Below are 57,423 nucleotides of genomic sequence, written 5' to 3' on the forward strand. Positions count from 1 at the left end.
GGCCCGGGCGTGGCCCCGGGACCTGCGCAGTGCCTCGACCCCGGCGATCGCCAGCAGGCCGCCGACCACCACGGTCGGGAGCATGTACTCGAGCTCACGCGAGCCGTGCACGGTGCCGAACACGGCGCAGACCACGACGACCACGATCAGCGCCGCCCCGCCGAGCAGCTCCTTCAGGGCCGGGCGGCGGCTGAGCGCCAGCCAGGCGACGGTGACCAGCATCGCGCTGTAGACGAAGGCCTCGCGGAACGGGCTGCCGTTGGGCGCCGCACCGCCGTGCCAGAGGATCAGGGTGGGCTGGAAGATCATGCTGGCCCAGGTGACGACGAGCAGCGCCGTCCAGGCGATCCGCTCGCGCACCGGCACCCGGCGCATGAACGGGAAGGTGAGGCAGAGCAGCAGGGCGAGCATGCCGACCGCGGTGTCCGGCCCGGCGAACTGGTAGCGGACCGCCGGCAGCAGCCAGGCCACCTGGTCGACGAAGCTCGGCAGCCGGATCGGCGCGGGCGGCATCGGGGACGCCAGCTTGCTGGACTCGTAGGAGACCAGCAGCACGGGCGCCACCAGCGCCACGCCGATCGCGATCGCCGCCGCCGCGCGCAGCAGCCCGAGCACCTTGGTCCGCAGGCCCGCGTCCCACAGGAGCACGCGGACCAGTGCGATCAGCCCGGCGGCGAGCGTCGCCATGGCGGCCGTGTAGAAGTTGCCGAACCAGCCCACCGCCACCAGCAGGGGGGCGAGAACCCAGTGGCGCCCCCGCAGCGCCCAGTCCACCGCGATGCCGATCAGCGGCACCGAGACCAGGCCCCAGGACCACATCGGATCCGGCGAGCCCTCGTTCACCGCCCAGGCGCACAGCCCGAAGCCCACGGCGAGCAGCGCCCGCAGCCACGCCGAACCTGGTCGAACCCGGCCCAGCCAGTGCGTCATCAGCCCGGTGCCCAGGCCGATGCTCAGCAGCGTGGTCAGGAAGACCGGCATGTTCACCGCGTCGCGCGGGAACAGCGGGGTCAGCCAGGAGAAGGGGTTGGCCAGGTAGGTGAAGAAGTCGCCGAGGTAGGGGACACCGAAGGCGCTGCTCCAGTTGTAGAGGAGATCGCCGCCGCCCTTGCCGTGCAGGAGGTCCCAGAAATGTGCGTAGAACGGGACGAACTGGTTGCCGAGGTCGTTGATGGCCCGGCCGCGGGCGCCGAAGGGGTAGGTGCCGCGCACGGCCATGGCGACGCAGTACGCGCCCATCGCCAGCACGGCCGCGAACAGTCCGGCCCGCAGCTCCTGCCGGGGGCGGAGAGCCCGCGGCGCCACGGGGGCGCCGCCGGTGGACACGTCGCGCTGCGCCCGCTGATCGACGGACGGGCCGGTGGTATGCACCGTTCTTTCCAACTCCCTACCTGTGCAGCCCGGACCTGAGGCCCTCGGTCGGCCGCGTCAGCTCGAACGACTCGTGGTCGACGTCTCTTGCGTGTCGGTGTCGCCGACGACCTGCCACGCGCCCAGGGCCGCGGTGGCCGCGGCCGTGGCGGCCCGCGAGACGGCCAGCCGGCCGTCGGGGCCGAGCGTGAGGGCGACGGGTCGGCCCGAGGCGTCCTCGATCAGGCTAGGCGAGTGGACATGGAACGGCCCGCCGTGGCTCCAGGCGCTCGGCGCGCCCGTCGAGCTCGCGGCGGCCACCTGGCCCGAGTCGTCGCGCGCGGCCAGGACCAGGCCCGGCGCGGCCGCCCCGGTCCGGGTCAGGGCCGCGATCCGGCCGTAACCGCCGACGCCGTCCGGGGTGTCGGTCACCGTCCACTTGCTCTGGCCGGGCTTCTGGTCGGCGATCAGCACCCGGGCGCTCACCGGCTCGCGGTAGACCAGGCGGATGGTGCCGTCGGCGAGGGTCAGCGCGGTGAGCGCGTCGCAGGAGCCGGGCAGGCCGGTCGGCGCGCCCGGCCGAAGCGGGCCGCCGGGGGACTGCGTCGACCACTGGACCACGGACTTCGGCGCCGCGGCGAAGACATGCAGGTTGCCGTCCGGCGAAGTGGTCAGGCCCAATCCGTCGAGCACGCCGACGTAGCCCTTGTCGGCGAGCCCGTCGGGCGCAGGAGCGGAGACCCAGTCGGTCCAGGCGCCACCGGCCGGCCGGCGCCGCACGCTCACCGAGCCGGTCCAGTCGCGGACCACCAGGTTCAGCGCCCCGGAGGAGTCGAGCACGACGGCGGGAAAGCCCATCTCCAGCGACTTCTCCGGGTCGTTCCACGGGGTACCGAGGCTCTGCCACGGCCCGAAGCCCGGCGTGCCGCCCCGCGTGGCGTTCTGCTGGACGCAGGTCACCACCTCGCGGCGCTGCCGCTGCAGGCCGGTGTCGAAGCTGGTCCGCACGCCGAACAGGGCGATCGATCCGTCCTGCTGCCGTACGGCGGACAGCTGCCCGGCGAGGCCCACTCCGTCCGTCGGGCCGACGGCGACGGGCCCGATCCAGGCGTTGTGGCCGGCGGTGCGCTCCACCCACTGGACGGCCTTGCCGCTCAGTACGGCGAAGGCGGCAAGCCGCCCGTCGGGGAGTCGCGCCGACCAGTCGGTGGCGCCGGGGGCGGTGGTGCGCGTGCTGCGCGACCAGCTGTTGTGCGCCCCTGCCGAGCCGACCTTCAGGTCGCCGCAGCCGGCCGGGTCGCCGCAGTCGCGGTTGTCGCTCCAGCCGTAGACGTCGAGGGCGGCCTGCTTGCCGCGCAGCACCGCGGGGCCGAGGTTGACCGGCAGGTTAGCGGTGACGTAGCCGCGGAACGACTCGACGCTGCAGGCGCGCGGACGCTGCGCCGAGGCCCAGTAGTCCTGCAGGGCCTGGTGGGCGAAGTAGGCCGAGTAGGTGTGGTCCTGGTGGTCCAGGTAGAGCGGCACCCGCAGATCCGGCACCGGCGGCTTGGCGCCGCCGCCGAAGTTCTTGGGCGGGGTGGGGATGTGGATCGGGTTCGGATCCAGGGTGCGCACCACGGTCGGGTTCCAGCGCCGGTAGACCGCGACGATGGAGTCGATCACGTTCTGGCGGCTGTAGGTGTACTCCGACTGGACCGGCCCCTCCGCGGGAACCAGCGTGGGCAGCGCCTGCCCGGCGCCCAGCCACAGCCCGCGCAGGCTGGTGGCGTTGGCCATGGCCACCGAGCGGCTCTCGCGCAGCTCCATCCAGACCAGCTGGACGTGCGGGTAGTCGCGCAGGGTGTTGATCTCGACCTCGAAGCCGGGTATCAGCTCGGTGGCCTCGATGTCCCAGGGAGCGTCCCAGCGGCCGGTCACCATCTGCGAGTGGGCCGCGCGCAGGCCGTTCATCCGGGCGCGGACGAAGCCGGGCCGGTTGGACCGGTACTTCCCGCCCTTGTGCATCCGGGTGTGGTAGATGTTCAGGCCGTCCGACTCGCCGCCGGTCAGGCACAGCGTGACCGAGTTCGCCCCGCCCGCCGCCGCTGCCCTGAGCGAGAGCGACAGGTCGGGATTGTGGAAGTAGAGCCCGTCGTCGGCGTGCGCGATGACGTGGACGTAGGAGGCGCCGGTGGTCACCGCACCGATCGGGGTGGGCGAGGTCGTGCCCCCGTCCCCCTGGCTGTCCGGCCCGGCCGCCCCGGGGAGGAGTTCCCACAGGCCGGCTCCCGCGAGTACCGTGACGGCCGCACCACCACCGAGCTGAAGTGCGCGGCGACGGGTCAGGGGATCCGCCGGGCGGAACTTCGTCATGGGTGGGGGCCTTCGTCACTCAGCACGTACGAACTCGTTCGTGGCGGGTTTGTCTCTCGTTGCACGATAAGACAGTCGTGCAAGAACGCACGGTAAGAGCGCGTTCCCACGTCCCTTGCCCTGCGTTCATCAAGAGGACGCCGGGAAGGGTTGGTTCGGTTCCGACCGATCCCCGCCGGCCGGTCAGACCGGCTCGCGGGTCGCCGACCCGGCCGGGGTTCCGCCGCCCAGGGTCGCGGACGAGGCGGGCGCCCAGTCGGTGAACGGCGCGCCGGGCGCGGGCGAGGTCTGGCGGGCGAGGTGGAGCCCGCCGTCGCTGTGCAGCGCGACGGCCACGGCCCGGCCCTTCGCGTCCACGGCCAGGCCGGGCACGTGCACCACGAAGGCCTCGTCCGACTGCCAGGCGGCCGGCAGAGCGGCTGCCCCGGAGGTCGCGGCGGCGACCCCGCCGTCGTCGTTCCGGGTGACCAACGCCACACCGGCCGGGGCGCCGGCCAGGCCGGTCTGCCGACCCACGACCAGGCCGTAGCCACCGGCGTTCGGCAGCTTGTCGGACACCCGCCAGGCGGTGCCCTTCGGCGGCAGCTCGGCGACGATGATCCGGGTCGTCGAGGGCTCGCGGTACAGCAGCCGGATCGTGCCGTCGGCCAGCACCTGCCCGTTGACCGGCCCGGAGGAGAGCGGCAGCCCCACGACGGCGACCGGACGCGGGACGGCACCCGGCGTGGGGGAGACCCAGTGGGCCAGTGTCCTGGTGCTCGGCGCGAAGACGTGCACCGAGCCGTCCGGGGTGGCCACGGCGGCCAGTCCGTCCTGGATGCCGATCTGGCCGAAGCTCGGGATGTTGGCGGACAGGTTGGCCCAGGGCTGCCAGGTCGCGTCGCTGTCGCGCGTGCGCACGCTGACCCCGCCGGAGAAGTTCCGGACGAAGACGTGCAGGTTGCCCGCGCTGTCCACGGTGACGGCCGGGAAACCCATCTCCATGGCCTGGACCGGGTCGGCGTCCGGGCAGCCCAGGATCTCCCAGTTCCCGAAGACGAGCGGCTTGCCCGGCGCGCTGGTCTGCACCGCGCTGACCACCTGGCGGGTGGACCGGTGCGGGTCCGGGTCGAGCACCATGCGGACGGTGAACAGCGCGAGCCTGCCGTCGGGCATCAGCACCGCGGATATCTGGCCGGAGAACCCGGAGCCGCCGACGCGCATCGGTCCGTCCCAGCCGTCCTCCCCGGCCTTGCGCTGCACCCACTGCACGGCCGTGCCGCTCAGCAGTGCGAACGCGGCCAGCCTGCCGTCGCCCAGCCGGGCGACCCAGTCGGGGGCGCCGGGCGCGACGTAACGGGTGCTGCGTGCCCAGCGCTGGGTGACGTCCCAGGGGCTCAGCTTGCGGTCCGCACAGCCGGCCGGGTCGGTGCAGGAGCCGGCCGGCACGCCCATGCCGGCGTAGATCTGCAGCGCCTCGCGCTTCGGGTCGAGGACGGCGGGACCGAGATTCCACGGCAGGAACTCGTTGACGTAGCCGCGGTAGGTCTCGACGAGGCAGACCCGGGTCTGCTGGTCCTCGGCCCAGTACTCGTCGAGCGCCTGCTGGGCGAAGAGAGCCGAGTAGATGTGGTCCGCGTGGTCGGTGTAGACCGGCAGTTGCAGCTGGGGCACCGGCGGCTGCTTGCCGTTGCCGAAGTTCGGCGGCTGGCTGAACCGGTGGATCGGGTTGGCGTCCAGGGTCCGCACCACCGACGGGCGGTAGAGGCGGAAGACCGCCTTGAGCGAGTCGACGACCTGCTGGCGGGTGTACTGGTAGGAACCCGGGACCGGGCTCTCCTGCGGCTGGATGGTCTCCAGGGTCTGCGTGGCACCGAGGTACAGCCCGCGCAGGCTGTCCGGTACGGGATTGCCGATCGTGCGGTTCTCGCGCAGCTGAAGCCAGTACAGCTTGACGTTGGGCGCGGCCTCCAGGGTGTTGACCTCCACCTGGCGGCCGGCCACCAGCTCACCGGCGTCGATCGCCCACGGGCTCCGCAGGTCGCCGGTGGCTATGAAGGCCATCGCCCGCCGCAGCGCGTTCATCCGGGCGCGGGCATAGGCCGGCCGGTTGCGCGGGCCGGGCGCGTGCGGCTGGTTCCTGCCGTGGAGCTCGTTGCCCTCCAGGCCGTTGTAGCCGTCCGACTCGCCCCCGGTCAGGCAGACCACCACGCACGAGTGACCCGACTTCATGGCGAGCGCCAGCTCGGGGTCGTGGAAGTAGAGGCTGTCGTCGGCGTGCGCGATCACGTGCACGAAGGCGGTACCCGTGCTCTGCCCTATCGGCGAGACAACACTCGGAGGCGTCGCTCCCGCGTGCGCGGACGACGCGGAGACTCCCTGGAACAGCTCGCGTGCGGAGATGCCCACCACCGTCGCCGCCGCGGCACCACCGCCCAACCACAGGGCGCGACGCCTCGTCAGTCCCCCCGCCAGACGGCTGGTGATGCCTTCTGCCATGTGAGACGTGTCTCCTTCGAGCTGTGCCGGAGTTGTCAATCAGCCAATGCAGCACCGAACCCTAGCCCACCTGGAGATGTGGGCGAGGTGAGGCCCGGAGCGCTCGCTCTTACGTGTGACTGGACGCGGCAGGCCGCTACACTGTTCCATTCCGAAGGTCACGAATGGGTCCCGAGAGCAGGAAGCTGAATTGCGGAGCATCAAGGCGGCGAGCCTTTCGGCGGTCCTGTCGATGGCGGCCTACTGCGCCGGTCTGGCGATGTACGGAACGTATCCCTTCGGTGACCACTCGCGGGCCATGAACGACCTGCGCAACCAATACGTGCCTTTCCACGTGGGTTTGTGGGACCTGCTCCACGGCGCCGGACACAACAGCCTGTTCTTCAACTGGAACAGTTCTTACGGCGTCGGCTTTCTCGGTGAGTACTTCACTTACCTGGCCAACCCCTTCTCACTGCTGGTGGCCCTCTTCCCGCGACAGCAGGCCGATTTCCCCGTCTTCCTCGTCTCCTTGCTGAGCATGGGCCTGGCCGCCGCGATGATGACCGTCTTCCTGGGCCGCCTCGCGCCGGGTTCCGGCTGGCTGCGTGCCCTGCTCTCGGTCGGCTACGCGCTCTGCGGCTGGTCGGTCATCGACGGCTCGATCGTGCCGATGTGGATGTTCGGCCTGGCCGCGCTGCCGATGCTGTGCATCGCCGCCGACTGGTGCCTGCAGGGCCGCCGCTGGGTGCTGGGCGCCCTCGTGGTCGGCCTGTGCTGGTACGCCAACTTCTACTCGGCCGCGATGGCCACCCTCGGCGCCGCTCTGGTGCTGATCCTGCGTCTGGTCGTCGCCACGGACCTGGATCTGCGCGGCCGGCTGATGGTGCTGTGGCGGGCCGCCTCCATGATGGGTGTCGGCCTGCTCCTGGCCGCGCCCGCCATCCTGGTCTCCGGTCTCGCGTCGAAGGACGCGCAGCCCTCGGAGAGCTACGTCATATCCGTCGCCGTGGGGCCGCTGAACTACCTGGCCAAGTTCCTGCCGGGCGTCAACCCGGTGGTCAACGGGCCGAACGTCTTCGTCGGCGTGCTGGCGCTGCTGCTGGTCCTGGTCCTGCCCTTCCAGCGCAGGGTGCCGGTCCGGGCGCGCGTCGCCTGGCTCGTGCTGATCGTGCTGACCGCGCTCTCCTTCACGATCCACGCCACCGCACTGATCTGGCAGGGCTTCGCGATCCCGCACGGTGTGCCGTGGCGGGAGACCTTCGTGCTCAGCGGCTTCATGGTGATGGCGGCCTGGCTGGCCCTGGCCAACCGCCCGGACCGCCGCGCCCTGCTCGGGGGCGGTGGCCTGCTGGCGCTGCTCGCGCTGGTCACCGTCGGCACCCGCACGGCGAACTGGCTCAGCTGGACCCTGCTCGGCGTCGGTGGCGTACTCGCGCTCGGCGCGCTGGCGCTGCTCGGCCGGGAGGGCCTCGCGCCCGCCCGCCGCCGGCTCGTCTGCGGCCTGATGACCGTGGGCGTCTTCGCCGGCGCCACGCTGGGCATCTACAACGTGACGAACCTCCAGGACGGCCGCCCCGCCTACACCGGTCCGCGGACGACGATGAACAGCGTCACCGCCTCGGGCTACGACGCGATCAAGGCCGCGGACTCCTGGCCGACGCAGCGCTTCGACGTCGGCTCCGAGGTGTTCGTGACCGACAACGACCCGATCCTGATGGACGCCGAGGGCGGCTCGTTCTACAGCAGCTACATCCCGGCCGTCACCGCCACCGCGCTGCAGAAGCTGGGCCTGCCCTGGGCGATGGCCGGGCGGCACATCAGCCCGCCCACGGACCCGGTCGCCGAGGCGCTGCTGGCCGTCGGCCGGACGCTGACCCCGACGGGCGCCGGGACCGGCCGGGTCACGGCCAAGCCGGCCGCGGTCGCGCCGGTGCCGCTGGTCACGGTCCACAGCGGCGACGGCACCGACACCCACGGCGCGCCGGCCGGCACCGTCTGGGCGAACCAGCAGGCCCTGCTCGGGGCGGACGTCTACCAGGTGCCGACACTGCGTCAGACGAACTCCGGCGGCAGCGCCCTGGAGAGCGCACTGGGCGGCGTCGGCGGCAGCCAGGCCTGGCCGGTGCAGGCGCGGGCCACGAGCTCCTTCGGCTTCGAGTGCCGGGCCGGCAGCGCCGCGTTCCTCTACGCCCCCTACTTCAACGGCACGGTGACCTCGTTCGGGAAGGCCCGGAGTCTGACCGGTGCCTACCCCGTGGTCAGTTCGGGTGTCCGCTTCCTGGGCGACATGCCCGCCAACGGCCGGGGCACGGTCGAGGTCACCACGCCCCGGGCGGGGCAGCAGATCCCCCAGTACGCGGTGGGCTGCCTCGACCTGCCCGCGCTGAAGGCGGCGACCGCAGCCTCCGCGCAGACCGCGCCGACCACGCTGACGGCGCAGGGCGGGCACCTGGAGGCGTCCTTCCCGGCCGGCACCACGGGCACCGCGGTCGTCGCCACCACCGACGTCAAGGGCTGGTCCTGCGCGGTGAACGGCGGCGCGGCCAGGACGCCCTCGTCCTTCGGGGGGATGCTGGCCGTGCCCCTCGCCTCCTCGTCGAACGGCGGCGCCGAGCACCTCTCGTGCGACTACACCCCGCCCGGCCTCAACCCCGGTCTGGCCGGCACGGGCGCGGGCGCGCTGGCCCTGGCCGCGGTCCTGGCGGTGGCCTGGTGGCGTCGCCGCACGCCCGCCGACGCCTGACGCGGGCCGTCAGCAGGCCGGTCGGCAGCCTCGTCCATACTGCGGACAATGCGTGTCAATGCCTGGACGGCGGAGTAGGGTCCACAGCATGTCTCGCACTCTCCGCCTCGCAGTGATCCCTGGTGACGGTATCGGCCAGGAGGTCGTGGCCGAAGGGCTGAAGGTCCTCGCCTCGGCTCTCCCCGCCGACGTGAAGGTGGAGACCGCCGAGTACGACCTCGGCGCCCGCCGCTACCACGCCACCGGCGAGACCCTGCCGGACAGCGTGCTGGAGGAGCTCAAGGGCGCCGACGCGATCCTGCTGGGCGCCATCGGCGACCCGTCCGTGCCCTCCGGGGTGCTGGAGCGCGGGCTGCTGCTGAAGCTGCGCTTCGCGTTCGACCACCACGTGAACCTGCGCCCCGGAAAGCTCTTCCCGGGTGTCGCCTCGCCGCTGGCCGGCGACCCCGACATCGACTTCGTCGTGGTCCGCGAGGGCACCGAGGGCCCCTACGTCGGCAACGGCGGCTCGCTGCGCACCGGCACCGACCAGGAGATCGCCACCGAGGTCAGCCTGAACACGGCGTTCGGCATCGAGCGCGTCGTGCGCGACGCCTTCGCCCGCGCCCAGGCGCGTCCGCGCAAGAAGCTGACCCTGGTCCACAAGAACAACGTGCTGGTCCACGCCGGCCACCTGTGGAAGCGGATCTTCGACGCGGTCGCCGCCGAGTACCCCGAGGTCACCACCGACTACCTGCACGTCGACGCGGCGACGATCTTCTTCGTCACCCAGCCCGAGCGCTTCGACGTGATCGTCACCGACAACCTCTTCGGCGACATCCTCACCGACCTCGCCGCGGCCGTCACCGGCGGCATCGGCCTGGCCGCCTCGGGCAACATCAACCCCTCCGGCGCCTTCCCGTCCATGTTCGAGCCGGTCCACGGCTCGGCCCCGGACATCGCCGGCCAGGGCAAGGCCGACCCGACCGCGACGATCCTGTCGGTCGCCATGCTGCTGACCCACCTCGGCTACGACGCCGAGGCGGCGAAGATCGAGACCGCCGTCGCCGCCGACCTGGCCGAGCGCGCCGCGCTCACCGCTCCGCGCACCACCTCCCAGATCGGCGACGCGCTCGCCGCCCGAGTAGCCGGCTGACCCGCCGGCTCCCTCCGCACGCTTCACGCAGCACCGGGCCGGCGACGGCCCGGTGTTTCGGCGTTTTCGCTCCTCACCACCGGCCCTGGCTGTCGCTTACGACCCGATCAGTGCGACTATCGACCCTGGGAACCGATCCCCGGTCGAGTACCCCGCCTTAGACGACACGGTGAAGGACAAACGTCGATGACCTCCCTCTCTATCGAGCTCAAGCCCTCGGCTCACCCGCTGACCGCCGCCGAGCGGGAGGCCCGGCTGGCCTCTCCCGGCTTCGGTCGCTTCTTCACCGACAACATGGTGACCATCCGCTGGACCGAGGGCCGCGGCTGGCACGACGCGCAGCTGGTGCCGTACGGCCCGCTGGAGATCGACCCGGCCAACATGACGCTCCACTACGGTCAGTCGATCTTCGAGGGCCTCAAGGCCTACCGCACCGCCGACGGCCGGATCCAGACCTTCCGCCCCGAGGCCAACGCCCAGCGCTTCCAGAAGTCCGCCGCGCGCCTGGCCATGCCGGAGCTGCCGCAGGAGCTGTTCGTCGCCGCCGTCGAGGCCCTGGTCACCCAGGACCAGGCGTGGGTGCCGGACCAGGAGGAGGCCAGCCTCTACCTGCGTCCGTTCATGTTCGCCACCGAGGTGGGTCTCGGCGTGCGCCCGGCCAACGAGTACCTCTTCATGCTGATCGCCTCCCCGGCCGGCGCCTACTTCTCCGGCGGCGTGAAGCCGGTCTCGGTGTGGATCTCCGAGGAGTACGTCCGCGCGGCGCCCGGCGGCACCGGCGCGGCCAAGTGCGCCGGCAACTACGCCGCCTCGCTGGTCGCCCAGGCCCAGGCGGCCGGTCACGGCTGCGACCAGGTCGTCTGGCTGGACGCCGTGGAGCGCCGCTGGATCGAGGAGATGGGCGGCATGAACCTCTACTTCGTCTTCGGCGAGGGCGAGAACGCCCGCATCGTCACCCCGGAGCTCTCCGGCTCGCTGCTGCCCGGCATCACCCGCGACTCGCTGCTCTCCATCGCCGCCGACCTCGGCTACGCCACCGAGGAGCGCAAGATCTCCACCGACGAGTGGCGCGACGGCAACGCCGCCGGCACCCTCACCGAGGTCTTCGCCTGCGGCACCGCCGCCGTGATCACCCCGGTCGGCTCGGTCAAGTCCGCCCGCGGCGACTGGCAGGTCGGCGACGGCAAGCCCGGCGCGGTCACCATGAGGCTCCGCGAGACCCTGCTGGCCCTGCAGACCGGCAAGCGCGAGGACACCCACGGCTGGATGCACCCGATCGTCTGAGCCGGTGGCATTTCATAGGACGGTCGCGTATCTCGCATCGCAAGATGCGCGGCCGTCCCGTGGGCCGGTGTGCGAGACTGCCAAGGTGCCCAAGCTCGCACTGATTATCAGCTGCAGCGCGCAGGTCTGAGTTCCTTGCTTCGAAGTGTTCAGCAGGAACCGGCCAGCGTGCAGACCTCTCGCATCCGCGGGGGGTCTTTTTCGTTGAACGAGCAGCCACCGACAGGAGATCCCCGGCCATGAGTTCCCTCTCCGACGAATTCCACGTCTTCGACACCACGCTGCGCGACGGCGCGCAGCGTGAGGGCATCAACCTCACCGTCGCGGACAAGCTCGCCATCGCCCGCTACCTGGACGAGTTCGGCGTGGGCTTCATCGAGGGCGGCTGGCCGGGCGCCAACCCGCGTGACACCGAGTTCTTCGCCCGCGCGGCGAACGAGCTGAAGCTGGAGAACGCCCAGCTCGTCGCGTTCGGCGCGACCCGGCGGGCCGGTGGCACGGCCGAGGACGACGCGCAGTTGCAGGCGCTGGTCGCCTCCGGTGCGCCGGTGGTGACGCTGGTGGCCAAGTCCCACGACCGCCACGTCGAGCTGGCGCTGCGCACCACGCTGGAGGAGAACCTCGCGATGGTCCGCGACAGCGTCGCGTACCTGCGGGCGCGGGGCAAGCGGGTGTTCATCGACTGCGAGCACTTCTTCGACGGCTACAAGGCCAACCGCGCCTACGCGCTCTCCGTCGTCCGCGCCGCGCACGAGGCCGGCGCCGACGTGGTGGTGCTCTGCGACACCAACGGCGGCATGCTGCCCGGCGGCGTCCGCGAGATCGTCGCCGAGGTCCTGGCCGAGACCGGCGCGCGGCTCGGCATCCACGCCCAGGACGACACCGGCTGCGCGGTCGCCAACACCCTGGCCGCGGTGGACGCGGGCGCGACGCACGTCCAGTGCACCGCCAACGGCTACGGCGAGCGGGTCGGCAACGCGAACCTCTTCCCGGTCGTGGGCGCGCTGGAGCTCAAGCACGACCGGCGGGTGGTACCGGAGGGCCGCCTGGCCGAAATGACCCGGATCTCGCACGCGATCGCCGAGGTCGTCAACCTCACCCCCTCGACGCACCAGCCGTACGTCGGAGTCTCCGCGTTCGCACACAAGGCCGGGCTGCACGCCTCGGCCATCAAGGTGGACCCGGACCTGTACCAGCACACCGATCCGGCCCTGGTCGGCAACACCATGCGGATGCTGGTCTCCGACATGGCCGGCCGCGCCTCGGTGGAGCTGAAGGGCAAGGAGCTCGGCTACGACCTCTCCGCGGACCGCGAGCTCGCGGGGCGCGTCGTGGACCGGGTCAAGGAGAAGGAGCTCGCGGGCTACACCTTCGAGGCGGCCGACGCCTCGTTCGAGCTGCTGCTCCGGGCGGAGGTGCGCGGCGCGCAGGAGCGGTTCTTCACGCTGGAGTCCTGGCGCGCGATCGCCGAGCAGCGGGCCGACGGCACGACGGCCAACGAGGCCACGGTGAAGCTCTGGGCCAAGGGTGAGCGCATCGTCGCCACCGGCGAGGGCAACGGCCCCGTCGACGCCCTGGACGCCGCTCTGCGGGCCGCCGTGGGCCGCTTCTACCCGCAGCTGGCCAAGCTGGAACTGACGGACTACAAGGTCCGCATCCTGGAGGGCCAGCACGGCACGGGCTCCCAGACCCGCGTCCTGATCGAGACCACGGACGGCGTGACCTCCTGGTCGACCGTCGGCGTGGCGGAGAACGTCGTCGGCGCCTCCTGGCAGGCCCTGGACGACGCCTACACCTACGGCCTCATCCGGGCGGGCCTCACCCCCTGAGCACGCCCCCTTCGGGCACGGCCGCCGAACAGACCGTTGCCGCACGGCTCTACGGAGGCCCCGACCTGGTCCCGGGGGCACGTCGTGCAGCGGCAGCCGCTCGAACGGCGCGAGCGACTTGACCTCGCGCGTGGTGGCGCCGTGCCGGGAGGCCGCCGGCGGAGGCGATGTCCGGGTAGAGCTCCTCGCGTGGTGGTGTCACCGCCGGGGAACGCCGAAGGGCGCGGGGAGAGTTCCCCGCGCCCTTTCGGTGGACGTGCCGGTCAGCGCAGGCGGGCCAGCAGCGCGTGCTCGACCAGCGTGATCAGCGCGGACTTGGCGCTGTCGCGACGGCGGGCGTCGGTGGTGATGATCGGGGTCTCGTGGCTCAGCTGGAGAGCCTCGCGGACCTCGTCCGGGGTGTGCGTCTGGCTGCCGTCGAAGGCGTTGATCGCGACGATGAACGGCAGGCCGCTGTTCTCGAAGTAGTCGATCGCCGGGAAGCAGTCGGCCAGGCGGCGGGTGTCGACGAGCACGACGGCGCCGATGGCGCCGCGGACCAGGTCGTCCCACATGAACCAGAAGCGGTCCTGGCCCGGGGTGCCGAACAGGTAGAGGATCAGGTCCTCGTCCAGGGTGATGCGGCCGAAGTCCATGGCGACCGTGGTGGTCGTCTTGCCGCTGACGTGGCTGAGGTCGTCGATCCCGGCCGAGGCCGAGGTCATCACGGCCTCGGTCCGCAGCGGGTTGATCTCGGAGACCGCGCCGACGAGGGTCGTCTTGCCCACGCCGAAGCCGCCCGCCACCACGATCTTCGCGGAGGTCGTGCTGCGGCCCCCGGTCGCGGCCGGGGCAGTCGGCCTAGAGCTTGCGAAGTCCACTGAGCACCCTTTCGAGCAGTGTCACATCAGGCGTTCCGCCGGATTCGCCCCCGGCGGCGGGCTGGTGGATCGCGACCAGGCCGGATTCGGCGAGGTCCGCGACGAGGATGCGGGCCACACCCAGCGGCATGTTCAGCAGCGCCGAGATCTCGGCGACCGACTTGATGTCCATGCAGAGGGTGCAGATCCGCTGGTGCTCGGGGAGCAGGGAACCGATCCGCTCCGGAGCGGCGGTCGTCGAGACGAGCGCCTCGATGGCCAGCTGGTAGCGCGGACGCGTCCGGCCGCCGGTCATCGCGTAGGGGCGGATGAGCGGCTCGTCGTCGTGGTGGTCCGGCTCCGGCGCCTGGGGGCGGCCCCCGAGAGGGGCGGACTGGGGCTGCCACTCCTGTGGCTGCTGGTCCTGCCAGTAACCGGACTGCCCGGCGTGGGGCGCCTGGTCGTAACCGGGGTACCCAGAGGCCGGGGCGTAGCCGCCGGCGAGACCGCCGAACGCGTCATGGCCTGTTCCCGGATAGGCAGCGCCGTACTGGCCGTTCTGGTCCTCGGGCGGTGTCACGGTTCCTCCTCACGAACGATCTGGATTTGGACGCGGCTCGCGTGGCGTCAGGTGGTGACGCCGGTTCAGTGCAGCAGGCTGCCCTGGAGTTCGGCGCGCAGGGCCGGGGTGAGGACGGTTCCGGCGCGGTCGACCAGCAGGGCCATCTCGTAACCGACGAGGCCGATGTCGCTGTCCGGGGAGGCCAGCACGGCCAGGGCCGAGCCGTCGGAGACCGCCATGAGGAAGAGGAAGCCGCGCTCCATCTCCACCACGGTCTGCGCGACCTTGCCGCCCTCGAAGATCCGGGACGCGCCCTGGGTCAGCGAGGTGAGGCCGGAGGCGACGGCGGCGAGCTGGTCGGCCCGGTCGCGGGGGAAGCCCTCGGACATGGCGAGCAGCAGACCGTCGGCCGACACGACCACGGTGTGCGAGACCCCGGGGGTGTTGTCGACGAAGTTGGTGATCAACCAGTTGAGGTTCTGGGCCGCCTGGCTCATCTGACTCATCTTGGATCAACGCTCCTGGGGGTTGGTGCCGTACGGGCCAGAGCCCTGGTGGGGGGTGTCGCCCGCGTTGTGACCTTGCTGGATGCCGCGACGCAGGTTGGTGAGCCTGCCCCGGACCTCCTCGGGGGAACGGGAAAGCGGGGGCTGCGACGCGGGCAGATCGGGGGTACCTGTGCCGTTCGGGTCCGCGATCTGCCCGGGGAGCAGGTTCTGCTTGGGCACGCGGCGCGGCAGACCGGAGGTGGTGGTGCCACTGCTCACGACGTCCCGCGGCCCGGAGCTGGTCGGGCCGGCCGCCGGCAGTGCCGCCGCGGGGCGGCCCTGGGCGGGCGGCATGACCGGCATGGCGCTGGTGGTCTGGCCGCTCTCCTTGGCACCGGTGAACCAGTTGGGACGCTCGCCGGTCTCCCGGCCACCGATCGCGCCGCCACCGAGGGCCGCGCCGGGCCGCCGGGTGGGCAGACCGCTCGCGCCGCCGGCCGGCGGCTGGCTCTGCGTGGGGGCAGGGCCGGGCTCGTAGGCGGGTGCGCCGGTGCCGTAGTGCTGCATGCCGGGCGTGGCGCCGGGGGTCAGGTAGGTGTCCTCGGCGAAGTCCGTGCCGTAGCTCTGGTGTTCCGTCACTCCGGTCTCGAAGTGCTGGGCGGTGTAGCGCCCGGCTTCGTAACCGGCGTCCGGGGCCGGGTAGGACGACGCGGGCTGGTGGCCGCGAGCGTGGCTACCGTCCAGGTTCTGCGGGTGGCCCGACGCGGTCTCCGCGCCGAACCCCTGGGCGTAACCGGAACCGTACTGTGCGGAGTAGTCGCCGCGGGTGTCCGTCTCGAACTCCGGGCCGTACCCGGCGTCGAAGCCGCCCGCGTACTGCCCGGCGTCGGGGTACTCCTGTGTGCCGTACTCGGAGCCGTAGCCGTACTCGGCGGCGGGCGCCTGCGCGGGCTCGCCGTAGCCGGCGGGGGAGTCGGCGGGCTCGATCGCCACCTGCTGGCGGCGCTGGCCCAGGCGCAGCGAGCGCTGCACGGAGTCGAGCGCGCCGGCCTGCTCACCGGGCTCCAGGGCCCGCTCGTAGCGGCTGTCGTCGAAGCCGAGCTCGCTCGCGGTGCGCATGCCCGGCATGCCCGCGCCCTGCGCGGCGTCCGGGTAGATCCGGGAGACGGTGAACTGCTCCTCGGGCTCGACGGCACCGGCCGCCAGGGTCAGCCGCTCGGGCAGCATGACCAGCGAGGTGGTGCCGGCGGACTCGCCGGAGGGACGCAGCTGGACGCGGATGCCGTGCCGCTCGGACAGGCGGCCGACCACGAAGAGGCCCATCTGACGCGAGACGGAGGCGTCCACGGTCGGCGGGTCGGCCAGCTTCGCGTTGATCTCGGCGAAGTCCTCGGAGGTGAGGCCGATGCCCTTGTCGTGGATCTCGACCAGCACGCGCTGGTCGGGCAGGCGGGTCGCGGTGACGCGCACCTTGGTCTGCGGGCTGGAGAAGGTGGTGGCGTTCTCCAGCAGCTCGGCGAGCAGGTGCACGAGGTCGGTGACGGCGGGACCGATGACGTCGGTCTCGGGTATGCCGGCCAGCTCGATGCGCTCGTACTGCTCCACCTCGGAGGCGGCCGCGCGCAGCACGTCCACCAGCGGGATCGGCTCACCCCAGTTGCGGCCCGGGTCCTCGCCGGCGAGGACGAGGAGGTTCTCGCCGTTGCGGCGCATACGGGTGGCCAGGTGGTCCAGCTTGAAGAGGTTCTCCAGCTGGTCCGGGTCGGCCTCGTTGTTCTCCAGGTCCGTGATCAGCGACAGCTGCCGCTCGATCAGGCCGTGCGAACGACGGGAGAGGTTGGTGAAGATCGCGTTGACGTTGCCACGGAGCAGGGCCTGCTCGGAGGCGAGTCGGATGGCCTCGCGGTGGACCTCGTCGAAGGCGCGGGCGACCTCGGCGATCTCGTCCTTGCCGGACACCTGGATCGGCTCGACCGTCAGGTCGACCTTGCCGGGGTCGGTCTTGGAGAGCTGGCGCACCAGGTCGGGCAGGCGCTGCTGGGCGACCTGCTGGGCGCCGTCCCGCAGGCGGCGCATGCTGCGGATCATCGAGCGGGCGACCAGGGCGGTCATCACGCTGGCCAGTAGCACCGCGACGAGCACGATGGCGCCGTTCATGATGGCGTCGTTGCGCGCCTGGGAGGCCTGCGAGGACGCCTGGGTGACCGCGTCGGCGACGAGCTTGGTCTCGACCGTGTGCAGCGCGTCGAAGACGGCCTTGGTCTCGGCGCCCCACAGCTGCGCGGTGACGCCTGCCGCCCGCGCGTGCGCCGGGTCCGGCGCCGAGTACATGATGCCGACCATGTCCTGGATGCCCAGGGCCTTCTTGGCGGTGCCACCGTTGGACTGCGCGGCCGCGGCCTGCTGCTGCCCCACGCTCTCCAGGGCCGTCTGCACGTTCTGCAGGCCCTGGTTGAGCGCGGCCACGAAGGTCGGGTCGGCCGCGTTGGCGAACTCGTTCTGGGCGATGCCCTCGAGGTAGTAGTAGCTGAAGGCACGGACCTGCTGGCCGCCGTAGGCCGCGGTCAGCTTCGCGCTGGTGCCGGCCGTGTACTTCTCCAGCAGCATGTGCAGCACGATGGCGCGCTCGATGGACATCGCGTCCTTGGCCAGCGTGATCGCGTAGATCGCGCGGCCGTCGGAGTTGATGCTGCTGCCGTTGCCGAAGACGAGTTCGTTGTCGAGACCCTGGAGCGCGGAGAAGAGGGAGGAGTAGGCCTCCTCGGTCGTGGTTCCCGGCTTGCTGTAGTCCGCCTTGCGCAGGGTGTCGATGTTCTTGAGCTGCTGCTCGGCCGCGGCGATGCGGTCGCGCACATGGCCGACGTTCGGCGCGTCGGCTGCCAGCGAGTCGAACTGCGCGATGGCCGCGGTGGTGTTGTCCCGCAGCGTCTGCACCTGCGGGTCGACCTTGCCCGCGGCCGATCCGGGCGTCATGAGGTAGGGGATCGACCCGTCACGTTCCTGGTCGATGGCCTGGGTGACCTCGGTGGCCGCCTCGACCAGCTTGGCGACCTTCTGCGCGTCCTGGGCCTGCTGCCAGGCGGTGTAGGAGCTCTGCACCCGTAGCCCGGCGAAGGCGAGCGCTGCCAGGACCGGGACCAGGAGGATCGCGATCAGCTTGAAGGGCAGGCGGCGGTTGCTCAGGGAGAGCCGACCCGCAGGCCGGACCTGGGGCGCGCTTCCGGCGCCTGGAGCTGCCTCGTTGTGGCTCACTCGACTCAACCTCTCGGCCGGGGCGGCCTTGTCGTGCATCCGGGGGTCATCCGGCGGTGGCTGGCATTTCAGCACGGGCGAATGGCCTTGGCCAAACACCCTCCGGTTCACAGGGATCCTGGTGTAAATGGGACATAAACACCCACGGACGGCGAATGCCAGCGCCCCGCTATGCGGAGCGTGCGCATTCGCCTACCGATGGTGAGAGCTGGGTGGGAAATGCGTGTCGAACCGTTATAGAAAGTTCGGCGCGCGTTCTCAGCGGAGACGGGCCAGCAGCGCGTGCTCGACGAGCGTGATGAGCGTCGACTTGGCGCTGTCCCGCCGCCGGGCGTCGGTGGCGATGATGGGGGTGTCCGGGCCCAACTGCAGGGCCTCGCGCACCTCTTCGGGGCTGTGCGTGACGAAGCCGTCGAAGTTGTTGAGGGCCACGACGAACGGCAGGCCGCTGTTCTCGAAGTAGTCGATCGCCGGGAAGCAGTCGGCCAGGCGGCGGGTGTCGACCAGGACGACGGCGCCGATGGCGCCGCGGACCAGGTCGTCCCACATGAACCAGAAGCGGTCCTGGCCCGGGGTGCCGAACAGGTAGAGGATCAGGTCCGCATCGAGGGTGATGCGGCCGAAGTCCATGGCGACCGTGGTCGTGGTCTTGCCGCCGACGTGGGTCAGGTCGTCGATCCCGGCCGAGGCCGAGGTCATCACGGCCTCGGTCCGCAGCGGGTTGATCTCGGACACGGCACCGACGAGGGTGGTCTTGCCCACGCCGAAGCCACCCGCCACCACGATCTTCGCGGAGGTGGTGGCCCTGGTGGCGGTGGCCGGACTAGAGCTTGCGAAGTCCACTGAGCACCCTTTCGAGCAGCGTGACATCGGGCGCGCCACCGTTGTCGGAGGCGGCCGCAGGCTGGTGGATGGCGACCAGGCCGGCCTCGGCCAGGTCGGCGACGAGGATGCGGGCGACACCCAGGGGCATGGGGACCAGGGCGGAGACCTCCGCCACCGACTTCACCTCGCGGCACAGGTCGACGATCCGCGCGTGCTCCGGCAGCAGCGTCCCCGAGCGGTAGGCCTGGGGCGTGCTGGTCACCAGCGCCTCGAGGGCGAGCTGGTAGCGCGGACGGGTACGGCCGCCGGTCATCGCGTAGGGACGTACAAGCGGCTGCCGAGCGCCGCTCTGGCCTCCGTGCGGTGAAGTCATTCAGTCCTCCTAGTGCTGCAGCGGCCGTCGTGCCTTTCCGCGGCGAGGGTGGGTGGTGCCTGTCGATCCGGGTTGGGCGTGGTGCTGGTTGCGGTGCTGCTGCTAGCGGGGCTCGGTCGGTGCTGTTCCACCGTGTCCGGACGAATGCCCTGGCACGAGTGGCACCGGAGTGTACGGGGCCCTCGGCCCGCGAGTCCCGGCGGCGCCGGGATTCACGGACCGAGGTGGCCTATCTCTCACCTGGCTCCGGTCCTCGCCGGACCGGAGCCGATGGTGCCTCAGTGGAGCAGGCTGCCCTGGAGTTCGGCGCGCAGGGCCGGGGTGAGGACGGTTCCGGCGCGGTCGACCAGCAGCGCCATCTCGTAGCCGACCAGGCCGATGTCGCTGTCCGGGGAGGAGAGGACCGCCAGGGACGAACCGTCCGAGACCGCCATGAGGAAGAGGAAGCCGCGCTCCATCTCCACCACGGTCTGCGAGACCTTGCCGCCCTCGAAGATCCGGGCCGCACCCTGGGTCAGCGAGGTGAGGCCGGAGGCGACGGCGGCGAGCTGGTCGGCCCGGTCGCGGGGGAAGCCCTCGGACATGGCGAGCAGCAGACCGTCGGCCGACACGACCACGGTGTGCGACACCCCGGGGGTATTGTCGACGAAGTTGGTGATCAACCAGTTGAGGTTCTGGGCCGCTGGGCTCATCTGACTCATCTTGGCTCAACGCTCCTGGGGGTTGCTGCCGTACGGGCCGTTGCCCTGACCGGGACCGGCCGTGCCCTGTGCGCGGCCCTGCTGGATACCGCGACGCAGGTTGGTGAGACGTCCGCGGACCTCGTCGGGAGACCGGGAGACCTGCGGACCGGGAAGGGCCTGCGACTCCGCCGTGCCCGGGACCAGGTTGGCCTTGGGCACCCGACGCGGCAGACCGGAGGGCATCACGCCACCGGCGCTGGGCTCGCGCACCTGCTCGGCGCGGCGCCACGTCTCGTCGTTGGCCGAGCTGCGCCACGGCGCCTGCTCGGGAGCCATCCCGGAGACCCCGGTCGCACCGGCCGGAGCCTGGGGCTGGGCCGGACGGCCGCCGCCGAACTGGTCGGTGGCGAACTGGCCGGTGTTCTGGCCGGTGGGCTGGCCCGTCTGGAACTGGCTCGTGTCGAACTGGCCGGTGGCCGACGGGCCGCCGAACTGCGCGGTGCCGGAGGCCTGCTGGGCGCCGCCCTGGTTCTCGGACACCTGGACGCCGCGCATGCGCTCGGCGCGACCGGCGCGGAACCAGGTGGTCTCCATCTGCTCGAAGATCGGCGACGGAGCGGCGGACTCGTTCGCCGGCGGCAGGGCCCGGGTGAGCGGGTCGTTGCCGTAGTCCGGCTGCGGCGCGGGCTGCGGCTGCAGCGGGACCGGCGCCGGCGGCACCGGACGGGCTGGCGGCTCCTCGTCGAAGCGCGGCCGCGCGAACTGCGCGGTGCTCTCCGCTATCGAGGTGGGCTGGCCCATCGGCGAGGGCTGGCTCATGGGCTGCGGAGCAGGACGACCACCGGCCGGGGAGCCGTGCTGCGGCTGCTCGGCGTACGGGGACGGCTCGTGGCCGTAGCCGGCGTCACCGCGACCGCCGAACTGCTGCGGGGCGGGCTGCTGCTGCGGCGCCGGGGCGCCGCGCTGCGGCAGCGGCTGGCCGAAGCCGGCGTCCTGGACGGACTGGCCGGGCTGGCCACCCTGGCCGAGGTTCGGCAGCGGGATGCCGCGGCCGTCGGTGCGGCTGGAGTCGTAGCCGCCGGGCTGACCGGGCTGGCCGAAGCCCTGCTGGGGCTGCGGCTGGGCCTGGGGCGCCGGGGCGCCGCGCTGCGGCAACGGCTGGCCGTATCCGCCGTCCTGACCCGAGGGACCCGCCTGGCCGGGCAGACCCGCACCCGGGCCGGTCGGCAGGCCGCGGCCGTCGGTCGGCTGGCCACCGCGCTGCGGCAGACCGCCCTGCGGCGCGGGAGCCGGGCCGCCCTGGGGCAGGCCCAGGTGCGGCTGACCCTGCTGCGGCAGGGAGGGACGGCCGCCACGGCCGTCCGAGCCGCCCTGCGGGCCGGAGGCCAGCGGGGTGCGCTGCGGCGCGGCGGGAGCGGCCGGGCGCTGCGGGGCCGCCGGGGCGGCCTTGGCACCGGCGCCACCGGGACCGCCGGCGCGACGCTCGGCGACGTTGGTGACGTCCACCGGCAGCATGACCAGCGCGGTGGTGCCGCCCGAGTCGCTCGGGCGCAGCTGGATCCGGATGCCGTGACGCAGCGAGAGTCGACCGACCACGAAGAGGCCCATGCGGCGGGAGACGGAGACGTCCACCACCGGCGGGTTCGCCAGGCGCTCGTTGATCTCGGCCAGGTCGTCGGGGGAGAGACCGATACCGGTGTCGTGGATCTCGATCAGCACGCGGCCGTCGGGCAGCGCGTGACCGGTGACCTTGACCCGGGTCTGCGGGCTGGAGAACGAGGTGGCGTTCTCGAGCAGCTCGGCGAGCAGGTGCACGAGGTCGTTGACGACGCGGCCGGCGACCTCGGCCGACGGCACCGAGGCCAGCTCGATGCGCTCGTACTGCTCCACCTCGGAGGCGGCGGCACGGAGCACGTCGACCAGCGGGACCGGACGGGTCCAGCGGCGGCCCGGGTCCTCACCCGCGAGGACGAGGAGGTTCTCACCGTTACGGCGCATACGCGTCGCGAGGTGGTCGAGCTTGAACAGCTGGGCCAGCTGGTCCGGGTCGGCCTCGCGCGACTCCAGCTCCGAGATCATCGCCAGCTGGCGCTGGATCAGACCCTGCGAGCGGCGCGAGAGGTTGGTGAACATCGCGTTGATGTTGCCTCGGAGCAGGGCCTGCTCGGCGGCGAGTCGGACGGCCTGGCTGTGGACCTTGTCGAAGGCTCGGGCCACGTGCCCGATCTCGTCCGTGGTGTCGATACCGATCGGCTGGATCGTGACGTCGACGTCCTGCGGGTCGGACTCGGACAGCTTGCGGACCATCTCCGGCAGCGAGTGCTCGGCGACGTCCTCGGCGGTCTGCTGCAGCTTGGCCAGCGTGCGCACCATCGAGCGGGCCACCAGGGCGGCGCCGAGGATGGCGACGAGGAGAACCGCGGCGATCAGACCGGCGTTGGCGTACGCGTCGGTCTGCGCCTGCGAGCGCAGGTCGGACGAGGTGGTGTTGAGCTCCTGGACCAGGAAGGACTCGTCCTGGCTCATCTGCAGCATCTGCGTGCCGGAACGGGCGTACCAGTTCTGCGCGTCCAGCTGCTCCGTCACGCCGGCGAAGCCGTTCTTGGCGTTCAGCACCAGGCCGGCCCAGCGGTTGGACTCGGCGATGTTGGTGTTGTTCTGCCAGGAGTTGATCAGGTCGCCGGCCTGGGTCGTGCCGTACAGGGACTGGAACTCGAGCGTCGCGGTCTTGGCGTCCGTGAAGGCGGCCAGGGCGTACTGCTTGTCGCTCTGCGAGAGGTTCGGCTGCGGTCCGTTGGTGGCGTTCTCCGGGGTGTAGGCGAGAGCGCCGAGGAGCACGGAACGGACGATGGCCATGTCCTCGTGCCACTGCGTGAACGCCTGGAGCGAACGGGTCGCCTGGACCAGCTGCAGGTTCGAGGAGGCGAGGGCGAGGTCCTGGGTGACCTGCGTCAGCGGCGTGATCAGGCTGTCGAACTGGGCGACCGTCTTCTGCAGGTCGCCACCGCCGGACGTCCACTGGAACGCGCCCTGCTCGATGTTGCTGAGCTGGCCCAGCTTGGCCTGGACCGAGACGATGTCGACACCGTTGCCGGGCAGCTGCGACTTGTCGAGCGAGTCGATCAGGTTGCTCAGACGCTGGTTGCGCTTCTGGGTCTGCAGCATGTCGTAGATGACGGTGCTGTTGCTCTTCGGCGCCACGCCCTGGACACCGCTCGCCACCGCCATGTCGTCACGCTCGGTCTCGAGCGCGGTGGCGAGCATGGTGGCGGCCTGGGCGACCTCACCGAGCTTGGCGACGTTGTCGAGCTGCTGCTGCGTCTGGAGCGAGCCCTGGATACGCAGGCCACCGAGGACGATGGCCGCGATCACGGGGAGGATCAGAAGCGCGGTCAGCCTGGTCCGGATGCGCCAGTTGCCGAGCGAGAAACGCCGCGTCCGCCCGGACTTCGCCGGGCTGAGCGGGCCTGTTCGGCCCGCACCGGAGGGACCGCGCTTCTTGTCGGCCTTGGCGTTCTTGTCGCCCTTGCCGGGCGCGCCGCCCGGACCGGCCTCGGGGCCGGGGCGGTTAGACGTGGGCCCGGGGCGGGGGCCCTCGGCGGCGTGGGGGGCATTCGGCGACGGCTGCTGGTTGCCAGCTGCTCCGCGGTCCGCCGGGTTGCCCGCGCCGCCACCCCTCTTGATACGTCCCTGCACTAGCGTCGCAACCTCTGGACCAGGCGTCCCCCGCTGCGCACAGCGGCGGAACGGTGTCGAGTTTCTCGGAGGGCGTGGACCCCGGTCGGGTCCGAGTCGCGCCCTGTGCCGCCGTGTCGCGCCCCGGTGCCGAGCTGTTGCTGGGGGAGGGACGGGCTCCGGCGGTCCGTGGCATTCCAGCACAGGCCCCGATCTCCAACAAGGGGCGACGCTGGGTAGCGGGAGCGGTGACGACTGGTGAGGTTGATGTGACGGAGCGTGTGAAATGAGGCCGGGGAAACCGTACGTTTCGGACATGCGTGCGCTCGAATCGGGGGCTGCAGGGTGACGCCCCGTCATGATTTTGTCCGATATGGGCTTTATGCGGCACTTATGGAAGAGGCCTCAATGTCGTAACTGTCGGGTCGGAAGTGCTTGAAAGTGACCAAGCTCACAGGTTATGAGGTGGTGCCGAATGGTCCACCTGTGGAATGAGATCCTGGATGCGGGCACAGCAAGCGCCCCCTCCCGATCGAGACCAAGGTGAGTCCCCGGTGACCTTCAAGACGACCATGAGCTTCCGTCCCACGGCCAACCCGCGCCGGACCAAGCTCGACGCGCTGCCGGCCGACGGCGGCCCCGCGCTGCGCCCCTCCGCCGAGCAGCCGACGGAGCTCCCGCAGCAGACGGCCAACCCGCGCCGCACCAACCTGATGGTCGCCCCCGAGGCCGTCCTCGCGGACTGAGCAGTCTCGCGGACCGAGCAGTACTGAGGGGCCCCGCCATGGCGGGGCCCTTTCCGTTGCCCGGACTAATGTGGATCGCGTTCCACCCGTTCTGCTCCGAGGAGACGTTCGCACCGTGCGCATCGCCAGGTACACCCACGAGGGAGAGGTCACCTTCGGCGCCGTCGACGCCGAGGCCGAGACCGTCGCCGCGCTCGCCGGCCACCCGTTCGGCGAGCTCCAGCCCACCGGCGTGGTGCTGCCGCTGTCCCAGGTGCGGCTGCTGTCGCCGATGCTGCCCAGCAAGATCGTGGCTGTGGGCCGCAACTACGCCGCCCACGCCGCCGAGCTGGGCAACGAGGTGCCCGAGGCGCCGCTCACCTTCTTCAAGCCCTCCACCTCGGTGATCGGCCCCACCGAGAACATCGCCTACCCGCCGTTCTCCTCCGACGTGCAGTTCGAGGCCGAGCTGGCCGTCGTCATCGGCCGGATGTGCCGAGAGGTGCCGCACGCCCGGGTGAACGACGTGATCCTCGGCTACACCTGCGCCAACGACGTCACCGCGCGCGACGTCCAGCAGCGCGAGGGCCAGTGGGCCCGCGCCAAGGGCTTCGACACCGCCTGTCCGCTGGGCCCGTGGATCGAGACCGAGCTCGACCCGGCCGACCTCGCGATCACCTGCACGGTCAACGGCGAGCTGCGCCAAGCCGGCCGCACCTCGCAGATGGTCCGCTCGATCGCCGACCTGATCGTCCACATCTCCGACGCGATGACGCTGCTCCCCGGCGACGTCATCCTCACCGGCACCCCGGCCGGGGTCGGCCCGCTGGCCGTCGGCGACGAGGTCGCGGTCACCGTCGAGGGCGTCGGCACGCTGAGCAACCGCGTGGTCAAGCGTGGCTGAGGTCGGTGTCCTCTGGGACATCGACGACACCCTCTTCGACTACTCGGGTGCCGAACGCGCGGGCATCCTGGCGCACCTCACGAATCTGGGCCTGCTGGGGGAGTTCGCCTCCCCCGAGCAGGCGCACGCGCTGTGGAGCGCCGACGTCGAGGCCGTCTACGAGCGGTTCCTCGCCGGCGAGCTCGGCTTCCAGGAGCAGCGCCGGGTCCGCGTCGAGGCGTTCCTCGGCCGGATCGGCCGCGCCACCCGGGACCCCGACGCGTGGTTCGCCGGTTACCTGGACGCCTTCACCCGTCATCGCCGCGTCTTCGACGACGTGATACCCGCGCTGGACGCCCTGCCGGGGTACCGGCACGGGCTGCTCTCCAACTCCTCCAGCCGGTACCAGGAGGACAAGCTGGCTGCGATCGGCCTGCGCGACCGGTTCTCCTCGCTCGTCTGCTCGGACGAGATCGGGCACGCCAAGCCCGCTGCGCAGGCCTTCTGGGCCGGCTGCGCGGCGCTCGGCCTGCCGCCCGCCCAGGTGGTCTACGTGGGCGACAAGCTGACGACCGACGCCCGGGGTGCGCTGGCGGCGGGGCTGCGGGCGGTCTGGCTGGACCGGCGCGGCCTCGGCGGAGGTGACGGCGTACACCGGATCGACACCCTCGCTGACCTGCCGGAGCTGCTGCGGGTTATCGATTTTGGAGCGTCGGCCACCGTCCTGTAGTGTTCTTCTTGTTGCGCCGCCCGGACGGAACGCGGGAGAGCCGAGAAGCTCTCACCAAGATCCTCTGGACAGTGCGATGGGGTATGGTGTAATTGGCAGCACGACTGATTCTGGTTCAGTTAGTCTAGGTTCGAGTCCTGGTACCCCAGCTCACAAATTCATATTGATCTCGCCCCCGTTGTGTAGCGGCCTAGCACGCTGCCCTCTCACGGCAGTAGCGCCGGTTCGAATCCGGTCGGGGGTACTCGGTCCGCAAGGACCAACGCCCCCGTTGTGTAGCGGCCTAGCACGCTGCCCTCTCACGGCAGTAGCGCCGGTTCGAATCCGGTCGGGGGTACTCGGTCCGCAAGGACCAACGCCCCCGTTGTGTAGCGGCCTAGCACGCTGCCCTCTCACGGCAGTAGCGCCGGTTCGAATCCGGTCGGGGGTACCGAAGGAAAAGAGCTCCGGATATGATCCGGAGCTCTTTTGCATTTCAGGGGTGGGGTTGTGCGCGGATTTCTGGCCGCAGTCGGCGGCCTGGCGGCTGTTGTGCTCTATCTGGCCTGGGGATTCAGCATTCTGCTGACCGAACGGGCGGACGCCGGGGTGGATGTCGGCGGGGCGGTGTTCCTCCTCCTGCCCGTGGTGCTCGGCCTGGTGGCCCGCCAGGTCGTCACCCACCGGCGCCGCGCCGAGCGCGAGGACCGGTTGCAGCGCCTGCACGAGGCGCGGCTCGAACTGACCCGGGTGGAGCAGCCGGGGCTGTGGGAGCTGCTCGAGCGGACCGCCCGCGCCTGCGGCGCCGAGCTGCCCGAGTCGATCGAGCTTCACGCCGGTACCGGCGCGAGCGTGCGCCAGTACGGGCCGGCCCAGCGCCCGCGCCTGATGCTGGGCGTACCCCTGCTGCTCGGCATGTCCGTCGGTGAGCTGACCGCGGTTCTCGGGCACGAGTTCGGCCATGTCCGTCGTGGCCCGCACCTGCGGCTCGCGCGTCGCGCGCACGAGCGCCTCCTGCGGCGGCGGCTGCGCCTCGCGCTGGCCCGCCGTGAGGAGTTGGCCTGCGACGCGATGGGTGCCCGGGTGGCCGGCCCGGCGGCCATGGCCTCGGCCTTGCGCGCCATCATCGCGTGGGGCTGGGCCGAGCGGCGCTATGCGGCCGACTACCTGGAGCCGGGCGTCCTGGCCGGGGTCCGGCCCCGGCAGCTCTACCGCGGTCTGGCCGCGCTGTTCGCGGACCCCTCCCGCGCCGTCGAGCGTGAGGCGCATCTGCGCGCCGTCCTGGCGGAGCAGGAGGATCCCCGGCTCACCCATCCAGGCCTCCGGCGTCGCCTGGACGCGCTGGCGCGCCGCTCGGGAGCGCCGTCCGTCGCGGCCGACGACCGGCCCGCGCTCGAACTCCTCCGCGACGCGGACGAGGTACTGGATCGCGCGGCCGAACTCCTGCTGGGGCGCGACATCGTGAAGGCCCGTCCGCTGGACTGGGCGGAGTACTTCCACACGGCCGGACGGACCGCCAACATCCGTGTGGCGCTGCCGGTCTCGGTCCGGGCCGGGGGCGCGGGCGACCTGGCGCGGGTCATCGGGCTCTGGGAGGAAGGTGGCCTGCCCGACCTCGCGGTCCAGTCGGTCGCTCTGGACGCGCTCGCCGCCGCCGGGCACGTCCGGTGGATCGCCGACTGGGCGGCGCCGTTGCGCGCGGTCCGCGCGGACGGGAGCCCGCTGCCGGAGGGCGGCGCGGCCGCGTTGGTCGCCCTGGTCGGGGAGCTGCGGGTGGCGGTCAACCACGTCCCGGTTTTCGGGTAGTATCTTCCTCCGGCGGTCCGCGGACCGTCACTGGGGTATGGTGTAATTGGCAGCACGAGTGATTCTGGTTCATTTAGTCTAGGTTCGAGTCCTGGTACCCCAGCTTTTGAACAGCCCAGCTTTGAAGAGGCCCTCATCGAGGGCCTTTTTTGTGCCCTGGGAACGAACGACCGAGGGGCGGACCGCCGTAGCGGTCCGCCCCTTCTGGTACGTGGGGGTCAGGCGCGACGCAGCGCGTCGGTGAGGCGGGCGGCCGCCTCGACGATGGCCTGGGCGTGCAGCCGGCCCGGGTGACGGGTCAGGCGCTCGATCGGGCCGGAGACGGAAACCGCCGCCACGACCCGGTTGGACGGCCCGCGCACGGGCGCCGAGACGGAGGCCACGCCGGGCTCGCGCTCGCCGATGGACTGCGCCCAGCCGCGGCGTCGCACGCCGGAGAGCGCGGTCGCGGTGAAGCGCGCACCCTGGAGACCACGGTGCAGTCGCTCGGGCTCCTCCCAGGCGAGCAGCACCTGCGCGGCCGAACCGGCCTTCATCGGGAGCGTGGAGCCCACCGGGACGGTGTCCCGCAGGCCGGAGAGCCGCTCGGCGGCGGCCACACAGATACGGAGATCGCCCTGCCGCCGGTACAGCTGCGCGCTCTCGCCCGTCACGTCGCGCAGGTGGGTGAGCACCGGGCCGGCCGTGGCCAGCAGCCGGTCCTCGCCCGCCGCGGCGGCGAGCTCGGAGAGGCGGGGCCCCAGGATGAAGCGGCCCTGCATGTCACGGGTGACCAGGCGGTGGTGCTCCAAGGCGACCGCCAGGCGGTGCGCGGTGGGACGCGCCAAGCCGGTGGCCGAGACCAGCCCGGCCAGGGTCGCGGGGCCGGACTCCAGCGCGCTCAGCACCAGAGCAGCCTTGTCGAGAACGCCGACGCCACTAGAGTTGTCCATGCCCTGATATTGCAGTCTCGGATCGCGAGACGCAAGTTCAATCTTCTGGGAACTGCGTCACTCTGGAGGAACAGGGGCTCCCCAGGGGCATCCAGGGGGCTCCCACAGGAGCTTTCGCCAAGCAGACGCCACGTAATCGACGGCTTGACCGGCGACGTAGCCGGTCGGAGGGACAGCGATGGGACGCACACTCGCGGAGAAGGTCTGGGACGACCACGTCGTTCGGCGCGCCGAGGGCGAGCCCGACCTGCTCTTCATCGATCTTCACCTGCTGCACGAGGTCACCAGCCCGCAGGCCTTCGACGGCCTGCGCCTCGCCGGCCGCAAGGTGCGTCGCACGGACCTCACCATCGCCACCGAGGACCACAACACCCCGACTCTCGACATCGACAAGCCGATCGCGGACCCGGTGTCCAAGGTCCAGTTGGAGACGCTGCGCGCCAACTGCGCCGAGTTCGGCGTCCGCCTGCACTCGCTGGGCGACGTAGAGCAGGGTGTCGTCCACGTGGTGGGACCGCAGCTGGGACTGACCCAGCCCGGCACCACCGTGGTCTGCGGCGACTCGCACACCTCCACCCACGGCGCGTTCGGCGCGCTTGCCTTCGGCATCGGCACCAGCCAGGTCGAGCACGTGCTGGCCACGCAGACGCTGCCGATGGACCGCCCGAAGACGATGGCCATCACGGTCGAGGGCGAGCTGCCCGACGGCGTCACCGCCAAGGACCTGATCCTGGCGGTCATCGCGAAGATCGGCACCGGCGGCGGCCAGGGCTACGTCCTGGAGTACCGCGGTTCGGCGATCCGGGGCCTGTCCATGGAGGCCCGGATGACCGTCTGCAACATGTCGATCGAGGCCGGCGCCCGTGCCGGCATGATCGCCCCGGACGAGACCACCTTCGCCTACCTCCAGGGCCGCGACCACGCCCCCACGGGCGAGGACTGGGACGCCGCCGTGGCGTACTGGAAGACCCTGGCCACCGACGAGGACGCGGTCTTCGACGCCGAGGTCCTCATCGACGCGGCCTCCCTGTCGCCGTTCGTCACCTGGGGCACCAACCCGGGCCAGGGCGCGCCGCTGGGCGCGAACGTGCCGGACCCGGCGTCCTTCGAGGACCCGCAGGAGCGCATCGCCGCCGAGAACGCCCTGACGTACATGGGCCTCACGGCCGGCACCCCGCTGCGCGAGGTGAAGGTCGACGCGGTCTTCGTCGGCTCCTGCACCAACGGCCGCATCGAGGACCTGCGCGCCGCCGCCGCGATCGTCGAGGGCCGCCGGATCGCCGACGGCGTGCGGATGCTGGTCGTCCCGGGCTCCGTCCGCGTCGCCCTCCAGGCGATCGAGGAGGGCCTGGACAAGGTCTTCACCGCCGCCGGTGCCGAGTGGCGCCACGCCGGTTGCTCGATGTGTCTGGGCATGAACCCCGACCAGCTGGCCCCCGGTGAGCGCTGCGCGTCCACCTCCAACCGCAACTTCGAGGGCCGCCAGGGCAAGGGCGGGCGCACCCACCTGGTCAGCCCCCAGGTGGCCGCCGCCACCGCGGTGCTGGGCCACCTGGCCTCGCCCGCCGACCTGTCCGACGCCCAGCAGCTCGTGGAGGCCTGAGCAGCCATGGAGAAGTTCACCTCGCACACCGGCCGGGCCGTCCCGCTGCGCCGCAGCAACGTCGACACCGACCAGATCATCCCGGCGCACTGGCTCAAGAAGGTCACCCGCAACGGCTTCGAGGACGGCCTGTTCGAGGCCTGGCGCAAGGACGACGCGTTCGTCCTCAACCGCCCGGAGCGTCAGGGCGCGACGGTCCTGATCGCGGGCCCCGAGTTCGGCACCGGCTCCTCCCGCGAGCACGCGGTCTGGGCGCTGCAGAACTACGGCTTCAAGACCGTCATCTCCTCCCGCTTCGCGGACATCTTCCGCGGCAACTCCCTGAAGAACGGCCTGCTGACGGTGATCCTGCCGCAGGAGACCGTGGAGCGGCTGTGGGCGGTCGTCGAGGCCGACCCGCAGGCGGAGGTGACCGTCGACCTGGAGGCCCGCGAGGTCCGCGCGGAGGGCGTCACCGCCTCGTTCGCGCTGGACGAGAACGTCCGTTGGCGTCTGCTGAACGGTCTGGACGACATCTCCATCACCCTCCAGCAGGAGGCGGACATCGCCTCCTACGAGGCCGCGCGGCCGTCCTTCAAGCCGACCACCACGCCCGTCGGCTGATCTCTCAGCAGCGGTTTTTCGCCACATCCAGGCAGCCCCCCGGTGTCCACCGGGGGGCTGCCTGCTGTCGTCCGGGTGACTCTGTGTAAGGTCATCGGCAGGCGCAAGCAGGAGACAACTGGCCTTGAGTGGCACAATCTCCGCATGAGTCCCAGTGACCCGCCCCCGGGTGGCGACGACGCGGAGCTGATCGAGGAGGCCGCGGACGTCGAGCTGTACGGGCTGGTCGCACGACGACTCAAGGATGCACACGCCCGTGTGCGTGCTCTGGACGTGTCGGACGCGGAGAGAGCCGCGTTGACCCGTTCGTTGCTCATGGTGACGGAGGCGGCGAAACGCGATCTCCCGGAAGCCGCACGGAGGTTGGCGCGTTTCGTAGCGGACCTGGACGGCCCCCGGCCGACCGGTCGGACGACGGGCTGAAACCCGAATCCATTGCGACACAAGGGTGATGCGCCCGTTTGGTTATTGAAATGGCGTATATACATGCCTAACGTGCGAATTGCCCAGAAGAATCTTCCGGGCTTCCGTTTCCGAAGGGGAAGACGTGAACAAGGCGCAGCTTGTTGAAGCGGTAGCCGAGCAGCTTGGTGGCCGTCGCGCCGCCGCAGAGGCAGTTGATGCTGTGCTCGACACCATCGTGCGTGCCGTGACCGCGGGTGACCGCGTGTCCGTGACCGGTTTCGGCACTTTCGAGAAGGTGGACCGCGCCGCGCGGTTCGCCCGTAACCCGCAGACCGGTGACAAGGTCAAGGTCAAGAAGACCGCCGTTCCGCGGTTCCGCCCGGGTCAGGGTTTCAAGGACCTGGTCAGCGGCTCGAAGAAGCTCCCGAAGACGGGTGTCTCGGTCCGCAAGGCCCCCAAGGGCTCGCTGACCCCGGGCAAGACGGGCATGGCGGCTCCGGTCGGCTCTCCGGCGGCGAAGAAGGCCGCTGCCGCGGCCAAGAAGGTCACGGCGAAGAAGACCACGCCGACGGTCAAGAAGGCCGCCGCCAAGAAGGCCACGGCGGCTGCGGCCGCCACCACGGCCGCGAAGAAGGCCACGCCGGCGAAGAAGGCGACCACGGCGAAGACCGCGGCCGCGAAGAAGACCACGGCCGCTGCGAAGAAGACCACCGCGGCGGTCAAGGCTCCGGCGAAGAAGACGGTCACCGCCAGCACCTCCCGCCCCGCGGCGAAGAAGGCCACGACGGCGAAGAAGGCCACCCCGGCGGCCAAGAAGACCACGGCGAAGAAGGCTCCCGCCAAGAAGGCCACGGCCAAGTAAGCCACCGGCCACGTCGAGCACACCTCACCGCAGGGGCACGCGAACCCACCCGGGTCCACGTGCCCCTCGGTGCATTCGGCGGCGGAGCCGCCAGGGGCGCGAGGAACTGCGCGGGAAACCACTGATGAGCGGATGGCCCTGCTCGTTCGGCGCGCTACGTGGGTGGGTGGCTTGTCGCGCAGTTCCTCGCGCCCCTGGGTGGTGCAGCTGAGCCGTTTGCCTAGAAGGTCTGCAGTGTGATGAGCGTGATGCGGCGGTTCGCGCCGTTGCCCTCGGTCTCGATGCGGACGCGCTGGCCCGGCCGCAGGAGGCGCAAGCCGCCCGCGTCGAAGGCCGCCGCGTCGAAGGGGAGCGGGGTGCCGTCGTCCAGGAGGACCTGGCCGCTGCGGCTGTCGGGGGAGTACGTGTACGCGGTCGCCTGCATGAGGCCAAGCGTAGTCAGCGTGTGCCGGCCCGCGCCCAGGGCCAGGGCCACGCGGAGGTCCTCGCCCGTGTCGACGTCGCGGCGCACGCTCGCCACGCCGTCCAGTCCGAGCTCCACCGCGCCCGACGCGGCGTGCGCCGCACGCGACGCGCCCCCGAACAAGGGTGAGAGCGGCACGCCCCGCGCCGCCGCCAGCAGCGTCGTCCCGACGCCCTGCGTGTCCGCCAGGAACGCCCGCGGATGCGCGCTCGCCGCGCCCAGCACGCGGGCCAGTTCCGCCGGCCGCAGCGCCGGCAGGTCCGCGGACATCGCCGCCACCGCCCCCGCGCCCAGCGCCTCCCGCGCGTACCGCGCGCCGTGGGCGAGCGCCGCGTTCAGGCCCGCGCCGGGGGAGTCGGGTACGACCACGGCCCCGGCCAGGGCCAACTGCGCGCCCGCCTGCTCGTCGTCGCAGACGGCCACCACCCGGGCCACCGCCGGGCACGCCCACGCCGCCGCGACGGTGTCGAGCGCGAAGGCGAGGGCCAGTCGCGGCCGGAGCGCCCCGACCACCGGCGCGAGGCGCGACTTGCCCTCGGCGGGTGGCTTCAGCGGGATCACCACGGTGGTGCCCGCGGTCGTCTTCGGGGTCGTCATCGGCGCCCATTGTGCCCGGAACAGGCACCCGGACGGGCTCTACCGGCGGGGGCGCCTCGACAGTCCGACGAGGCAGGGGCGACACTTGTGCGGTTGAACGTTAAGAATCACCGTCGGCCCCACGCGGGACGGCGCGCGAAGGAGGAGTGCTCGTGCCCGGCTCCAGCACCAGGGCGGCGCGCCGCAGATACGGCTTCTGGTACCGCTTGGCCGCGGTGATCGCGAAGCCGCCGCTGTTCGCGATGACCAAGCGGGACTGGCGCGGTTACGAGAACATTCCTGTCGAGGGCGGATTCCTGACCGCGATCAACCACAACTCGTATTTGGATCCGCTCGTCTACGGGCACTATCAGTACGACTCCGGTCGCCCTGCGCGATTTCTGGCGAAGGCCGGCGTCTTCAAGCTGCCGGGGGTCAAGCAGATTCTGCACGGCGCAAAGATGATCCCGGTGTACCGCGGTTCCACCGACGCGACGCAGGCTTTCCGCGCCGCGATCGACGCCGTCGACTCCGGTGAATGCGTCGCGTTCTACATCGAGGGAACGCTCACGCGCGACCCGGACCTGTGGCCGATGACCGGCAAGACCGGTGCGGCGCGCGTCGCGCTGACGACCGGAGCTCCCGTCATCCCGGTGGCCCAGTGGGGCGCGCACGAGATCATGCCGCGCTACGCGAAGGGCGGGAAGGGCAACCGCCGCTTCAAGCCCTTCCCCCGAAAGACCGTCATGGTCGTCGCGGGGCCGCCCGTGGACCTCGACCGCTGGCGTGGCGAGGAGATCACCGGGGCGGTCCTGCGCGAGGCGACGGACGCCATCATGAACGACATCACCGCCCTGCTGGAGCAGCTGCGCGGGGAGAAGGCCCCGTCCGAGCGCTTCGACATGGCCAAGTCGCGCGCGCCGCAGGGCCAGGCGGAGGGCTCGCAGGAGATGGGCTCGGAGGAGAACGAGAAGGAGCCCGCCGAGTGACCACCCGCTGCGCCGTCTTCGGATACGGCTCCTGGGGCACCGCCTTCGCCATGATCCTCGCCGACGCCGGCTGCGACGTGACCCTGTGGGGCCGTCGCCAGGAGCTCGTCGACGCCATCAACGGCACCCGAACCAACCCGGAGTACCACCCGGGCATCGAACTCCCGCCGAACATCACGGCCACCACCGACCCCGCCAAGGCGGCGGCGGACGCGGACTTCACCGTCCTCACCGTCCCCTCCCAGACGCTGCGTCCGCTGCTCGCCGACTGGGCGCCGCTGCTGGCTCCGGAGACGGTGCTGGTCAGCCTGATGAAGGGCGTGGAGCTCGGTACGGCCAAGCTCATGAGCCAGGTCATCCAGGAGGTCGCCGAGGTGCCCGCGGAGCGGGTCGCGGTCGTCTCCGGGCCGAACCTGGCGGGCGAGATCATGCAGCGTCAGCCTGCGGCGAGTGTCGTCGCGTGCACGGACGAGTCGGCCGCGCGGCGCCTCCAGGCGGCGTGCCTGACGGGCTACTTCCGCCCCTACACGATCACCGACGTGGTCGGCGCCGAGCTCGGTGGCGCGGTGAAGAACGTCATCGGTGTGGCGGTCGGCATCGTCGACGGCCTGGGCTTCGGCGACAACACCAAGGCCTCCCTGATCACCCGCGGCCTCGCCGAGACCACCAGGCTCGGCCTGGCGATGGGCGCCGACCCGCACACCTTCGCGGGGCTGGCGGGCATGGGCGACCTGGTCGCCACGTGCAGCTCGCCGCTGTCGCGCAACCACACCTTCGGCCTCAACCTCGGCCGCGGCATGTCCCTGGCCGAGGCGACGGCCGCGATGCGGCAGACGGCGGAGGGTGTGAAGTCCTGCGTCTCGGTGCTGGATCTGGCGCAGCGCAACGGCGTCGACATGCCGATCACCCAGACGGTCGTCGACATCGTCCACGGCGGCAAGTCCCCCCGGAAGGCGGTCAAGGAACTCATGGGCCGCAGCGCCAAGCCCGAACGGCGCTGAGCCTTCTTCAGGGCGCCGGTTGCACCATCCAGGGGCGCGAGGCTCCGCTGACTTGCGGCTCCTCCCCCAGCCTTCGGCCGGGAGGTGCCCCCTGCGTGGGCGCGACAATCCCCCAGCCTTCGGCCGGAAGGTGCCCCCTGCGTGGGCGCGACAATCCCCCAGCCTTCGGCCGGAAGGTGCCCCCTCTGACGAGCGGATGGTCCTCATCGAGCAGGGCCATCCGCGCAGGGTGGCTGCGCGCGCAGTTCCTCGCGCCCCTGCGGTAGTGCCGGGAGCGCCCCCGCTGGACAGTGCGGGTAGTGTCCTACGGGATATGAGCACTCAGCCTTCCTCCCCCAGTCCCGCCGGAGGGCGCAAGCCCCGCGTCGCGGTCGTCTTCGGCGGCCGCAGCTCCGAGCACGCCATCTCCGTCGTCACCGCCGGCAGCGTCCTGCGCGCGCTGGACCGGGACGCGTACGAGGTGCTGCCGATCGGCATCACCCATGACGGCCGGTTCGCGCTCACGACCGACGAGCCCGAGCGGATGGCCATCACCGACGGCAAGCTGCCCGACGTGGACCAGCTGGCCGAGTCCACCGAGGGCCAGGTGAACCTGCCCGCCAGCCCGGTCGCCCGCGAGGTGGTCTACGCCGAGCCCGGCGCGGTCCCGAAGGCGCTGGGCGAGGTCGACGTCGTCCTGCCGCTGCTGCACGGGCCGTGGGGCGAGGACGGCACGCTCCAGGGACTGCTGGAGCTCTCCGGCGTGCCCTACGTCGGCTCCGGCGTGCTGTCGAGCTCGGTGGGGATGGACAAGGAGTACACCAAGCGGGTGCTCCAGGCCTTCGGTCTGCCCGTCGGCCCGTACACCGTGGTGCGGCCGCGCGAGTGGGCGACCAAGACCGGTCGCGACGCCGCGATCGCCCGCATCAACGAGCTGGCCTACCCGGTCTTCGTGAAGCCCGCCCGGGCCGGTTCCTCCATCGGCATCACCAAGGTGAACGACCCGGCCGACCTGGTCCGCGCGATCGAGTTCGCCCGCGAGCACGACCCGAAGGTGATCGTCGAGGCGGGCGTGGTCGGCCGTGAACTGGAGTGCGGCGTTCTGGAGTTCGAGGACGGCCCGCGCGCCAGCCTGCCGGCCGAGGTGCTCGTCGCCGAGGGCTTCGACTTCTACGACTTCGAGGCCAAGTACATCGACTCCAGCGACGTGCAGATCCCGGCGAAGCTGAACGAGGACGAGCTCGCTCGGCTCCAGGAGCTCGCCGTGCAGGTCTTCGAGGCGCTCTCCTGCGAGGGCCTGGCCCGTGTCGACGTCTTCCTGCAGGAGAACGGCGAGTTCGTGGTCAACGAGATCAACACCATGCCGGGCTTCACCCCGATCTCGGCCTTCCCGAAGATGTGGGAGGCCAGCGGCATCGCCTACCCGCAGCTGGTCGACCACCTGCTGCAGGCGGCCCTGCGCCGGTCCACCGGCCTGCGCTGACCCCCGCGCGCGGCCGACCCTAGGCGCACGAGAACTTGCGGTCCGGGTCCAGCGGGCTCGCCTTGGCCACGGCCGGGGCGAGCTCGCTGAGCGGGGACTGCTTGCCGTAGTACGCGGCAGGCACGAAGACCTCCACGATGGCCTGCTGGTCCACCGAGGAGAAGGTGAAGCTGTTGTCGGCCTGGTTGTGGACCGAGGCCCAGCAGACGCCGCCGATCTCCGCGCCGCTCAGATTGTCGCCCTCGGGGTTGTAGTTCCTCGAGTGCGGGTCGAGCACGCTCGGCATCCCCGCGCCGCAGCGCAGCGTCACCGCCGGGTCACCCCAGGCGGCGGTGTTCGCGCTGCCGGGGGTGGTGCCGCGGCGGCCCTGGCCCATCAGCGTCTTCGGCAGCGACTTCTGCAACGCCACACACTGCTGTGCCACCGCGCCCGTGGTGGTCGGCGCGGCGACGGGCACGCGTCCGCCCCCGCCACCGCCGCAGGCGGTCAGCAGGAGGGCGGTGGCGGCGGTCAGCGCGAGCGGGGCGGCGATCCTGGTCACCCCGCGATGCTACGTGGTGCTTACAGGTGCACCACCGGGCAGGTCAGGGTGCGGGTGATCCCCTCCACCTGCTGGATCTGCGCCACGACGAGTCGGCCCAGGTCGTCGACGGTCTCCGCCTCGGCGCGGACGATGACGTCATAGGGACCGGTGACATCCTCGGCCTGGACCACTCCGGGGATCCCGGAGATGACCTCGGCCACATTGGACGCCTTGCCGACTTCTGTCTGGATGAGGATGTAGGCCTGTACCACGAGGACTCCCGGCGGCTCGGAGCGGAGATCTTGCGTGGGTGTGGTTCCCCGACGGCGACGATGGAAACGGGGGAACCGAGGGAACCGCCACGCTATCGTTCCCCGTCGCCCGCAGGGGAGCCCTTCGACGCGCCCCCAGGGCGTACGCTGCGCGCGTGAGGCGCGTAGACGCGCGCCCGCGACCGAACAGTCTCAAGGACAGTCTCAGGTACTGACCAGATCCGGAAGGAAACCCATGCAGGTCGGCGAGCTCGGTGAGTTCGGACTGATCCGGGAGCTCACGTCCCGGCTGCCGCAGACCTCGGCCGTGGAGCTCGGTCCGGGCGACGACGCGGCCGTCGTCGCCGCGCCCGACGGGCGGGTCGTGGCCACCACCGACGTGCTGCTGGAGGGCAGCCACTTCCGCCGGGACTGGTCCACCGCCTACGACGTGGGCCGCAAGGCCGCCGCACAGAACCTGGCCGACGTCGCCGCGATGGGCGCCGTCCCGACCGCGCTGCTGCTGGGCCTCGTCGTCCCGGCCCAGCTCCCGGTCACCTGGGCGCTGGAGCTCATGGACGGCCTGCGCGACGAGTGCCAGGTGGCGGGCGCGGCCGTGGTCGGCGGCGACGTCGTGCGCGGCGAGGCGATCACCGTCTCCATCACCGCACTGGGTGACCTGCAGGGCCGTCGCCCGGTCACCCGCTCGGGCGCCCGTCCGGGTGACAAGGTCGCCGTGACGGGCTGGCTGGGCTGGTCCGCGGCGGGCTTCACCGTCCTGTCGCGCGGCTTCCGCTCGCCGCGTGCCTTCGTCGAGGCGCACCGGCGCCCCGAGCCGCCGTACCACGCCGGCCCGGCGGCGTCCGTGCTCGGCGCGACGTCCATGATCGACGTCAGCGACGGCCTGGTGGCCGACCTCGGCCACGTCGCGGAGGCCAGCGGCGTGCACATCGACCTGCGGGCCGCCGACTTCGACATCCCCGCGCAGATGGCGGACATCGGCCAGGCGGTCGGTGTCGACCCGCTCCAGTGGGTGCTCTCCGGCGGCGAGGACCACGCGCTCGTCGCGACCTTCCCGGCCGACACCCACCTGCCCTCGCGCTGGCGCGTCGTCGGCGAGGTGACCCGCCCCGCGAGCCTGACCGGCACCGGACGGGTGACGGTCGACGGCGCCCCCTGGGACCGCATCGGCGGATGGGACCACTTCGGCGCGCAGGCCTGAGAGGGCGATAAGTCCCCCCGGTCGGGGCCCTTGTGCTGTGGGGCGAAGCATCCCCTTTCTGCATAGTCTTCCCTTATGCGAATCGGCGTGCTGACGAGCGGTGGCGACTGTCCCGGACTCAACGCGGTGATCCGCTCGGTGGTGCACCGGGCGGTCACCGAACACCAGGACGAGGTGCTCGGAGTCCAGGACGGCTTCCTCGGCCTCATCGAGGGCCGCACCCGGCCGCTCGGGCTGGAGGACGTCACCGGCATCCTGACCCGCGGCGGCACGATCCTCGGCAGCGCGCGGGTCGAGCGCGAACGCATGCGGGAGGCCGTCGCCAACGCCCACGCGCTGGCCGCGAGCGTCGGCATCGACGCCCTGATCGCCATCGGCGGCGAGGGCACGCTGACGGCGGCCAGGATGTTCAGCGAGGCCGGCCTGCCGGTCGTCGCGGTCCCGAAGACCATCGACAACGACATCGACGCCACGGACGTGACCTTCGGCCACGACACCGCCGTGTGGGTGGCCACCGAGGCGATCGACCGGCTGAAGACCACCGCCGAGTCCCACCAGCGGGTGATGGTCGTCGAGCTGATGGGTCGCCACACCGGCTGGATCACACTCCACGCCGGCATGGCGGGCGGCGCGCACGGCATCCTCATCCCGGAGCGCCCGTTCGACGTCGAGACGGTCTGCTGCATGGTCGAGGAGCGGTTCTCGCGCGGCAAGAAGTTCGCCATCGTCGCGGTCGCTGAGGGCGCGCAGCCGGCCCCCGGCACGATGCGCTTCGCGCACGGCGGCACGGACGCGTTCGGCCACCAGACCTTCGGCGGCATCGGCTCGCGCCTGGCGGGTGAGATCGCGCAGTGGATCAACAAGGAGTCCAAGCCGGTCATCCTCGGCCACATCCAGCGCGGCGGCACACCCACGGCCCACGACCGGGTCCTGGCGACCCGCTTCGGCTGGCACGCGGTGGAGGCGGTCCACAAGGGCGCCTACGGCCACATGACCGCTCTCCGCGGCACCGAGATCCACCTCGTCCCCATCGCGGACGCGGTCGCCCAGCTCAAGACCGTCCCCGAGGGCCGCTGGACCGAGGCCGAGGCCGTGCTCTGAGGGACGTCGCACCATCCAGGCGGCGCAGCCGCCAGGGGCGCTGGGCTCTGCGCGACAAGCCACGCCGTGCGGATGGTCCTCGATGCGCAGGGCCATCCGCGCAGGGTGGTTGCCCGCGCAGTTCCCCGCGCCCCTAGGGTGAGTGCATGGCTTCTGTCTCATCCAACGTTGCACCGCCGCGCGTGCTGACCATCGCGGGGTCCGATTCCGGCGGTGGCGCCGGGATCCAGGCCGATCTCAAGACCATGCTGGCCCTCGGCGTGCACGGCATGAGCGTCATCGCCGCCGTCACCGCGCAGAACTCCGTCGGGGTACAGGGGTACTGGGAGCTGCCCGTCGAGGCGGTCGTCGCGCAGTACCGGAGCGTCGTGGACGACATCGGCGTGCAGGCCGTGAAGACGGGCATGCTGGCCAGCGCCGAACTGGTCGAGGCCGTGGCCGGCCTCCTCGCCGAGAAGCCCGCGCCGGTCGTGGTGGACCCGGTCGGGGTCAGCAAGCACGGGGACGCGCTGCTCGCCGCGTCCGCGGTGAGCGTGCTGCGGGACCGTCTGCTGCCGCAGGCCACCGTGGCGACGCCGAACCTGCACGAGGTGGCGCAGCTCACAGGGATCGAGGTCACCCGTGAGAGCGAGCTCTCGGACGCCGCGAAGGCCGTGCAGGACCTCGGGCCGCAGTGGGCGCTGGTGAAGGGCGGGCATCTGGAGGGCGACGCGGTCGACCTGCTGCGCGGGCCCGACGGCACCGAGACGCTGTTCCGGGCCCACCGCTACGACAACCGGCACACCCACGGCACCGGCTGCACGCTGGCCAGCGCGGTCGCGTCCTACCTCGCGATCGGACTCGCCGTCCCGGACGCCGTCGCCGCCGCGAAGGAGTACATCACCGGCGCGATCCAGGGCGGCTTCGCGCTCGGCGCGGGCATCGGCCCGGTCGACCACGGCTGGCGCTTCCGGTAGCAGCGGAAGGGCAAAGCGAAGGGCCGGTCCACCCGGAGGTGGACCGGCCCTTGCGAAGCCGGAGGGGCAGCCGCCGCGTCAGCGGGAAACCTTGCCGGCCTTGATGCACGAGGTGCACACGTTGAGCCGCTTCGGCGTACGCCCGATCACAGCGCGGACCGTCTGGATGTTGGGGTTCCAACGACGACGGGTCCGGCGGTGCGAAAAGGAGATGTTGTTGCCGAAGCCCGGCCCCTTGCCGCAGACGTCGCAGTTGGCAGCCACGGGAGTCACTCCAAAGACTTCAGATGCACTAACGGTTCCAACCCCGTGGCGCGAACGCCGCGACAGCGCGGTTCGCACCGACTGTCCTTGGGGGTGTCCTGGAAGGGATTCCAGGCAACCGGAGCAGCATACATCGGCTGGCTCCGTAGAACGAAACTACCATGACCGGGCGGTTAAGCCCGCATCGCCGTCCTCCCGCCCGCGCTGACCGGGGCCCCGACCGGGCGGTAGCCTGCGGGGAACCCAGAGAGCAAGAGGAGAGACCCGGTGCCGCAGACCCTCGACGCCGCGGCCGTGCGCGACTGGTGCCGGCTCTCCCTGGCCGCCCTCGGCCAGGCGCGTGAGGAGATCGACGCGCTCAACGTCTACCCGGTTCCCGACGGGGACACCGGGACCAACCTCTACCTCACCGTCGAATCCGCCGCCGGGAAGGTCGAGGCGCTGTTCACCGACGGCGCCGGCGCCCCCACCCTGGAGGCCGCCCTGCGCGCCATGGCGCACGGCGCGCTGCTGGGCGCGCGCGGCAACTCCGGAGTGATCCTGTCCCAGCTGCTGCGCGGCGTGGCCGCCTCCGTCGGGGCGGGGCCCTGCGACGCCGACGGGCTGCGGCGCGCGCTGCGGCGGGCCGCCGACGCCGGATACGAGGCCGTGGCGGTGCCCGTCGAGGGCACCGTGCTGACCGTGGCCGCCGCGGCCGCCGACGCCGCGGCGGCGCTGCCGGGGACGGCGGGGCTGTCGGCGGTCGCCGAGGCGGCGTTCGAGGCGGCGGGCACCGCGCTCGCGCTCACCCCGCAGCAGTTGGACGTGCTCGGCCGGGCCGGCGTCGTCGACGCCGGCGGACGCGGCCTGGTGGCCGTCCTCGGCGCGCTCGCCGACGCCGTCAGCGGGCAGTCCCCGATGGGGCCGCTGGCGCTGGCCACCCCCCGCCCGGTCGTCGTCCACGCCACGCCCGCCGCGCTGCTCGACGACGACCCGACCGGACCGGCCTACGAGGTCGTCTATCTGCTCGACGCCCGCGACGAGGCCGTGCCCGGGCTGCGCGCCCGCCTCGGCGCCCTCGGTGACTCGCTCGTCGTCAGCGGCGGCGAGGGTCTGTGGAGCGTCCACGTGCACGTCGACGACCCCGGTGCCGCCGTCGAGGCCGGGATCGAGACCGGGCGACCGCACCGGATCAGGATCACCCACTTCGCCTCGGCCGCCGCCGAGCAGGCGGACGCCTCGCACGCGGTCGGGCTCAGCCCGACCCGGGCCGTCGTCAGCGTGGTCCAGGGGGAGGGCCTGGCCGGGCTCTGCCGCGAGTGCGGCGCCACCGTCCTGCCCGCCGACCCCGACCGCGCGCCCAGCAGCGCCGAGCTCGCCGCCGCGATCCGGCTCGCCCACGCCCGCGAGGTCGTGCTGCTGCTCAACGACGCCGAACTGCGCGCGGCCGCCGGGGTCGCCGCCGACCAGCTGCGCGGCGAGGGCGTCCGGGTCGCCGTCATTCCCACCCGCTCGCCCGTCCAGGGTTTGGCCGCGCTCGCCGTGCACGAGCCCGCCCGTCGCTTCGACGAGGACGTGGTCGCGATGACCACGGCCGCCGGTGCCACCCGCTACGCGGAGCTGGCCGTCGCCGAGGGGGAGTCGTGGACGATGGCCGGCGTCTGCCAGGCCGGTGACATCCTCGGCCTGATCGACGGGGACGTGGCCGTCATCGGCGACCAGAGCGAGATGGTCACCACCGCGGCGACCGTGCTCGACCGCATGCTCGCGGCCGGTGGCGAGATGGTGACACTGATCGTCGGCGAGGACGCCGGGCCGGGGCTCGCCGACGCGCTCGTCGCGCACCTGCGGCGCACCAACCCGGTCGTGGACGCGGTCGTCTACGAGGGCGGCCAGGGCGCCGCGCCGCTGGTCGTCGGCGTGGAGTGACGGGCCTTTTGCGGTGGCCTGTCCGACCGATGGTGCATCGTTGACCTTGTGTCTCCTCTCGACGACGACCTGAAGAAGCACCTCGGCGCCCCGGCCAAGCAGCTCGCCGAAGGTCTCGACCTGCACACCGTCGGGGACCTGCTGCACCACTTTCCGCGCCGCTACAACGAGCGCGGCGAACTGACCAGCCTGGATTCGCTCGAGGTCGACGAGCACGTCACGGTCGTCGCCCGGATCGAGAAGTGCACGCTGATCCCCTTCCGCGGCCGCAAGGGCGACCGGCTGGAGGTCGTGGTCACGGACGGGCGCGGCCGGCTCTCGCTGACCTTCTTCAACCAGCGCTGGCGCGAGAAGGAACTGCGGCCCGGCCGCAGCGGCCTGTTCGCGGGCAAGGTCGGCGTCTTCAACCGCACCAGGCAGCTGACCAACCCGGACTACGAGCTGTTCGGCGACGGCGACGACCCCGACGCTCCCAAGGCCGCCGACCGCTTCGCCGGGCGGCTGATCCCCGTCTACCCGGCCTCCGCCAAGGCGCCCTCCTGGCGGCTCGCGCTCGCCGTGGACACCATCCTCGACGGCATGGACTGGACGCAGGTCCCCGACCCGGTCCCCGCCTCGCTGCTCGACTCACGCGGCCTGATCCCGCTGCACCAGGCGCTGGAGCAGATCCACCGCCCGCGCAACCAGGCCGAACGTCTCGCCGCCCAGGCCCGCCTGAAGTGGGACGAGGCCTTCGTGCTCCAGGTGGCCCTGGCCCGGCGTCGCGCCGAGGACACCGCCCGCCCGGCCGTCGCCCGCAAGCCGCGCACCGGCGGTTTGCTGGACGCCTTCGACGCCAAGCTCCCCTTCACCTTGACCGAGGGTCAGCAGCGCGTCTGCGCGGAGGTCTTCGCGGACCTCGCCACCGAGCACCCGATGCACCGCCTGCTCCAGGGCGAGGTCGGCTCCGGCAAGACGCTGGTCGCCCTGCGCGCCATGCTCGCCGTCGTCGACGCGGGCGGCCAGGCGGCCATGCTGGCGCCCACGGAGGTCCTGGCCCAGCAGCACCACCGCTCGATCGTGGAGATGATGGGCGAGCTGGCCCAGGGCGGCATGCTGGGCGGCGCCGACCACGCCACCAAGGTCACCCTGCTGACCGGCTCGATGGGCGTCGCGGCCCGCAAGCGCGCCCTGCTGGACCTGATCACGGGCGAGGCGGGCCTCGTCATCGGCACCCACGCGCTGATCGAGGACAAGGTGCAGTTCCTCGACCTCGGCCTGGTCGTCGTCGACGAGCAGCACCGCTTCGGCGTCGAGCAGCGCGACGCGCTGCGCGCCAAGGCCGAACGCCCGCCGCACCTGCTGGTCATGACGGCCACCCCGATCCCGCGCACCGTCGCCATGACGGTCTTCGGCGACCTGGAGACCTCCGTCCTGGACCAGCTCCCGGCCGGCCGCTCGCCCATCTCCTCGCACGTCGTCCCCGCGCTGGAGCGCCCCAACTTCCTGGCCCGTGCCTGGGAACGGATCCGGGAGGAGGTCGGCAAGGGCCACCAGGCGTATGTCGTCACGCCCCGGATCGGCGACGAGGAGGACGAGAAGGCGCTGAAGAAGGCGGAGAAGGCCGCGGCCAAGGATGGCGACGACCGACGACCGCCACTGGCCGTCCTGGACGTCGCAGAGGAACTGCGCGGCGGCCCGCTGGCGGGCCTGCGGGTGGAGGTGCTGCACGGGCGCATGGCGCCCGACGCCAAGGACGAGGTGATGCGGGCGTACTCGGCCGGCGAGGTGGACGTGCTGGTCGCGACCACGGTCATCGAGGTCGGCGTCAACGTCCCCAACGCCACGGTCATGGTCATCATGGACGCGGACCGCTTCGGCGTCTCCCAGCTGCACCAGCTGCGCGGGCGGGTGGGCCGTGGCTCGGCGCCGGGGCTGTGCCTGCTGGTCTCGGACATGCCGGCCGCGTCCGCCGCGCGCGAGCGCCTGGACGCGGTGGCGGGCACGCTGGACGGCTTCGAGCTCTCCCGCATCGACCTGGAGCAGCGCAGGGAGGGTGACGTGCTGGGGCAGGCGCAGTCGGGGGTCAAGTCCTCGCTGCGCGTGCTGTCGGTGCTGGAGGACGAGGACGTCATCGAGGCCGCGAGGGCGGAGGCGACCGCGCTGGTCGAGTCCGACCCCGAACTGACGGAGCATCCGGCCCTGCGCAGCGCGCTGGACTCGCTCCTCGGAGCGGAGCGCGCGGAGTACCTGGAGAAGGGCTGACGGGGGCTCGATTGTCAGTGCCCCCTGCGAGAATAGAGGTGTTGCAAAGGGGCCCTGACCGGCCATTCTTCAACATTCTCAGGGGGCACTTCCATGGCGTTCCGTCACCTGAACGAGCTGCCGCTCGGTGACAAGGTCTTCCGCATCGAACTCACCAGTGAGGACGACCGCGAGGTCACCCTCACCCTCACCGGCTGGCGCGAGGGTCACGCGTCCGAGCCGATCGCCTCCGGCAAGCTCCGCTTGCCGGTGGAGGACACCGCGTCCCTGCGCATCGCGCTGAACCGCGCGCTGCGGGCCCTCGCCATCGTCGCCGACGTCTCCGAGCCGATCCCGGACCGGGACGTGCTCCGTGAGCTCTACCCGGGACACGGTGCGCCGTGGGTCCCGCAGCACGAGGAGGAGCTGGTCCGCCGGTTCCACGAGGGCGAGACCATAGCCCGCGTGGCGGCCCGCTTCGGCCGCACGCCGGACTCCGTCCGCACCAAGCTCCGCGAGTTGGGCCACGACCCCCGCCGCCCCGAGTACTGCCCGCCCGACGGCTGCCTCTCCTGGAGCCGCTACGCCAGCCCGACGCTTCTGGGATCCGTGACGACTGAGGGCTAGTCGCACCACCGGGGGCGCGGGGCTCTGCGGATATGCGGCTCCGCCGCGTGGGCGCGACAAGCCACCCGCGTGGTGCGTGCAGGGCCGTCCGCACGCCGGTGGTTCTCGCGCAGTTCCTCGCGCCCCCGGATAGTGCACTAGCGTGAAAGTGCACACCTTTCCCCACCAGCAAGGACGCAGCCCACATGACCCGCGTGATCGCCGGAGCCGCCCGGGGGCGACGCCTCGCCGTGCCGCCGGGGAACGGTACCCGTCCCACCTCGGACCGGGCGCGGGAGGCGCTCTTCTCCAGCTGGGAGTCGCTCCGCGGCTCCCTCGCCGGGGCGCGCGTGATCGACCTGTACGCGGGATCAGGTGCCGTCGGGCTGGAGGCACTCTCCCGGGGCGCCGCGCACGCGCTCCTCGTGGAGGAGGACCCGGCCGCGGTGAAGGTGATCCTCGCGAACGTCCGCACGCTCTCCCTCCCCGGCGCCGAGGTCCGTTCGGGCAAGGCCGAGCGGGTGATCGTGGGGGCGCCCCCGTCCACCCCGTACGACCTGCTGTTCCTCGATCCGCCCTACGCCGTCACCGACGGCGAACTGCGCGAGATCCTGGTCACACTCACCTCTGAGGGCTGGCTCGACGACGACGTGATCGTCACCGTGGAGCGCAGCACCAGGGGCGGCGCTTTCGCCTGGCCGGAGGGCTTCGAGGGCCTGCGCGAGCGCCGCTACGGCGAGGCGACCCTCTGGTACGGTCGCGCCGCCGACGGAGCCGGCAAGGATGCCGGCCTGTGAGCGAGGAGATGACGATGTTCCGCCGTGCCGTCTGCCCGGGGTCCTTCGACCCCATCCACAACGGCCATCTCGACATCATCGAGCGCGCCTCGCGGCTCTATGACGTGGTCCACGTCGCGGTGCTGGTCAATCCCTCCAAGAAGGGGATGTTCAGCGTCGACGAGCGGGTGTCGATGATCGAGGAGATCACCGCGGGCTACGGCAACGTCAAGGTCGAGTCCCACCAGGGCCTGTTGGTGGACTACTGCCGCGACCGCGACATCCCGGCCATCGTGAAGGGCCTGCGCGCCGTCAGCGACTTCGACTACGAGCTGCAGATGGCGCAGATGAACTACGGGCTGAGCGGCGTGGAGACCCTGTTCGTGCCGACCAACCCCACCTACAGCTTCCAGTCCTCCTCCCTGATCAAGGAGGTCGCCGTCCTCGGCGGCGATGTGTCCCACCTTGTCCCGGACTTGGTGCTTCGCAGGCTGACCGAGCGGATCGCGGAACGGCGCGCGCAGCCCACGAATCCGTAGGACTGAGTACAGTTCCTTTTCTCCAGTTCCCTCGCGGAAAGCGTGACCCGGTGGACGTGCAGCAGAAGCTCGACGAGATCACCAAGCTGGTGGAGGGTGCCCGGTCGATGCCGATGTCGGCGTCGATCGTGGTCAACAAGGCCGATCTGGTGACCCTGCTCACCGAGCTGCGTGAGGAGCTCCCGAGCGAGATCGCGCAGGCGCAGCAGACGGTGCAGTACGGCGACCAGGTCGTCGAGGACGCCCGTCGTGAGGCCGAGCGGGTGGTCGCCGCCGCGCACGACGAGCGGCAGGCGCTGATCAACGGCACCGACTACGTCACCGTGGCCCAGTCCGAGGCGGACCGGCTGCTGGCCGAGGCCCGTGCGGAGGCGGGGGAGCAGCGGCGCGAGGCGGACGACTACGTCGACAGCAAGCTGGCCAACTTCGAGGTCGTGCTGACCAAGACCCTCGGCGCGATCGGCCGTGGCCGCGCGAAGCTGCGGGTGGCCGGCGGTCCGGTCGAGGGCGAGGACGGCGAGGAGTTCACCCAGGACGCCTTCCGCTCGCCCAGCCCCGAGGTGGACGAGTACGTCGACGTGAAGCTCGCCGCCCTGGAGACCGCGCTCAGCAAGACGTTGGAGGCCGTCGGCCGCGGCCGCGACAAGCTGCTGGGCAAGGCTCCCATCGACGAGCTGGGTGCCTACCTGGCCGCCGCCGACCAGGCGCAGGGCGTCGAGCAGGGCGACTTCCGTCAGGCGGCCGTGGCCGCGGAGCTGGGCCGCCAGGGCCTGATGCCCGGTGCCGAGCAGCAGGGCGTGCACCAGCCGGAGATGCACCCGGAGATGCAGCCGCAGGTCGAGTACTGGCCGCCGCAGCAGGACCCGTACGCGCAGCAGCCGCAGCAGCCGGTCTACGACCCCTACCAGGGTGGTTACGCCGAGCCGCAGCAGCAGCCCGTCTACGACCCCTACACCGGCGGCTACGTCGAGCAGCAGCCGCAGCCGGCGTACGACGCCTACGGCCAGCCGGTGCAGCCGGTCCAGCACGCGCAGATCCCGCAGCAGCAGCACTACGCGCAGCCGCAGCCGCAGGAGGTCACCAGCTTCTTCGACACCGGCTTCATCGACATGTCGAAGCTGCGCGAGTACGGCCAGGGCCACTGATCATCCGGCCGTGAGGTCGTGATCATCCGGCCCGAAGTTGGGTCGGGGTTCCGGCGTCGGGTATTCTGACCTCTCCGGCTTGATGTGCTGGGATTTGCTGCTGCCCTCGAACAGGGCGGCGGCCGCCGAAGACCAAGAGAAGGACAGACCCCTGAACCGCCTCGACCACCGCAACCCGCTCGTGTTCGACACACACGAGCTGGGCCGTCGGCCTGGGGCGATGCGGAAGGTGTCCCGCTCGGTCCCGGCGCCCGAGAACTTCGGCAACGAAGTGATCGGCGTGCCGGTCGGCGGTCCCGTGGAGCTGGAGCTCCGACTGGAGTCGGTCATCGAGGGCGTGCTCGTGACGGGCACGGCCGAGGCCGACCTCAAGGGCGAGTGCGTGCGCTGCCTGGAGCCGATCGAGCGCGAGCTCGAAGCGGACTTCCAGGAGCTTTACTACTACCCTGAGGCGGCCGACCGCTTCAAGGGAGGGTCCGACTCCGACGAGGACGAGGACGACGAGACTTACCGTCTCGAGGGCGACCTGTTCGACCTCGAGCCGGTGCTGCGTGACGCGGTGGTGCTCGCACTGCCGCTGCAGCCGGTGTGCCAGGACGACTGCCTGGGACTGTGCCCCGAGTGCGGGGCGCGGCTCACGGACGACCCGGACCACCACCATGACGCCGTCGACCCCCGGTGGGCGGCACTGCAGGAACTCTCGGCCGCATCCAGCGCGACCGGTAGCGAAGAGGACAGCGTCACCCGGGAGGGTGCCGCCGAGAACCAGGAGAAGTAGCTGTGGCTGTTCCCAAGCGGAAGATGTCGCGCAGCAACACGCGTCACCGTCGTGCGCAGTGGAAGGCCACTGTTCCCGCGCTCGTGGCGTGCGACCGCTGCAACCAGCCGAAGCTGGGTCACATCGCGTGCCCGAGCTGCGGCACCTACAACCGCCGTCAGGTCCTGTCGGTCTGATCGGCAGGAGAACACCAGATGTCAGCGTCAGCATCCGCTTCGCACGCCGACACCGGGTACAGCGTTCTGGAGGGACGGCTCGGCTACACGCTTGAGCCGCCCCTTCTGACGCGTGCACTGACTCACCGCTCGTACGCGTACGAGAACGGTGGCCTTCCCACGAACGAGCGTCTGGAGTTCCTGGGCGACTCGGTGCTGGGCCTGGTGGTGACGGACACCCTGTACCGCGTCCACCCCGACCTTCCGGAGGGGCAGCTCGCGAAGCTGCGCGCCGCGGTGGTCAACTCGCGCGCCCTCGCGGACGTCGCGCGGGGACTGGAACTCGGTACCTTCATCAGCCTCGGCCGTGGTGAGGAGGGAACCGGTGGGCGTGACAAGTCCTCGATCCTCGCGGACACCCTTGAGGCCGTCATCGGCGCGGTCTACCTCGACCAGGGCCTCGACAGCGCCTCGGAGCTGGTTCACCGGCTCTTCGACCCGCTGATCGAGAAGTCGTCGAACCTCGGCGCGGGCCTGGACTGGAAGACCAGCCTCCAGGAGCTCACCGCGAGCGTCGGGATCGGTGTGCCGGAGTACGTCGTCACCGAGTCCGGTCCGGACCACGAGAAGACGTTCATCGCCGCCGCCCGTGTGGCCGGCGAGGACTACGGCACGGGTACCGGTCGCTCGAAGAAGGAGGCCGAGCAGAAGGCCGCCGAGAGCGCCTGGCACGCGATCCGTGAGAAGCACGGCGAAGGCGCCGCACCGGCGCAGCCCGTGCCCTCCGCGGACGCGTAACACCACGAGCCGACTGCGGCTAGGCTGCCCGGATGCCTGAGCTTCCCGAAGTAGAGGTCGTCCGGCGCGGCCTGGACCGCTGGGTCAGTGGTCGCACGGTCCGCGCCGTCGAGGTGCTGCACCCGCGCGCCGTGCGCCGTCACGAGGCCGGCCCGGACGACTTCGCCGCGCAGCTGCGCGGCCGGGAGCTCGGTCCGGCGCTGCGCCGCGGCAAGTACCTGTGGCTGCCGCTGCCCGGCACCGGCGTCTCGCTGCTCGGCCACCTCGGCATGAGCGGCCAGCTGCTGGTGCAGCCGGAGGGCGCGGCGGACGAGAAGCACCTGCGGGTGCGCGTCCGGTTCGACGACGCGGCCGGCACCGAGCTGCGCTTCGTCGACCAGCGCACCTTCGGCGGTCTCGCCGTGGAGGACGCGGACCCGAGCGACCCGGACGCGGCCCCGATGTCCCTCGCGCACATCGCCCGCGACCCGCTCGACTCCCGTTTCGACGACACCGCCTTCCTCGCCGCGCTGCGCCGCCGCAGCAGCGGCGTCAAGCGCGCCCTGCTGGACCAGTCCCTGATCAGCGGTGTCGGCAACATCTACGCCGACGAAGCGCTGTGGCGCAGCAAGCTGCACTACGACCGTCCCGCCGACACCCTCACCCGCCCGGCCTCCGAGCTGCTGCTCGCCTCCGCCCGCGCGGTGATGACGGAGGCCCTGGCCCAGGGCGGCACCAGCTTCGACAGCCTCTACGTCAACGTCAACGGCGAGTCCGGCTACTTCTCCCGCTCCCTGGACGCCTACGGCCGCGAGGGCGAGCCGTGCAACCGCTGCGGCACGGCGATGCGCCGCGCGGCGTGGATGAACCGCTCCAGCTACTTCTGCCCCAAGTGTCAGCGTCTGCCCCGGCCGCGGTGAGTGATCACTGATGTGGCAGGCTGCTGACCGCACGCGTTCAACGGGGAGGCAGCGGTGGCAGCTGGTCAGTTCTTGGTCGCCAAGGAGTACCTGAACGATCTGGCGACGGAGTTCCGGCAGGCGGCGGACCGGCTCGCGTCGCTGGCCCCCGCCTTCCAGAGCAACGTCCTGGAGATCGGCGAGGCCTTCGGCGCGCTCGGGGCCTGTACCGGCGCCGCCTCCCAGTACCAGTCGCTCGTCGAGCACACGGCCCACGGTCTCGGGGAGCTGGAGCAGGCGCTGGCCGCGGACTCGGCGGGCCTGGAGCACACGGCGGCACAGTACGACCAGGTGGAGCACTGCAACTCCCGCCTGCTCGGGGGGAACTGATGTACGACATCAACGGTGCGATCGCGGGCAAGGTGGCCCAGGTCCTCTCCCTGCTCAACCTGCCCTGGCCCGGCGGCGACCCGGCCACCCTGCGCGACTTCGCCGGTGAGTGGCGCGCGATGGCGGGTGAGCTGAGCGGCACGGCGGAGCACCTCGACACCCGCGTCGGTCAGGTCGTCGGCACGTACTGGCAGGGTGACGCGGCCGACGCCTTCGAGGCGCACTGGCGGCGCCAGCACCAGGCCATGCGGCAGAGCTCGCAGAACTTCGAGGCGGTGGCCAAGGAGTTGGAGGCCTACGCCGCCGAGGCGGAGCAGATCATTGCGGCGATCGTCGAGATCGCGCTGCAGATCGCCGAGTTCGAGCTGGCTGGGGCGCTGCTGACGGTGGTCACCGCGGGCATCTCGGACGCCGTCGCGGCGGCCGCCTCCGGCGAGCGAGCCTGGAAGATCACGCAGCTGATCGACAAGTTCATCAAGCTGGGCGAGAAGGCCATCAAGGTGATCACGGAGTTGATCAACGACATCCGCAAGCTGGGCGCGATCCCCCGGATCGTCGTGGACGCCCTCAAGAACACCGCGATGAACCTGATGGGCACCCAGCTGAGCGATTTCATGACGGGGCAGGGCCTGATCAAGGGGTCGGACGTGGAGACCGCCGCCCTGGCCGGTGCCGGTGGCAGCATCGGCGGCGCGGCGCTCGAGGGGATCGGCGAGAAGTTCGGCGGTGCGGGCGGCCTCGGGAAGACCGGCAACTTCCTGGTGGGCAAGGGCGCTGACGGAAAGACGCTCACCGGCGCTGCCGCTTTCGGTTCGCGCGCCTTCGGGGGCGGGCTCACCAGCGGCGCCGCAGCCGTCGGCACGGACATCTACGAGGGCAAGGACGCGGGCACGACCATCGCGGACGGGGTGACCTCCACAGTCACCGGCGGCGTCGGCGCCGGCGTCGCCGGCGGCCACACGGTCGACCCGCTGCCGCAGGGTCGCCACGCCAAGCCCCGTGACCCCTACACGCCGATCACCACGGACCTCGGGGCGAACGGATACGTCTACGGTGCGGGCGGCGCTGTCGAGAACGACGTCAACGCCACGAAACCGCCGTCCCAGCAGCAGGGGGCGGACGGGGCCGTGGAGGTCGTCGCGTGAGCAGGCCGATTGTCTTCGCCATCGTGGCGGTGGTGCTGTTCGTGGCCGTGGCAGCGATGATGATCCGAGGGGTCAACAAGACGAGCGAGCGGCAGCGGGAAGCGGCGCTCGCGGGGCGTCCCGGTTGGGAGCCGGCTGACGGGAAGAGCCTGGCCGAGCGCTACCGGCGTGCGACGCCGTTCTCCTTCGCAGAGCGCACCTTCGGCGGGCTGCTGCGCGGTCCGCTGCCCGGTGGGCTACGAGCCGAGACCTTCGCCGTGTTGTTCGGCCAGAACCACGACGCGCGCAATCAGCAGATGACCAGTTGGACCGTCGCCACCGTGGTCTTCCCCTATCCGCTGCCACTGGTCGCCCTCTCCACCACGAACGACCCGCGCGACCGGCAACCCGCCGCCCAGGAGCCCGCGCGCTACCGCGAGGGGACACACGGCCCGGCCTTCGCCGGGCTGCGTGGCTTCGCCACCGACCCTGCGGCCGCCTCGGCGCTGTTCACCCCCGAGGTGCTGGACCGCACCCGGGCGCTCCGCGCCGACTGGCGGATGGACGGGCACGCGCTGATTGCCGTGGTGAAGGAGCAACTGCCCGCCCCGGCCATGATGACGCTGGTCGACAACATGGCCTGGATCGGCGCCCTCCTCCCGGGCGAGGTCCGGGAGACGGCCGCACTGCAGCCGGACCCCTGGCCGGGCCCGACCGCAGAACGACCCGCCTAGCCTTCCGGCGCGCTACCGCGCCGCGTAGTCGTTGACCACGGGCAGGGCCTTGTCCGAGAAGTCGAACATCGCCTGGTTCTCCCAGCCGTCGCCGGACGAGGCGTTCGTCGGGTCCCAGCCGTTGCCGGCCACCGCCGTCCAGGTCGGCTCCCAGTAGAACGCGCCCCAGCCGAGCCCGTTCGGGACGGCCTGGACGATCGACTGGACGTCGCGGAAGTTCGCCGCCTGACCGGCCGGGGTGGCCGGGTAGCCGGCGTCCAGGGTGGTGTTGGTGGAGGTGACCGAGTTGGTCTCGGAGTCGCCGTTGGCCATCGTCCACGGGTAGGCCGTCTCGGCCACGACCACCGGCTTCTTGAAGGTCGCCGCCAGGTCGTCCAGCGTGGTCTGGAGCTGGTCCAGCGGGCCGTGCCAGTAGTCGTAGTAGGAGAGCCCGATCACGTCGAACGGCACGCCGTCGTTGACCGCGTTCTGGTACCAGGCCTTGTCCGTGGCGTCCGCCGCGCCGTTCGCGATGTGCAGCATGATCTTCGTGTTCGGCGCAGCCGCCTTCACGCCGCTGATCCCGGCCTTCAGCAGCGCCGCGAACTGGCCCCAGTTCGCGGTGGAGCCGAGCGACCAGAGCATCCCGGCGTTGACCTCGTTGCCGACCTGCACCATGTCCGGCGCCGTGCCCTGGGCGACCAGATCGCCGACGACCTGCTTGGAGTAGGCGGTCACCTGCGTCTCCAGCTGGGAGAGGTTGTCGCTCGCCCAGGCCGCCGGGACGGTCTGGTGGCCGGGATCGGCCCAGGTGTCGGAGTAGTGCAGGTCCAGCAGCAGGCCCATGCCCTTCGCCTTGACCTGCTTGGCCATTGCCAGCAGTTCGGTCTCGTCGTCGAACCCGTCCGCCGGGTTCACCCAGACGCGCAGCCGCGCGTAGTTCATGCCCGCGTTGCCGAGGACCGTCAGCGCCGACTGCTGCGTGCCGCTGCTGTCGTAGTAGACGCCACCCAGCTCCTGCCCGCGTTCCAGGCTGGAGACGTCACCGCCGCGGATCGGCAGCGAGGCGTAGCCGGAGGTGAGGGTGACGTCGTCGTAGTTGGTCCAGTCGCCGGCGTTGGCGTCGGAGTAGAGGCCGATGGTGCACTGCCCGTTGCTGACGGTCGTGGAGACCACGATCCGCACCCACGCGCCGTCGGCGGTCGGCGGCACGGAGGTCTGCTTGTCGCTGCCGCCGCAGCCGAGCAGACCGATGGTGTCGGTGTTCTGCCCGCCGCCGGAGCGGACCCAGGCGGTGAGCGTGTAGCTGCCGTTGGTCAGGCCGGTGAGTGTCTGGTAGGTCGTGACCTTGTAGGCGCTGGAGGACCAGTGGGTGAGTCGGTAGCTGCCGGAATGGCCGCCGGACTCGGTGTAGGAGGCGGACGAGGTCCCGCTGGTGCTCCAGCCGGTCGGTGTGGCGGTGCCCTTGGCGTCGGTCTCGAACCCGCCGTTGGTGACGGTGCCCGCCGCGTGCGCGGCGGGCGCACTCAACAGGGCGGCGGAGGCGAGCAGGGCGACGGCGGTGGTGCGGGCCAGCGTTCGGCCCAGGAGGTGGCGCATCGTCAACGTCCTCTCTGACGTTGGGATGGTGGGTGGGAGCGTCCCGACGGCGCGACCCTCGGCGCACCGTCGGGACGGATGGCGCGACAGGGCCTAACGTGGGTCCAGTCGCACCACGCGCACCGCGCCCGCCGGGATGCCGAGGCGTCCGGCCACGCGCTCGTCGGTCAGCAGCTCCGTGCCGGGTCGGGGGACCGGCACCTTGGCCTCGACGGGGTTGTGGTTCACGGCGAACAGGTACGCGGCTTCGGGGCCCTCCCGTAGCACCACCTCGACGTCGCGCGGCAGTTCCGCACGATCCGGGAGGCGGGCGTCGGCGCAGGCCAGGGCGAGGACCTCGCCGAGCCGCGCGGGGGAGAGACGGGTGGAGAGGTACCAGGCGGCGCCCGCGCCGCGCAGGTTGCGGGTGACGGCGGGTCCGCCCGCGGCCGGGCCGTCGGCGTAGTGCCAGACCGTCTTGGCACCCTGTGGCACGACCGTCTCGGCCCACACGTCCCCGGTCAGCCGCGCCCCGCCGGTCCGTCCGGCGTCGCCTCCGAGCGCGACTGTCTCGCCGGCGCGCAGCGGCAGGAACTCCTCGACGGTCAGGCCCAGCACGTCCCGCAGCACGCCCGGATGCGGGCCGGGGTGGACGGTGTCGTGCTCGTCGACGATCCCGGAGAAGTAGGAGACGACGAGCGTGCCACCGTTCTCGACGTAGCGGGTCAGGTTCGCGCCCGCGGCTGCCGTGGCCAGGTACAACGCCGGCACGACGACGAGCGGGTAGGCGGAGAGGTCGGCCTCGGGGTGGGCGAAGTCGACCGTCAGGTGCCGGTCGTACAGGGCCTCGTAGAACGCGTCGGCGCGCTCCTCGGCCCGGTGGTCCACGCTCGGGCGCCACTCCAGCGACTGTGCCCACCAGGAGTGCCAGTCCCAGAGCACCGCCACGTCCGCGACCGTCCGGGTGCCGGCGACCTCGCCGAGGCGGGCCAGGTCCGCGCCGAGCTGCCGGACCTCGCGCCAGATCCGGCTCTCCGTGCCCGCGTGCGGCAGCATCGAGCTGTGGAACTTCTCCGCGCCGTAGCGGGAGGCCCGCCACTGGAAGAACATGGCCCCGTCGGAGCCGCGCGCCACATGGGCCAGGCTGTTGCGGGCCAGCTCGCCGGGACGCTTGGCGATGTTGCGCGGCTGCCAGTTGACCGCCCCGGTGGAGTGCTCCAGCAGCAGCCACGGCGCGCCGCCCGCCACGGAGCGGGTGAGGTCGGCGGCCATGGCCAGGTTGACGTGTGTCCGTGCCGCCTCGCCGACCAGGTAGTGGTCGTTGGTGACCAGGTCCACCTCGCCGCCCCACCTCCAGTAGTCGACGCTGCTGCACTGGCTCAGCGCCGTCATGAAGTTGGTGGTGATCGGCGTGCCGGGGGAGAGGCGGTGCAGGATGTCGCGCTCGGTGGTGAAGTTGGCGAGCATCGCGTCGGACGAGAAGCGGGCGAAGTCCAGCTGCTGGGCCGGGTTCCCGGCGGTCGGGGTGCGCAGTGGCGTGCCGATCTGCGTCCACTCGGTGTAGCGCTGGCCCCAGAAGGCGGTGCCCCACGCCTCGTTCAGCCGAGCCAGCCCGTCTCGGCCCTCGCCGTGGCGGGCGCGCAGCCAGCGGCGGAAGTCGGCGGCGGAGACGTCGCAGTAGCAGGCGGAGACGGGCGCGCCGTACTCGTTGTGGACGTGCCACATCGCCAGCGCCGGATGGCCGGCGTAGCGCTCGGCGAGCGCGGTGGTGACGCCGGTGATCGCGGCCCGGTAGGCGGGGGAGCTGTGGCAGATGGCCGCGCGGCCACCGAAGGCGAGCCGTTGGCCGTCCTTGGTGACGGGCAGCGCCTCGGGGTGCCGCTGGTAGAACCAGGCCGGCGGGACGACGGTCGGGGTGCCGAGGTCGGCCGCGATGCCGTTCTCGTGCAGCAGCGCGAGCAGCCGGTCCAGCCAGCCGAAGTCGTACACGCCGGGCTCGGGCTCCAGCAGCGCCCAGGAGAAGATCCCGACGCTCACCATGGTGACGCCCGCCTCGCGCATGAGGGCCATGTCCTCGGCCCAGACGTGCTCGGGCCACTGCTCGGGGTTGTAGTCACCGCCGAACGCGAGGCGGGGGGTGGACGGCATCGGCGTCTCCTGCGTTGCGCTTGTGTGAACGTGCACACCGTAGTGGACGACCGGCATGTTCTGGCAAGTGGGTAGTTGTTGGATTCTGAGCGACGCTACGTCCCATTTGGGGGCCTATTTCAGGGTTTTTCTCGCTGTGGGAGTCCATAGATAACCGCTCGGCAACAAGTCTTGACAGATGTCACGGCGGTTTCCGTACTGTGAACGTTCACAGCGCCCGTGCTGTTCATCCGTGGGAGACCCCATGCTTTCCGACGCCCCCAGAGGCCTCCGCCTCGCCCTCGGCCTCACCTCCGCGGCCGTCGCCGCCACCCTCGTCGCCGGCTGCGGCAGCAGCGGATCCACGAGTGCCGCCCCCTCCTCGTCCGGCCCGGTGCACCTGACCTACTGGGCCTGGGCGCCCGGCCTCGACCAGGTGGCGGCGATCTGGAACAAGTCCCACCCGAACATCCAGGTCACCGTCGAGAAGCAGGCCCAG

49 protein-coding genes, 5 tRNA genes and 1 pseudogene (2 of these 55 running past the window's edge) are annotated in these 57,423 nt (G+C 71.6%); 37 read left to right on the forward strand and 18 right to left on the reverse strand.

What is annotated here, in order from left to right; translation table 11 throughout:
• From ABH931_RS15955 to ABH931_RS15965, 3 genes are all read right to left on the reverse strand, one after another.
• On the reverse strand, positions 1 to 1,371 hold the 5' portion of the coding sequence (locus ABH931_RS15955; RefSeq protein ID WP_370113632.1) for a YfhO family protein. The gene continues 1,239 nt to the left of window position 1, outside the view; only the first 1,371 of its 2,610 coding nucleotides appear in the window; it begins with the start codon at positions 1,369 to 1,371; its stop codon lies off the left edge, out of view.
• A 57-nt stretch (positions 1,372 to 1,428) separates the two neighbouring features.
• Entirely contained in the window at positions 1,429 to 3,702 is a 2,274-nt protein-coding gene (locus tag ABH931_RS15960) for a PIG-L family deacetylase (RefSeq protein ID WP_370113634.1), read from the reverse strand.
• Positions 3,703 to 3,885: 183 nt separating this feature from the next.
• Complete coding sequence (locus ABH931_RS15965) at positions 3,886 to 6,180, reverse strand: PIG-L family deacetylase (protein ID WP_370113636.1); 2,295 nt, start codon at positions 6,178 to 6,180, stop codon at positions 3,886 to 3,888.
• 190 nt (positions 6,181 to 6,370) lie between these two features.
• Here ABH931_RS15965 and ABH931_RS15970 point away from each other — a divergent pair, with 190 nt between their 5' ends.
• The 4 genes from ABH931_RS15970 (at position 6,371) to cimA (ending at position 13,153) form a co-directional block, all read left to right on the forward strand.
• Positions 6,371 to 8,905 (forward strand): YfhO family protein, encoded by a 2,535-nt coding sequence (locus tag ABH931_RS15970; protein WP_370113637.1) that lies wholly within the window; start codon positions 6,371 to 6,373, stop codon positions 8,903 to 8,905.
• Positions 8,906 to 8,993: 88 nt separating this feature from the next.
• Entirely contained in the window at positions 8,994 to 10,040 is a 1,047-nt protein-coding gene (locus tag ABH931_RS15975) for a 3-isopropylmalate dehydrogenase (RefSeq protein WP_370113638.1), read from the forward strand.
• Between the two features lie 186 nt (positions 10,041 to 10,226).
• Positions 10,227 to 11,324, forward strand: a complete 1,098-nt coding sequence (locus ABH931_RS15980) for a branched-chain amino acid aminotransferase (RefSeq protein ID WP_370113640.1) — start codon at positions 10,227 to 10,229, stop codon at positions 11,322 to 11,324.
• A gap of 239 nt (positions 11,325 to 11,563) precedes the next feature.
• A complete protein-coding gene (gene cimA / locus ABH931_RS15985) occupies positions 11,564 to 13,153 on the forward strand; it encodes a citramalate synthase (RefSeq protein ID WP_370113642.1) in 1,590 nt (529 codons plus the stop codon).
• 263 nt (positions 13,154 to 13,416) lie between these two features.
• Here the strand turns inward: cimA and ABH931_RS15990 are convergent, their stop codons facing one another.
• The 8 genes from ABH931_RS15990 to ABH931_RS16025 form a co-directional block, all read right to left on the reverse strand.
• Positions 13,417 to 14,013, reverse strand: a complete 597-nt coding sequence (locus ABH931_RS15990) for an ATP/GTP-binding protein (RefSeq protein WP_370113644.1) — start codon at positions 14,011 to 14,013, stop codon at positions 13,417 to 13,419.
• Entirely contained in the window at positions 13,994 to 14,572 is a 579-nt protein-coding gene (locus ABH931_RS15995; protein ID WP_370113646.1) for a DUF742 domain-containing protein, read from the reverse strand. Before ABH931_RS15995 ends, ABH931_RS15990 begins: the two co-directional genes overlap by 20 nt.
• Positions 14,573 to 14,637: 65 nt before the next feature.
• On the reverse strand, positions 14,638 to 15,051 hold the full coding sequence (locus ABH931_RS16000; protein ID WP_042454072.1) for a roadblock/LC7 domain-containing protein: 414 nt from the start codon (positions 15,049 to 15,051) through the stop codon (positions 14,638 to 14,640).
• Between the two features lie 15 nt (positions 15,052 to 15,066).
• On the reverse strand, positions 15,067 to 18,294 hold the full coding sequence (locus tag ABH931_RS16005) for a nitrate- and nitrite sensing domain-containing protein (RefSeq protein ID WP_370113648.1): 3,228 nt from the start codon (positions 18,292 to 18,294) through the stop codon (positions 15,067 to 15,069).
• A gap of 258 nt (positions 18,295 to 18,552) precedes the next feature.
• Positions 18,553 to 19,137, reverse strand: a complete 585-nt coding sequence (locus ABH931_RS16010) for an ATP/GTP-binding protein (RefSeq protein ID WP_370113650.1) — start codon at positions 19,135 to 19,137, stop codon at positions 18,553 to 18,555.
• Positions 19,118 to 19,492, reverse strand: a complete 375-nt coding sequence (locus tag ABH931_RS16015; protein ID WP_370113652.1) for a DUF742 domain-containing protein — start codon at positions 19,490 to 19,492, stop codon at positions 19,118 to 19,120. Before ABH931_RS16015 ends, ABH931_RS16010 begins: the two co-directional genes overlap by 20 nt.
• 278 nt (positions 19,493 to 19,770) lie before the next feature.
• The gene (locus ABH931_RS16020) at positions 19,771 to 20,184 is read right to left on the reverse strand and encodes a roadblock/LC7 domain-containing protein (RefSeq protein WP_370113654.1); all 414 of its coding nucleotides are present in this window, start codon (positions 20,182 to 20,184) and stop codon (positions 19,771 to 19,773) included.
• A 15-nt stretch (positions 20,185 to 20,199) separates the two neighbouring features.
• Complete coding sequence (locus ABH931_RS16025; protein ID WP_370113656.1) at positions 20,200 to 23,871, reverse strand: ATP-binding protein; 3,672 nt, start codon at positions 23,869 to 23,871, stop codon at positions 20,200 to 20,202.
• 533 nt (positions 23,872 to 24,404) lie between these two features.
• Between ABH931_RS16025 and ABH931_RS16030 the strand changes: the two genes are divergently transcribed.
• The 9 genes from ABH931_RS16030 to ABH931_RS16070 all read left to right on the forward strand — a co-directional run bounded on the left by ABH931_RS16030 (position 24,405) and on the right by ABH931_RS16070 (position 28,076).
• Positions 24,405 to 24,596 carry a hypothetical protein gene (locus tag ABH931_RS16030; protein WP_370113658.1) on the forward strand — a complete coding sequence of 64 codons (192 nt, stop codon included), beginning with the start codon at positions 24,405 to 24,407 and terminating at the stop codon, positions 24,594 to 24,596.
• Between the two features lie 115 nt (positions 24,597 to 24,711).
• Positions 24,712 to 25,479, forward strand: a complete 768-nt coding sequence (locus ABH931_RS16035; protein WP_370113660.1) for a fumarylacetoacetate hydrolase family protein — start codon at positions 24,712 to 24,714, stop codon at positions 25,477 to 25,479.
• Positions 25,472 to 26,188, forward strand: coding sequence for an HAD family hydrolase (locus ABH931_RS16040; RefSeq protein ID WP_370113662.1), 717 nt, complete (start codon positions 25,472 to 25,474; stop codon positions 26,186 to 26,188). The genes ABH931_RS16035 and ABH931_RS16040 overlap by 8 nt, the downstream gene beginning before the upstream one ends.
• A 77-nt stretch (positions 26,189 to 26,265) precedes the next feature.
• Positions 26,266 to 26,337: transfer RNA gene (locus tag ABH931_RS16045), tRNA-Gln, on the forward strand.
• Positions 26,338 to 26,359: 22 nt separating this feature from the next.
• Positions 26,360 to 26,432: transfer RNA gene (locus ABH931_RS16050), tRNA-Glu, on the forward strand.
• Positions 26,433 to 26,452: 20 nt separating this feature from the next.
• Positions 26,453 to 26,525, forward strand: a tRNA-Glu gene (locus ABH931_RS16055).
• Between the two features lie 20 nt (positions 26,526 to 26,545).
• Positions 26,546 to 26,618: transfer RNA gene (locus ABH931_RS16060), tRNA-Glu, on the forward strand.
• 59 nt (positions 26,619 to 26,677) lie between these two features.
• Positions 26,678 to 27,973, forward strand: coding sequence for a M48 family metallopeptidase (locus ABH931_RS16065; protein ID WP_370113664.1), 1,296 nt, complete (start codon positions 26,678 to 26,680; stop codon positions 27,971 to 27,973).
• 31 nt (positions 27,974 to 28,004) lie between these two features.
• Positions 28,005 to 28,076 (forward strand) — tRNA-Gln (locus tag ABH931_RS16070).
• Between the two features lie 115 nt (positions 28,077 to 28,191).
• Here ABH931_RS16070 and ABH931_RS16075 read toward each other — a convergent pair.
• The gene (locus tag ABH931_RS16075) at positions 28,192 to 28,905 is read right to left on the reverse strand and encodes an IclR family transcriptional regulator (protein WP_370113666.1); all 714 of its coding nucleotides are present in this window, start codon (positions 28,903 to 28,905) and stop codon (positions 28,192 to 28,194) included.
• A gap of 178 nt (positions 28,906 to 29,083) precedes the next feature.
• Between ABH931_RS16075 and leuC the strand changes: the two genes are divergently transcribed.
• From leuC to ABH931_RS16095, 4 genes are all read left to right on the forward strand, one after another.
• Entirely contained in the window at positions 29,084 to 30,508 is a 1,425-nt protein-coding gene (leuC, locus tag ABH931_RS16080; RefSeq protein WP_370113668.1) for a 3-isopropylmalate dehydratase large subunit, read from the forward strand.
• Positions 30,509 to 30,514: 6 nt separating this feature from the next.
• Positions 30,515 to 31,111, forward strand: coding sequence for a 3-isopropylmalate dehydratase small subunit (leuD, locus tag ABH931_RS16085; protein ID WP_370113669.1), 597 nt, complete (start codon positions 30,515 to 30,517; stop codon positions 31,109 to 31,111).
• 144 nt (positions 31,112 to 31,255) lie between these two features.
• Positions 31,256 to 31,534, forward strand: a complete 279-nt coding sequence (locus ABH931_RS16090) for a hypothetical protein (RefSeq protein WP_370113671.1) — start codon at positions 31,256 to 31,258, stop codon at positions 31,532 to 31,534.
• A gap of 124 nt (positions 31,535 to 31,658) precedes the next feature.
• Complete coding sequence (locus ABH931_RS16095; protein WP_370113672.1) at positions 31,659 to 32,378, forward strand: HU family DNA-binding protein; 720 nt, start codon at positions 31,659 to 31,661, stop codon at positions 32,376 to 32,378.
• A gap of 430 nt (positions 32,379 to 32,808) precedes the next feature.
• On the opposite strand, the pseudogene cofC reads toward ABH931_RS16095, so the two are convergent.
• Positions 32,809 to 33,438: pseudogene (cofC, locus tag ABH931_RS16100) on the reverse strand (2-phospho-L-lactate guanylyltransferase); the annotation flags it as partial.
• A gap of 206 nt (positions 33,439 to 33,644) precedes the next feature.
• Here cofC and ABH931_RS16105 point away from each other — a divergent pair.
• From ABH931_RS16105 to ABH931_RS16115, 3 genes are all read left to right on the forward strand, one after another.
• Positions 33,645 to 34,406: a lysophospholipid acyltransferase family protein gene (locus ABH931_RS16105; RefSeq protein WP_370113674.1), complete on the forward strand. Its 762-nt coding sequence runs from the start codon at positions 33,645 to 33,647 to the stop codon at positions 34,404 to 34,406.
• Positions 34,403 to 35,407 carry an NAD(P)H-dependent glycerol-3-phosphate dehydrogenase gene (locus ABH931_RS16110; RefSeq protein ID WP_370113676.1) on the forward strand — a complete coding sequence of 335 codons (1,005 nt, stop codon included), beginning with the start codon at positions 34,403 to 34,405 and terminating at the stop codon, positions 35,405 to 35,407. Before ABH931_RS16105 ends, ABH931_RS16110 begins: the two co-directional genes overlap by 4 nt.
• Before the next feature lie 313 nt (positions 35,408 to 35,720).
• A complete protein-coding gene (locus ABH931_RS16115; RefSeq protein WP_370113678.1) occupies positions 35,721 to 36,869 on the forward strand; it encodes a D-alanine--D-alanine ligase family protein in 1,149 nt (382 codons plus the stop codon).
• A 19-nt stretch (positions 36,870 to 36,888) separates the two neighbouring features.
• Here ABH931_RS16115 and ABH931_RS16120 read toward each other — a convergent pair whose 3' ends face one another.
• A complete protein-coding gene (locus ABH931_RS16120; protein ID WP_370113683.1) occupies positions 36,889 to 37,410 on the reverse strand; it encodes a DUF3515 family protein in 522 nt (173 codons plus the stop codon).
• A 20-nt stretch (positions 37,411 to 37,430) separates the two neighbouring features.
• Positions 37,431 to 37,664 (reverse strand): Lrp/AsnC family transcriptional regulator, encoded by a 234-nt coding sequence (locus ABH931_RS16125; protein WP_370113685.1) that lies wholly within the window; start codon positions 37,662 to 37,664, stop codon positions 37,431 to 37,433.
• 235 nt (positions 37,665 to 37,899) lie between these two features.
• Between ABH931_RS16125 and ABH931_RS16130 the strand changes: the two genes are divergently transcribed.
• The 3 genes from ABH931_RS16130 (at position 37,900) to thiD (ending at position 40,922) form a co-directional block, all read left to right on the forward strand.
• Complete coding sequence (locus tag ABH931_RS16130) at positions 37,900 to 38,865, forward strand: thiamine-phosphate kinase (protein ID WP_370113686.1); 966 nt, start codon at positions 37,900 to 37,902, stop codon at positions 38,863 to 38,865.
• A gap of 75 nt (positions 38,866 to 38,940) precedes the next feature.
• A complete protein-coding gene (locus ABH931_RS16135) occupies positions 38,941 to 39,966 on the forward strand; it encodes an ATP-dependent 6-phosphofructokinase (RefSeq protein ID WP_370113687.1) in 1,026 nt (341 codons plus the stop codon).
• 146 nt (positions 39,967 to 40,112) lie between these two features.
• Complete coding sequence (gene thiD / locus ABH931_RS16140; protein ID WP_370113689.1) at positions 40,113 to 40,922, forward strand: bifunctional hydroxymethylpyrimidine kinase/phosphomethylpyrimidine kinase; 810 nt, start codon at positions 40,113 to 40,115, stop codon at positions 40,920 to 40,922.
• 78 nt (positions 40,923 to 41,000) lie between these two features.
• On the opposite strand, the gene rpmB is transcribed toward thiD, so the two are convergent.
• Positions 41,001 to 41,186: a 50S ribosomal protein L28 gene (gene rpmB, locus ABH931_RS16145; protein ID WP_084701635.1), complete on the reverse strand. Its 186-nt coding sequence runs from the start codon at positions 41,184 to 41,186 to the stop codon at positions 41,001 to 41,003.
• Between the two features lie 267 nt (positions 41,187 to 41,453).
• Here rpmB and ABH931_RS16150 point away from each other — a divergent pair, with 267 nt between their 5' ends.
• The 13 genes from ABH931_RS16150 (at position 41,454) to ABH931_RS16210 (ending at position 53,240) form a co-directional block, all read left to right on the forward strand.
• Entirely contained in the window at positions 41,454 to 43,094 is a 1,641-nt protein-coding gene (locus ABH931_RS16150) for a DAK2 domain-containing protein (RefSeq protein WP_370113691.1), read from the forward strand.
• Between the two features lie 48 nt (positions 43,095 to 43,142).
• Positions 43,143 to 45,338, forward strand: a complete 2,196-nt coding sequence (gene recG / locus ABH931_RS16155; RefSeq protein ID WP_370113693.1) for an ATP-dependent DNA helicase RecG — start codon at positions 43,143 to 43,145, stop codon at positions 45,336 to 45,338.
• A 93-nt stretch (positions 45,339 to 45,431) separates the two neighbouring features.
• Entirely contained in the window at positions 45,432 to 45,944 is a 513-nt protein-coding gene (locus ABH931_RS16160; protein ID WP_370113695.1) for a hypothetical protein, read from the forward strand.
• Positions 45,945 to 46,129: 185 nt separating this feature from the next.
• Positions 46,130 to 46,720 (forward strand): 16S rRNA (guanine(966)-N(2))-methyltransferase RsmD, encoded by a 591-nt coding sequence (gene rsmD, locus ABH931_RS16165; RefSeq protein WP_370113697.1) that lies wholly within the window; start codon positions 46,130 to 46,132, stop codon positions 46,718 to 46,720.
• Between the two features lie 14 nt (positions 46,721 to 46,734).
• A complete protein-coding gene (gene coaD / locus ABH931_RS16170; RefSeq protein WP_370113832.1) occupies positions 46,735 to 47,238 on the forward strand; it encodes a pantetheine-phosphate adenylyltransferase in 504 nt (167 codons plus the stop codon).
• 50 nt (positions 47,239 to 47,288) lie between these two features.
• Positions 47,289 to 48,383, forward strand: coding sequence for a cell division initiation protein (locus ABH931_RS16175; protein ID WP_370113699.1), 1,095 nt, complete (start codon positions 47,289 to 47,291; stop codon positions 48,381 to 48,383).
• A gap of 220 nt (positions 48,384 to 48,603) precedes the next feature.
• Positions 48,604 to 49,161, forward strand: coding sequence for a DUF177 domain-containing protein (locus ABH931_RS16180; protein ID WP_370113701.1), 558 nt, complete (start codon positions 48,604 to 48,606; stop codon positions 49,159 to 49,161).
• A gap of 2 nt (positions 49,162 to 49,163) precedes the next feature.
• Positions 49,164 to 49,337 (forward strand): 50S ribosomal protein L32, encoded by a 174-nt coding sequence (gene rpmF / locus ABH931_RS16185; RefSeq protein WP_042454021.1) that lies wholly within the window; start codon positions 49,164 to 49,166, stop codon positions 49,335 to 49,337.
• Between the two features lie 18 nt (positions 49,338 to 49,355).
• Complete coding sequence (gene rnc / locus ABH931_RS16190; RefSeq protein ID WP_370113704.1) at positions 49,356 to 50,114, forward strand: ribonuclease III; 759 nt, start codon at positions 49,356 to 49,358, stop codon at positions 50,112 to 50,114.
• A 32-nt stretch (positions 50,115 to 50,146) separates the two neighbouring features.
• A complete protein-coding gene (mutM, locus tag ABH931_RS16195; RefSeq protein WP_370113706.1) occupies positions 50,147 to 51,013 on the forward strand; it encodes a bifunctional DNA-formamidopyrimidine glycosylase/DNA-(apurinic or apyrimidinic site) lyase in 867 nt (288 codons plus the stop codon).
• A gap of 54 nt (positions 51,014 to 51,067) precedes the next feature.
• Positions 51,068 to 51,382: a type VII secretion target gene (locus ABH931_RS16200; protein WP_370113708.1), complete on the forward strand. Its 315-nt coding sequence runs from the start codon at positions 51,068 to 51,070 to the stop codon at positions 51,380 to 51,382.
• Entirely contained in the window at positions 51,382 to 52,527 is a 1,146-nt protein-coding gene (locus tag ABH931_RS16205) for a WXG100 family type VII secretion target (protein WP_370113710.1), read from the forward strand. Before ABH931_RS16200 ends, ABH931_RS16205 begins: the two co-directional genes overlap by 1 nt.
• Complete coding sequence (locus ABH931_RS16210) at positions 52,524 to 53,240, forward strand: hypothetical protein (RefSeq protein ID WP_370113712.1); 717 nt, start codon at positions 52,524 to 52,526, stop codon at positions 53,238 to 53,240. The genes ABH931_RS16205 and ABH931_RS16210 overlap by 4 nt, the downstream gene beginning before the upstream one ends.
• Positions 53,241 to 53,252: 12 nt before the next feature.
• Here ABH931_RS16210 and ABH931_RS16215 read toward each other — a convergent pair whose 3' ends face one another.
• Together ABH931_RS16215 and ABH931_RS16220 are read right to left on the reverse strand one after the other, a co-directional pair.
• Positions 53,253 to 54,818, reverse strand: a complete 1,566-nt coding sequence (locus ABH931_RS16215; RefSeq protein ID WP_370113714.1) for a glycosyl hydrolase 53 family protein — start codon at positions 54,816 to 54,818, stop codon at positions 53,253 to 53,255.
• 93 nt (positions 54,819 to 54,911) lie between these two features.
• Positions 54,912 to 56,945: a beta-galactosidase gene (locus tag ABH931_RS16220; RefSeq protein ID WP_370113716.1), complete on the reverse strand. Its 2,034-nt coding sequence runs from the start codon at positions 56,943 to 56,945 to the stop codon at positions 54,912 to 54,914.
• A gap of 244 nt (positions 56,946 to 57,189) precedes the next feature.
• Between ABH931_RS16220 and ABH931_RS16225 the strand changes: the two genes are divergently transcribed.
• Positions 57,190 to 57,423: the beginning of an ABC transporter substrate-binding protein gene (locus ABH931_RS16225; RefSeq protein WP_370113718.1), read on the forward strand. 1,089 nt of this gene lie beyond the right edge of the window; 234 of the gene's 1,323 nt are visible here — the first part of the coding sequence; the start codon lies at positions 57,190 to 57,192; the stop codon falls past the right edge of the window.

Source organism: Streptacidiphilus sp. MAP12-33 (assembly GCF_041261265.1).
In the GTDB taxonomy this organism is placed as follows: domain Bacteria; phylum Actinomycetota; class Actinomycetes; order Streptomycetales; family Streptomycetaceae; genus Streptacidiphilus.

What these genes read in the sequence shown, in the direction of transcription:
- rnc (WP_370113704.1), top strand. Translation starts at nt 49,356, where the DNA reads ATGTCAGCGTCAGCATCCGCTTCGCACGCCGACACCGGGTACAGCGTT.
- ABH931_RS16075 (WP_370113666.1), bottom strand. Translation starts at nt 28,905, where the DNA reads ATGGACAACTCTAGTGGCGTCGGCGTTCTCGACAAGGCTGCTCTGGTG.
- ABH931_RS16130 (WP_370113686.1), top strand. Translation starts at nt 37,900, where the DNA reads ATGCAGGTCGGCGAGCTCGGTGAGTTCGGACTGATCCGGGAGCTCACG.
- ABH931_RS16000 (WP_042454072.1), bottom strand. Translation starts at nt 15,051, where the DNA reads ATGAGCCAGGCGGCCCAGAACCTCAACTGGTTGATCACCAACTTCGTC.
- cimA (WP_370113642.1), top strand. Translation starts at nt 11,564, where the DNA reads ATGAGTTCCCTCTCCGACGAATTCCACGTCTTCGACACCACGCTGCGC.
- ABH931_RS15965 (WP_370113636.1), bottom strand. Translation starts at nt 6,180, where the DNA reads ATGGCAGAAGGCATCACCAGCCGTCTGGCGGGGGGACTGACGAGGCGT.
- ABH931_RS16090 (WP_370113671.1), top strand. Translation starts at nt 31,256, where the DNA reads ATGAGTCCCAGTGACCCGCCCCCGGGTGGCGACGACGCGGAGCTGATC.
- ABH931_RS16020 (WP_370113654.1), bottom strand. Translation starts at nt 20,184, where the DNA reads ATGAGCCCAGCGGCCCAGAACCTCAACTGGTTGATCACCAACTTCGTC.
- ABH931_RS15960 (WP_370113634.1), bottom strand. Translation starts at nt 3,702, where the DNA reads ATGACGAAGTTCCGCCCGGCGGATCCCCTGACCCGTCGCCGCGCACTT.
- ABH931_RS16160 (WP_370113695.1), top strand. Translation starts at nt 45,432, where the DNA reads ATGGCGTTCCGTCACCTGAACGAGCTGCCGCTCGGTGACAAGGTCTTC.
- ABH931_RS16115 (WP_370113678.1), top strand. Translation starts at nt 35,721, where the DNA reads ATGAGCACTCAGCCTTCCTCCCCCAGTCCCGCCGGAGGGCGCAAGCCC.
- thiD (WP_370113689.1), top strand. Translation starts at nt 40,113, where the DNA reads ATGGCTTCTGTCTCATCCAACGTTGCACCGCCGCGCGTGCTGACCATC.
- ABH931_RS16205 (WP_370113710.1), top strand. Translation starts at nt 51,382, where the DNA reads ATGTACGACATCAACGGTGCGATCGCGGGCAAGGTGGCCCAGGTCCTC.
- ABH931_RS16015 (WP_370113652.1), bottom strand. Translation starts at nt 19,492, where the DNA reads ATGACTTCACCGCACGGAGGCCAGAGCGGCGCTCGGCAGCCGCTTGTA.
- ABH931_RS16135 (WP_370113687.1), top strand. Translation starts at nt 38,941, where the DNA reads ATGCGAATCGGCGTGCTGACGAGCGGTGGCGACTGTCCCGGACTCAAC.
- rsmD (WP_370113697.1), top strand. Translation starts at nt 46,130, where the DNA reads ATGACCCGCGTGATCGCCGGAGCCGCCCGGGGGCGACGCCTCGCCGTG.
- ABH931_RS15980 (WP_370113640.1), top strand. Translation starts at nt 10,227, where the DNA reads ATGACCTCCCTCTCTATCGAGCTCAAGCCCTCGGCTCACCCGCTGACC.
- leuC (WP_370113668.1), top strand. Translation starts at nt 29,084, where the DNA reads ATGGGACGCACACTCGCGGAGAAGGTCTGGGACGACCACGTCGTTCGG.
- ABH931_RS16220 (WP_370113716.1), bottom strand. Translation starts at nt 56,945, where the DNA reads ATGCCGTCCACCCCCCGCCTCGCGTTCGGCGGTGACTACAACCCCGAG.
- ABH931_RS16215 (WP_370113714.1), bottom strand. Translation starts at nt 54,818, where the DNA reads ATGCGCCACCTCCTGGGCCGAACGCTGGCCCGCACCACCGCCGTCGCC.
- mutM (WP_370113706.1), top strand. Translation starts at nt 50,147, where the DNA reads ATGCCTGAGCTTCCCGAAGTAGAGGTCGTCCGGCGCGGCCTGGACCGC.
- ABH931_RS15975 (WP_370113638.1), top strand. Translation starts at nt 8,994, where the DNA reads ATGTCTCGCACTCTCCGCCTCGCAGTGATCCCTGGTGACGGTATCGGC.
- coaD (WP_370113832.1), top strand. Translation starts at nt 46,735, where the DNA reads ATGTTCCGCCGTGCCGTCTGCCCGGGGTCCTTCGACCCCATCCACAAC.
- ABH931_RS16180 (WP_370113701.1), top strand. Translation starts at nt 48,604, where the DNA reads ATGCGGAAGGTGTCCCGCTCGGTCCCGGCGCCCGAGAACTTCGGCAAC.
- leuD (WP_370113669.1), top strand. Translation starts at nt 30,515, where the DNA reads ATGGAGAAGTTCACCTCGCACACCGGCCGGGCCGTCCCGCTGCGCCGC.